Origin of the sequence: Parageobacillus thermantarcticus (assembly GCF_900111865.1) — a bacterium.
In the GTDB taxonomy this organism is placed as follows: Bacteria; Bacillota; Bacilli; order Bacillales; family Anoxybacillaceae; genus Parageobacillus; species Parageobacillus thermantarcticus.
The window spans coordinates 1-46,510 of record NZ_FOJS01000025.1 but is presented as its reverse complement, the minus strand read 5'-3'; the positions used below and the strand labels follow the sequence as shown (position 1 = coordinate 46,510).

43 protein-coding genes and 2 pseudogenes are annotated in these 46,510 nt (G+C 44.3%); 25 read left to right on the top strand and 20 right to left on the bottom strand.

The window, feature by feature from the left end; all coding sequences use genetic code 11:
• The first annotated feature begins 366 nt into the window (after positions 1–366).
• The 5 genes from BM278_RS12110 (at position 367) to BM278_RS12090 (ending at position 5,455) form a co-directional block, all read left to right on the top strand.
• Complete coding sequence (locus tag BM278_RS12110) at positions 367–1,563, top strand: RNA-guided endonuclease InsQ/TnpB family protein (RefSeq protein WP_090950052.1); 1,197 nt, start codon at positions 367–369, stop codon at positions 1,561–1,563.
• Between the two features lie 89 nt (positions 1,564–1,652).
• Positions 1,653–2,519, top strand: a complete 867-nt coding sequence (locus BM278_RS12105) for a DNA-3-methyladenine glycosylase family protein (RefSeq protein ID WP_090950050.1) — start codon at positions 1,653–1,655, stop codon at positions 2,517–2,519.
• Between the two features lie 13 nt (positions 2,520–2,532).
• A complete protein-coding gene (gene rlmD, locus BM278_RS12100) occupies positions 2,533–3,912 on the top strand; it encodes a 23S rRNA (uracil(1939)-C(5))-methyltransferase RlmD (RefSeq protein ID WP_090950049.1) in 1,380 nt (459 codons plus the stop codon).
• 325 nt (positions 3,913–4,237) lie between these two features.
• The gene (locus BM278_RS12095) at positions 4,238–4,687 is read left to right on the top strand and encodes a GNAT family N-acetyltransferase (protein ID WP_090950047.1); all 450 of its coding nucleotides are present in this window, start codon (positions 4,238–4,240) and stop codon (positions 4,685–4,687) included.
• Positions 4,688–4,837: 150 nt separating this feature from the next.
• A complete protein-coding gene (locus BM278_RS12090) occupies positions 4,838–5,455 on the top strand; it encodes a GNAT family N-acetyltransferase (protein WP_244151154.1) in 618 nt (205 codons plus the stop codon).
• Positions 5,456–5,734: 279 nt separating this feature from the next.
• Here BM278_RS12090 and BM278_RS12085 read toward each other — a convergent pair whose 3' ends face one another.
• Both BM278_RS12085 and BM278_RS12080 read right to left on the bottom strand, forming a co-directional pair.
• Positions 5,735–7,255, bottom strand: coding sequence for an acetyl-CoA hydrolase/transferase family protein (locus BM278_RS12085; protein ID WP_090950044.1), 1,521 nt, complete (start codon positions 7,253–7,255; stop codon positions 5,735–5,737).
• 273 nt (positions 7,256–7,528) lie between these two features.
• Positions 7,529–8,176: a LytTR family DNA-binding domain-containing protein gene (locus BM278_RS12080; RefSeq protein WP_090950042.1), complete on the bottom strand. Its 648-nt coding sequence runs from the start codon at positions 8,174–8,176 to the stop codon at positions 7,529–7,531.
• A gap of 276 nt (positions 8,177–8,452) precedes the next feature.
• Between BM278_RS12080 and BM278_RS12075 the strand changes: the two genes are divergently transcribed.
• Entirely contained in the window at positions 8,453–8,773 is a 321-nt protein-coding gene (locus BM278_RS12075) for a DUF3870 domain-containing protein (RefSeq protein ID WP_090950041.1), read from the top strand.
• Positions 8,774–8,798: 25 nt separating this feature from the next.
• Here BM278_RS12075 and BM278_RS12070 read toward each other — a convergent pair whose 3' ends face one another.
• Complete coding sequence (locus BM278_RS12070; RefSeq protein WP_208601802.1) at positions 8,799–10,004, bottom strand: acyl-CoA dehydrogenase family protein; 1,206 nt, start codon at positions 10,002–10,004, stop codon at positions 8,799–8,801.
• Positions 10,004–11,167 (bottom strand): CaiB/BaiF CoA transferase family protein, encoded by a 1,164-nt coding sequence (locus BM278_RS12065; protein WP_090950037.1) that lies wholly within the window; start codon positions 11,165–11,167, stop codon positions 10,004–10,006. The genes BM278_RS12070 and BM278_RS12065 overlap by 1 nt, the downstream gene beginning before the upstream one ends.
• Before the next feature lie 807 nt (positions 11,168–11,974).
• On the opposite strand from BM278_RS12065, the gene BM278_RS12060 reads away from it, so the two are divergent.
• A complete protein-coding gene (locus BM278_RS12060) occupies positions 11,975–12,802 on the top strand; it encodes a glycosyltransferase family 8 protein (RefSeq protein ID WP_090950035.1) in 828 nt (275 codons plus the stop codon).
• 28 nt (positions 12,803–12,830) lie between these two features.
• Here the strand turns inward: BM278_RS12060 and BM278_RS12055 are convergent, their stop codons facing one another.
• The 4 genes from BM278_RS12055 to BM278_RS12040 form a co-directional block, all read right to left on the bottom strand.
• Complete coding sequence (locus BM278_RS12055; protein WP_090950033.1) at positions 12,831–13,019, bottom strand: YfhD family protein; 189 nt, start codon at positions 13,017–13,019, stop codon at positions 12,831–12,833.
• Positions 13,020–13,098: 79 nt separating this feature from the next.
• Positions 13,099–13,227 carry a YfhE family protein gene (locus BM278_RS12050; protein ID WP_090950031.1) on the bottom strand — a complete coding sequence of 43 codons (129 nt, stop codon included), beginning with the start codon at positions 13,225–13,227 and terminating at the stop codon, positions 13,099–13,101.
• Positions 13,228–13,328: 101 nt separating this feature from the next.
• Positions 13,329–13,880 (bottom strand): GNAT family N-acetyltransferase, encoded by a 552-nt coding sequence (locus BM278_RS12045; RefSeq protein ID WP_090950030.1) that lies wholly within the window; start codon positions 13,878–13,880, stop codon positions 13,329–13,331.
• Positions 13,881–14,157: 277 nt separating this feature from the next.
• Positions 14,158–15,060, bottom strand: coding sequence for a TIGR01777 family oxidoreductase (locus BM278_RS12040; RefSeq protein ID WP_090950028.1), 903 nt, complete (start codon positions 15,058–15,060; stop codon positions 14,158–14,160).
• A gap of 97 nt (positions 15,061–15,157) precedes the next feature.
• Here BM278_RS12040 and recX point away from each other — a divergent pair, with 97 nt between their 5' ends.
• The gene (gene recX, locus BM278_RS12035) at positions 15,158–15,970 is read left to right on the top strand and encodes a recombination regulator RecX (protein WP_090950025.1); all 813 of its coding nucleotides are present in this window, start codon (positions 15,158–15,160) and stop codon (positions 15,968–15,970) included.
• Positions 15,967–16,302 (top strand): YfhH family protein, encoded by a 336-nt coding sequence (locus tag BM278_RS12030; protein ID WP_090950023.1) that lies wholly within the window; start codon positions 15,967–15,969, stop codon positions 16,300–16,302. The genes recX and BM278_RS12030 overlap by 4 nt, the downstream gene beginning before the upstream one ends.
• 43 nt (positions 16,303–16,345) lie before the next feature.
• Here the strand turns inward: BM278_RS12030 and BM278_RS12025 are convergent, their stop codons facing one another.
• The gene (locus tag BM278_RS12025; RefSeq protein WP_090950021.1) at positions 16,346–16,507 is read right to left on the bottom strand and encodes a YpzG family protein; all 162 of its coding nucleotides are present in this window, start codon (positions 16,505–16,507) and stop codon (positions 16,346–16,348) included.
• A 20-nt stretch (positions 16,508–16,527) separates the two neighbouring features.
• Entirely contained in the window at positions 16,528–16,689 is a 162-nt protein-coding gene (locus BM278_RS12020) for a small, acid-soluble spore protein K (RefSeq protein ID WP_090950018.1), read from the bottom strand.
• A gap of 117 nt (positions 16,690–16,806) precedes the next feature.
• Between BM278_RS12020 and BM278_RS12015 the strand changes: the two genes are divergently transcribed.
• Positions 16,807–17,076, top strand: a complete 270-nt coding sequence (locus tag BM278_RS12015) for a YfhJ family protein (RefSeq protein WP_143093444.1) — start codon at positions 16,807–16,809, stop codon at positions 17,074–17,076.
• Between the two features lie 44 nt (positions 17,077–17,120).
• On the opposite strand, the gene BM278_RS12010 is transcribed toward BM278_RS12015, so the two are convergent.
• The 3 genes from BM278_RS12010 to fdhF form a co-directional block, all read right to left on the bottom strand.
• Positions 17,121–18,104, bottom strand: a complete 984-nt coding sequence (locus BM278_RS12010) for a metal-dependent hydrolase (protein WP_090950056.1) — start codon at positions 18,102–18,104, stop codon at positions 17,121–17,123.
• A gap of 187 nt (positions 18,105–18,291) precedes the next feature.
• Positions 18,292–18,777 (bottom strand): helical membrane plugin domain-containing protein, encoded by a 486-nt coding sequence (locus tag BM278_RS12005; protein ID WP_090950013.1) that lies wholly within the window; start codon positions 18,775–18,777, stop codon positions 18,292–18,294.
• Positions 18,770–21,733 (bottom strand): formate dehydrogenase subunit alpha, encoded by a 2,964-nt coding sequence (gene fdhF / locus BM278_RS12000; protein WP_090950011.1) that lies wholly within the window; start codon positions 21,731–21,733, stop codon positions 18,770–18,772. Before fdhF ends, BM278_RS12005 begins: the two co-directional genes overlap by 8 nt.
• Positions 21,734–22,036: 303 nt before the next feature.
• On the opposite strand from fdhF, the gene BM278_RS11995 reads away from it, so the two are divergent.
• The 4 genes from BM278_RS11995 (at position 22,037) to mutY (ending at position 25,523) form a co-directional block, all read left to right on the top strand.
• Positions 22,037–22,384 (top strand): Na-translocating system protein MpsC family protein, encoded by a 348-nt coding sequence (locus BM278_RS11995; RefSeq protein WP_064550588.1) that lies wholly within the window; start codon positions 22,037–22,039, stop codon positions 22,382–22,384.
• 282 nt (positions 22,385–22,666) lie between these two features.
• Positions 22,667–23,476, top strand: a complete 810-nt coding sequence (gene fdhD, locus BM278_RS11990; protein ID WP_090950010.1) for a formate dehydrogenase accessory sulfurtransferase FdhD — start codon at positions 22,667–22,669, stop codon at positions 23,474–23,476.
• Between the two features lie 25 nt (positions 23,477–23,501).
• Positions 23,502–24,320, top strand: coding sequence for a formate/nitrite transporter family protein (locus tag BM278_RS11985; RefSeq protein WP_090950006.1), 819 nt, complete (start codon positions 23,502–23,504; stop codon positions 24,318–24,320).
• A gap of 102 nt (positions 24,321–24,422) precedes the next feature.
• Complete coding sequence (mutY, locus tag BM278_RS11980; RefSeq protein ID WP_090950004.1) at positions 24,423–25,523, top strand: A/G-specific adenine glycosylase; 1,101 nt, start codon at positions 24,423–24,425, stop codon at positions 25,521–25,523.
• Positions 25,524–25,533: 10 nt separating this feature from the next.
• On the opposite strand, the gene BM278_RS11975 is transcribed toward mutY, so the two are convergent.
• On the bottom strand, positions 25,534–25,758 hold the full coding sequence (locus BM278_RS11975) for a cytosolic protein (RefSeq protein ID WP_090950002.1): 225 nt from the start codon (positions 25,756–25,758) through the stop codon (positions 25,534–25,536).
• Between the two features lie 69 nt (positions 25,759–25,827).
• Here BM278_RS11975 and fabL point away from each other — a divergent pair, with 69 nt between their 5' ends.
• The 5 genes from fabL to BM278_RS11950 all read left to right on the top strand — a co-directional run bounded on the left by fabL (position 25,828) and on the right by BM278_RS11950 (position 29,901).
• Complete coding sequence (gene fabL / locus BM278_RS11970) at positions 25,828–26,577, top strand: enoyl-[acyl-carrier-protein] reductase FabL (protein WP_090950000.1); 750 nt, start codon at positions 25,828–25,830, stop codon at positions 26,575–26,577.
• A gap of 58 nt (positions 26,578–26,635) precedes the next feature.
• On the top strand, positions 26,636–26,827 hold the full coding sequence (locus tag BM278_RS11965; protein WP_090949998.1) for a gamma-type small acid-soluble spore protein: 192 nt from the start codon (positions 26,636–26,638) through the stop codon (positions 26,825–26,827).
• 360 nt (positions 26,828–27,187) lie between these two features.
• Complete coding sequence (locus BM278_RS11960; protein WP_090950054.1) at positions 27,188–27,460, top strand: YgaB family protein; 273 nt, start codon at positions 27,188–27,190, stop codon at positions 27,458–27,460.
• Between the two features lie 81 nt (positions 27,461–27,541).
• Positions 27,542–28,075, top strand: coding sequence for a nucleoside tri-diphosphate phosphatase (gene ntdP, locus BM278_RS11955; RefSeq protein ID WP_090949996.1), 534 nt, complete (start codon positions 27,542–27,544; stop codon positions 28,073–28,075).
• Positions 28,076–28,146: 71 nt separating this feature from the next.
• The gene (locus BM278_RS11950; protein ID WP_090949994.1) at positions 28,147–29,901 is read left to right on the top strand and encodes an ABC transporter ATP-binding protein; all 1,755 of its coding nucleotides are present in this window, start codon (positions 28,147–28,149) and stop codon (positions 29,899–29,901) included.
• An 83-nt stretch (positions 29,902–29,984) separates the two neighbouring features.
• Here BM278_RS11950 and BM278_RS11945 read toward each other — a convergent pair whose 3' ends face one another.
• The 3 genes and pseudogenes from BM278_RS11945 to BM278_RS11935 form a co-directional block, all read right to left on the bottom strand.
• On the bottom strand, positions 29,985–31,046 hold the full coding sequence (locus BM278_RS11945) for an FUSC family protein (RefSeq protein ID WP_090949992.1): 1,062 nt from the start codon (positions 31,044–31,046) through the stop codon (positions 29,985–29,987).
• Between the two features lie 259 nt (positions 31,047–31,305).
• Positions 31,306–35,776: pseudogene (locus tag BM278_RS11940) on the bottom strand (glutamate synthase-related protein).
• Between the two features lie 250 nt (positions 35,777–36,026).
• A complete protein-coding gene (locus BM278_RS11935) occupies positions 36,027–37,322 on the bottom strand; it encodes a glutamate-1-semialdehyde 2,1-aminomutase (RefSeq protein ID WP_090949991.1) in 1,296 nt (431 codons plus the stop codon).
• A 111-nt stretch (positions 37,323–37,433) separates the two neighbouring features.
• Here BM278_RS11935 and BM278_RS11930 point away from each other — a divergent pair, with 111 nt between their 5' ends.
• The 5 genes and pseudogenes from BM278_RS11930 (at position 37,434) to BM278_RS11910 (ending at position 42,921) form a co-directional block, all read left to right on the top strand.
• The gene (locus tag BM278_RS11930) at positions 37,434–38,438 is read left to right on the top strand and encodes an ABC transporter ATP-binding protein (RefSeq protein WP_090949989.1); all 1,005 of its coding nucleotides are present in this window, start codon (positions 37,434–37,436) and stop codon (positions 38,436–38,438) included.
• The gene (locus BM278_RS11925; protein ID WP_090949987.1) at positions 38,431–39,222 is read left to right on the top strand and encodes an ABC transporter permease; all 792 of its coding nucleotides are present in this window, start codon (positions 38,431–38,433) and stop codon (positions 39,220–39,222) included. Before BM278_RS11930 ends, BM278_RS11925 begins: the two co-directional genes overlap by 8 nt.
• 3 nt (positions 39,223–39,225) lie before the next feature.
• Complete coding sequence (locus tag BM278_RS11920) at positions 39,226–40,011, top strand: ABC transporter permease (protein ID WP_090949985.1); 786 nt, start codon at positions 39,226–39,228, stop codon at positions 40,009–40,011.
• A gap of 269 nt (positions 40,012–40,280) precedes the next feature.
• Entirely contained in the window at positions 40,281–41,240 is a 960-nt protein-coding gene (locus tag BM278_RS11915) for an L-lactate dehydrogenase (protein ID WP_090949983.1), read from the top strand.
• A 38-nt stretch (positions 41,241–41,278) separates the two neighbouring features.
• Positions 41,279–42,921: pseudogene (locus tag BM278_RS11910) on the top strand (L-lactate permease).
• 82 nt (positions 42,922–43,003) lie between these two features.
• On the opposite strand, the gene BM278_RS11905 reads toward BM278_RS11910, so the two are convergent.
• The 3 genes from BM278_RS11905 to BM278_RS11895 all read right to left on the bottom strand — a co-directional run bounded on the left by BM278_RS11905 (position 43,004) and on the right by BM278_RS11895 (position 46,245).
• On the bottom strand, positions 43,004–44,926 hold the full coding sequence (locus BM278_RS11905) for an FtsX-like permease family protein (RefSeq protein WP_090949981.1): 1,923 nt from the start codon (positions 44,924–44,926) through the stop codon (positions 43,004–43,006).
• Positions 44,898–45,677 (bottom strand): ABC transporter ATP-binding protein, encoded by a 780-nt coding sequence (locus BM278_RS11900; protein ID WP_090949979.1) that lies wholly within the window; start codon positions 45,675–45,677, stop codon positions 44,898–44,900. The genes BM278_RS11905 and BM278_RS11900 overlap by 29 nt, the downstream gene beginning before the upstream one ends.
• A gap of 91 nt (positions 45,678–45,768) precedes the next feature.
• Positions 45,769–46,245: an ATP-binding protein gene (locus tag BM278_RS11895; RefSeq protein ID WP_244151153.1), complete on the bottom strand. Its 477-nt coding sequence runs from the start codon at positions 46,243–46,245 to the stop codon at positions 45,769–45,771.
• 49 nt (positions 46,246–46,294) lie between these two features.
• Here BM278_RS11895 and BM278_RS11890 point away from each other — a divergent pair.
• Positions 46,295–46,510: DUF4277 domain-containing protein (locus BM278_RS11890; protein ID WP_143093443.1), on the top strand; the 216-nt coding region annotated here is incomplete at its 3' end.

The window sequence follows — 46,510 nt, the reverse complement described above, 5'->3', positions numbered from 1 at the left end:
CTAGACAACAAGGATGACACGGAGAAGCTGGCGCGATATCATCCATTCGACCTTGAGTCCCTAAAGGAGCATAGCCGGCCTCTGCCTGATGACTAGACCGAACGAAGGAATGTAGGCACAAGGATGCCAAGAGACATGGGAGGGTTCGTCATCATCAGCGATGCAGAGATCCACGGTGCATCCCATACGCTTCCCCCACTACAACCAAATTTAACCAGTAGTGACCGCGAAGCGTACCCACCCAATGTAAGATATACACATATTTAAGAAATAATGTTAGGAACTTTGTCGAAAAATATTTTTTTGACACCTCTGAAACGGCTACAACCGTTGATATATCAACATTTATAGAGGGAGGTGGAATAATTGTTTGTTACAAGAGTAGAGCAACATCAAATTAAACGAACACACCCATTGTGGCAAATGTGTGACAATTTATGTTTTAAATCAAAGAATTTATATAATTATGCTAATTATATTATACGGCAAGAATTTGTAAATCATCATAAATGGGTTCGATATAATTCATTAGATAAAATGTTAAAGCAAGAAGCGGTTTATAAAGAGTTGCCTGCACAAACATCACAACAAATATTAAGATTGCTAGATAAGAATTGGAAGTCATTTTTTCAAGCAATGAAAGAATGGAGTAAAAATAACAAATATTTAGGTAAACCAAAGTTGCCTAAATATAAAAAGAAGAATGGCCGTAATATTGTAATATTTACTAATCAACAATGCAAAATGAAAGATGGATATATTAAGTTTCCTAAAACTGATTTAAAACTAAAAACAAAAGTTGCCGAAGGGCTGCAACAAGTTAGAATTATTCCTAAAGGAAGTATTTACATAATTGAAATTGTTTATAAAAAAGAAATTCCAGACATGATTCATGAAAGTAATCGTGTTGTAGGTATTGATTTAGGATTAGATAACTTTGCAACTATGGTAAATAACATCGGTGAAACACCGATTGTTATGAATGGCAAAGGGATCAAATCCATCAATCAATACTACAACAAACAAAAAGCGTATTTTCAAAGTATTTTAAAGAAACAAAATGGATTAGATTGGAGTAAAAGATTAGAAAGGTTGACACTTAAACGAAACAATAAGATGAAAGATTTTATGCATAAAGCAAGCAGATATGTTGTGAATTGGTGTGTTGAGCGTCGCATTGATACGGTTATTATTGGTAAAAATAATCATTGGAAACAAGAAATTCATTTAGGAAAACGATTAAATCAATCATTTGTGCAAATTCCTTATGATATGTTTATTCAACAATTGCAATATAAATGTGAAGAAGTTGGAATCAAGGTTATATTAACAGATGAATCATATACAAGTGGAACCTCATTTTTAGATGGCGAAACTCCGACAAAAGAGAATTACGATAAAAGTAGAAGAATCAAACGTGGTTTGTTTAAAAGTAATACAGGAATTTTGATCAATGCAGATGTGAATGCTGCTTATCAAATTATTAAGAAAGTATCTCCAAATGCGTTTGCAAATGGAGTAGAGGGTGTGGGGTTACACCCTGTTAAGCTAAATGTGGCTTAACAAAGAATAATGTTTAATGAAAGATTTTAACATGTTTGAATAAATTAAACATTATTCGTAACCTTAACGACGATAAAAAGGTGATCGTTATGTGGCAACAGCAAGTGTATGTCACCCCGCCGTATGATTTTGCCCATGCGTTGGAGCGGCTTGCGCTCGATCCGCTTATATCGGTGGACATCGCGCAACAGAAAGTCGTTGTTCCGCTTTATATACAGAATGAGCCAATCGCTGTGACGGTCGAAAGCGTCGGGACAAAGGATGAACCGAGTTTTCTTGTGACAGCGCCATATCCGGAACGAAAAAATGAAATGCTGGAGCGGATTTCCCATCTGTTTCAATGGAATACGCCGCTTGCCCCGATTCATGAACATTTTCAGCGGACCGAATTGCAGCCGCTTTTTGCCGAATATGAAGGAATGCCGCTTATTTTAGATTTTGACCTTTATTTTTGTTTAATGAAATGCCTTATTCACCAGCAGTTAAATTTGAAAGTTGCTTACCGCCTGACAGAGCGGTTTGTAAAAACGTTCGGGACGCAAATCGATGGCGTTTGGTTTTATCCGCGTCCGGAAGACATTGCCGCGCTTTCTTATGATGAACTGAAACAGCTGCAGTTAAGCGGGCGAAAAGCGGAGTATATCATTGATACATCGCGGCTCATTGCCGAAGGGAAGCTGTCATTGGAGGAACTCGCGCGCAAAAGCGAAGCCGAAGTGATGGATGCATTGTTATCGATTCGCGGCATCGGCCCATGGACGGTAGAAAATTTCCTTCTGTTTGGGCTTGGAAAACGAAATGTGTTTCCAAAAGCGGACATCGGTTTGCAGCGGGCGGTTCAGCGCCTCCTTGGTCTTTCGGAAAGGCCGTCGGCCAAACAAATGGAAGAGCTAAGCAAGCGCTGGGAGCCGTATTTAAGCTACGCGTCGCTATATTTATGGAGAAGCATCGAATGAGGAGTGGCAAACGATGACGAAGAAGACAATCACCATCAAGAAAGGACAACAGTTTCCGCTGACGATTAAACGGCTCGGCATCAATGGAGAAGGAGTCGGCTATTTTAAAAAGCAAGTGGTATTCGTCTCCGGCGCGCTCCCGGGAGAGGAAGTCGTCGTGGAAGCGACGGACATTCACCCGAAATACGCGGAAGCGAAAATCAAAAAAATCCGCAAGCGCTCCCCGCACCGCGTCACACCAAGATGCCCTGTCTACGAACAGTGCGGCGGCTGCCAGCTCCAGCACTTGGATTATGAAGCGCAACTTCGCGAAAAACGCGATATTGTTATTCAGGCGCTCGAGCGGCATTGCCGGCTGCCGGTGGAAGCGCTGGAAATCCGCCCGACGATCGGGATGGATGACCCGTGGCATTATCGCAATAAAAGCCAATTTCAAGTCGGCGTGAAAAAAGGAGAGGTCATCGCCGGTTTGTATGGCTTGAATTCCCATCAGCTCATCGATATTTCCGAATGCCTCATCCAGCACCCGGCTACGAACCGCGTGACCAACATGGTGAAAATGATTCTCCAAGATTTGCGCATTCCGATTTACAACGAGCGGACGCAAACAGGGCTTGTCCGCACGATCGTCGCAAGGGTCGGGTTTCATACGGGGGATGTGCAGCTTGTGCTTATTACTACAAAAAAAGAAATCCCTCGAAAAGAACTGCTCATCGCCGAAATAAAGCGGCGCCTTCCGGAAGTAAAGTCGATCGTGCAAAATATTAACGGACAAAAAACGTCGCTCATTTTCGGAGAAGAATCGCTGCTTTTAGAAGGAGAAGAATACATTCAAGAAGTGTTAGGGGATTTATCGTTCGAACTGTCAGCGCGCGCGTTTTTCCAGTTGAATCCGGTGCAAACGGTAAAACTGTACGACGAAGTGAAAAAGGCAGCCGCTTTAACGGGGACGGAAAAAGTCGTCGATGCCTATTGCGGCGTCGGCACGATCGGGCTTTGGCTCGCCAAAGACGCCGGTGAAATCCGCGGGATGGATGTCATTCCCGAAGCGATTGAAGATGCCAAAAAAAATGCGAAAAAACACGGATTTGCCAACGCAACGTACGTTGTCGGCAAGGCGGAAGCATTGCTTCCAAAATGGGTGAAGGAAGGCTGGAAACCCGATGTTATCATCGTTGACCCGCCGCGCACCGGCTGTGACAGCAAGCTCTTGCAAACGATTCTCCTCGTCCAGCCGAAAACGGTTGTGTACGTCTCGTGCAACCCGTCCAGCCTCGCGCGCGATGTCGATGTGCTAGCAGAGCGTTACCATGTCGACTACATCCAGCCTGTCGATATGTTTCCACATACCGCCCATGTGGAAAGCGTGGCGCGATTAACGTTGAATTTGTAGAGCATAAATCAACTCCTTGCGAAAATAAAAAACTTATGCCAAGCACTAAAGCGCGCAAAAGGAAGGTGGGGAAGACGGGAAAGGTTTGTCCCTCAAGATTTTCCCCTATCCTTATTGCGCGGCTTTATTTTTTAGGATTTGGGTGTAACAGCTTGGAGAACCGATGGAAAAACGGAAACAACAAAAGATAGTTTTAAAATAAATATTCATAAAAATTGAAGTTATGATATAATTCGATAAAATTTGTATTCTATTTTTTAACTTTTTATGGAAGGATTTTGAATTTACGTTATGGAAATCTATCAATAAAAAGGGAGTGGATAATGTGGGAACAACTTCAACTTTATTATTCAAAGAGCTTCGAACGAAAGAAGAAATTTTAGCTGGATTTTCGGTAATGAAGCATTTACGAACCCATCTTGATGAAAATTCATACCTTGAGTTGGTGCTTGAAGCGCAACAGAAGGAAGGATATCGATTAGTTGCTCTTTATGATCATGGTAAGATGGTGGCCATTACAGGATTTATGCCTATGATTACTTTATACAATGGCCGCTTCATTTGGGTTTGCGATTTAGTTACAGCACCAAGTGAGCGATCAAAAGGATACGGTGAGAAACTTTTATCGTATGTACATCAATGGGCGAAAGAGAACGGGTATAGTATTGTTTCTTTGTCTTCTGGCTTGCAGCGTGTTGACGCACATCGTTTTTATGAAGAAAAAATGCAATACGATAAAGTAAGCTACGTATTCTTGAAAAGATTATTAAAGTAACAACAAAAGCTGCCTTCCATTTAATGCGCTATTATGATGGCAAATACTATGATTCCATTTGGATAGGTATTCTTCGAGAGGACGAGATGGGTTTAAAAAGAGTAGTCCTTTGTTCAATATTCAATTCCTGTGAAAGAACGAATTAACCTTTTGTCTGCAGTACAGTTTATTTTTCCGTCAGGGATAAAAAAGCATCTTTTAGAGGGGGGTTCTATGGGAGAGATACAAGCAAGGCAATTTATGGCGAAGAACGGCAAACAATTTGTCGTAAGAACTGCTTTGCCCAATGATGCCGATAAAGTGGTGGATTTTATTAGAACGGTCCTTGGCGAAGCGCCTTATTTACTTACAACTGAAGCGGAGTTTAAGGCAACAGGCGAGCAGCAAAAACAATTGTTGCAGCAAATGCTTGATGACGATGGAAAACTGGCAATTTTAGCGGAGTATGATGGGGAAATCATTGGATTTTTAGATTTTCATAATGGGCATAGGCTGCGAACGAAACATCAAGGTTCTTTTGGCATGAGTGTGAAAAAAGATTTCAGAAACCAAGGGGTAGGGAAAGCATTGTTAACGATGCTATTAGATTGGGCCAAGGAAAACCCTTTAATTGAAAAAGTTTGCCTGGAAGTAGCCGCAGACAATACGAACGCCCTTCGCTTATACAGAAATTTTGGATTTGTCGAAGAAGGGGTTAAAACAAAAGCGATGAAGATAGATGAACAAACTTATGATGACTTAATTTTAATGGCTTATTTTGTCGATTAGTTTAGATAATGTTCTCTATGGTGATGTATTTTTGCATTTAAAGCGATTTTTTTGACTTCCCCCATCTGCGATAGTTAGTAGAAATTTCCATCCCTTTCGGCAAAGCGGGGATATTATGGGGGAGCATGGTTTGCTTGTTATTTGGTATTTTTAAACTTTCGAAATGAATAAATAATAAAAGCAGGAGGTGAAAAAATGGGGTGGATTATATTAATCGTGGGAGTGTGTACAATTTACTGAAAGGGGTATCCTTGTGAAGGTACCCCGCTTTTTTATTTCTTAGGTTTGCAGTTGATATTGTGGCTCTATCATTGTTCCGTATTTTTCATAATTGACATGCCAAGCGAACGCTTTTTCAAGAACGTGTGGTGTGTGGCCGCCACGCTTAAGCGCTTCGTTGAAATATTCGCGTAAATGCGGGCGGTAATCCGGATGTGCGCAATTTTCAATGATAAGAGGAGCGCGCTCGATTGGCGCTAGCCCACGAAGATCGGCATATCCATATTCTGTGATGATCACATCAACGTCATGTTCGGTATGGTCCACGTGTGATACGAATGGAACGATGCTGGAAATTGCCCCGTTTTTTGCAATTGATTTTGTCACGAAAATCGTAAGGCGCGCGTTGCGGGCGAAGTCGCCTGAACCACCGATGCCGTTCATCATGTTCGTGCCGCGAACGTGCGTAGAATTAACGTTTCCATATATATCCGCTTCCAAGGCGGTGTTAATGGAAATGAGTCCGAGGCGGCGAATGATTTCCGGATGATTAGAAATTTCTTGAGGACGAAGGATAAGTTTGCCTCGGTAAGCATCTAAATTGGAATACACTTGTTTCATTTTGTTTTGCGACAAAGTAATGGAACAGCCGGAAGCGAACCGGACTTTTCCTGCATCAATGAGATCAAACATGGCATCTTGAAGAACTTCTGAATAAACTTCCAAATTGGAAAATTCTGAATCTAATAAACCGTAAAGGACGGCGTTCGCAACAGAACCAATGCCTGCTTGAATCGGCGCTAAATGTTCGGAAAGTCGCCCTGCTGCCACTTCTTTTCGGAGAAAATGGATTAAATGATTCGCTATTGCAGCCGTTTCCGCATCTGGAGGTACAATCGTCGATGGCGAATCAGGCTGGTTTGTCAAAACGATTCCAATAATTTTATCCTCATCCACTGGAATGCCAATCGTTCCGATTCGATCGTCTACTTTTGTCAAAGGTATCGGGTTTCGTTCTCCTTGTTTGCCGGCTTCGTAAATGTCATGAAGTCCTTTCAGTGCTTGTGGTTGGGCTGTGTTCAATTCGATGATGACGTGTCGCGCTTTGTTCACGAAGATCGATGAATTTCCTACAGAAGTAGAAGGAATAATCATTCCGTCTTCAGTTATTGAAATCGCTTCCACAATCGCGAAATCGATGGGATTTAATACGTCTGAACGCACTAATTCCGCCGTATGTGATAAATGTTGATCAACAAACAAAATTTCTCTTTCGTTAATTTTTTTGCGCATTACAGAATCGGCTTGGAACGGAAGACGTTTGTTGACGATTCCTGCTTCTGCCATCATTTTGTCCACGTCCGAGCCTAGTGAAGCGCCTGTATACACGTTTACTTTTAAAGGTTGTTGTTTCGCTTTTTCGATCAATGCATAAGGGACTGCCTTGGCGTCGCCAGCGCGAGTAAATCCGCTTAGGCCGAGCGTCATACCGTCTTTTATCCATGAAGCAGCTGTTTCCGCCGTTACAATTCGGTTTCTTAAACGAGGATTGGCGATGAATTCGGAAATGTATTTATCCAATGCCTATCTCACCTCACTGTTTTTTTAAAATATTCTAGCAATTAGCTTGTAAAAAATCATTCAAAATGGAATAAAAGGGCTTTCTTTGTAAATAAAAAAGAATTTTTGCTACGTAAACAAGAAAAAATAGAAATCTATTCGTGGTAAAAATGAATAGGTGGCAGATCAACAGTGCGTAGGTTGCTAAACATAAATGAAATAAATAAAGAGCCCACTTTGCGTGAGCTCTTGGCGAAAAGAAAGCGGGGGAAGCTGTTTTGCTGCACATGGACATTAAAAGCAGAGCAGCTTCCGGAAATGGCTTGCATATGTTTGGCTGACGGGCACTTTGGAGCCGTCTTTCATTATTAGCAAAAAAGTAGAGTGCGAATCGGGATGAATCTCCGCAATATGATGAATGTTAATGATATATGACCGGTGGCAGCGAATAAATATATCGTCAGGAAGGGAGAATTCCAGTTCCGTTAAGTTATATTTATGGTATCCTTCTGCATAACTTGATTTTACGAATGTTTTCCGGTTTTGCGCTTCTAAATAGATAACGCTTTCAAAAGAGACAGGAAGCCAGCGATCTGTCGTGCGGATCGTTAAATACGGCATTGTAAGCGCCGGCTTTCTCGGCAATATTGCGGTAACGCAGCCTTTCGGGGCGCCATCGTCCAAAATTGGGACGGATATCCCAAAGTAAGGTACGCCAAAAACGCGGCTGTCTTTTGGCTCTGCAATTTTCCGTTGAATGGTCAAGGCTTTGTAAGTAACCGATTCCGGTTTGATTTTGTCTCCGGGACGAATTTTTAAATCGATCTGTTTGCTCGGCTGGTAATAAATATAGCGCTTATCGTCAGAAATGACGAAAGACGCTTCTATCGGAAACAATTCATTCATCACTTTTGCGATAGAGGAAACAGTGAATGAATCCATCTGATCACCCCTAGTGCGCAGTCTGCCACTTTACTTCATTTTTACTTCATTGGAAGCGGGGCTTTGACGACTTGTACGCGCGGCATGCCTTGCTTTTCATATCTGAATGGGTTCGTTTGTGCATCATTATAGCATATATATTGCGTGCACATAAAGCATAGATAAGGAAATAATGATTGAAATAATAAAAAAGTTGCTGAATATTTTTAGAAAATTTTAATTATTATGTTTATAATTGCATAGTAGACATACTATTTTTGTGGGAGGGGAGAGGGAATGAACACACAATTTATCGCCGGGCACGCGCGGCTTCCAGCGGGAATGGCGGCAAAAAGCATGTATGATACGCTGACGATCACGGCGGAGATTGATAAAAAGTACGGGGTGATCGTCGACGCTTCGTGCACGCTGGCGACAGAGCACGGACGCGATTATGTCGCCCGTTTGCTTAAAGGCCATTCGCTAAGAGACGGGATTGATTCCATTTTAGAGCAGCTGAATGAAGGATATTTAGGAAAGGCGAATTCGGCGCTATGCGCGGCTCTAAAGGATTTGTATAAGCAATATTGCAAAATGCGCGCGGAAAATGCGCAATAAAAAGCCCTCGTAGATGAACGAGGGCTTACAATGTGGTGGACTCTGGGTTCCAAGCCGGCAGCGTTTTGCGAAGCGGTTTGTCGACGCGGTACCCGAGCGCGTATTCCGCTTGCATAATCGTATGAATTTCTCGCGTTCCTTCGTAGATGACCGGCGCTTTCGAATTGCGCAAGTAGCGTTCGACCGGATATTCATTCGAATATCCGTACGCGCCGTGAATTTGGACGGCGTCGTCGGCCGCTTGATTAGCGAAATCGCATGCGATCCACTTCGCGAGCGACGCTTCCCTCGTCGTGCGTCGGCCTTGATTTTTCAAAAAGCCTACTTTATAGACGAGCAAGCGGCTGATTTGCAATCCTGCTTCCATTTTCGCGATCATTTGCTGCACAAGCTGATGTCTCCCGATTTCTTTTCCAAACGTTTTGCGCTCGTGGCAATATTTTACACTCGCTTCGAGGCAAGCCATAATGAGACCGACTGCGCCGGCGGCGACAGTAAATCTTCCGTTGTCTAACGCGGACATTGCGATTTTAAATCCTTCTCCTTCTTCGCCAAGCAGATTTTCTTTCGGAACGCGGACGTTGTCGAAGAACAGTTCTCCTGTGTTGCCGGCGCGAATGCCCAGCTTTCCTTTAATCGCTTTTGATGAAAAGCCCGGCATTGTCCGTTCGACGATGAAAGCGGAGATGCCACGATGTTTTTTCGATTTATCGGTATAGGCGAACACGATAAAGTGATCGGCGATGTCGCAAAGCGAAATCCACGTTTTTTGTCCATTTAAGATGTAGTCGTCGCCATCGCGGACGGCGGTGGTGGAAATGCTGGCGACATCCGATCCGGCGTTTGGCTCCGTTAACGCGAATGCGCCAATTTTTTCGCCTTTTGCCTGTGGAACGAGATATTTTTGTTTTTGTTCTTCCGTGCCCCATTGCAATAACGTTAAGCTATTTAGTCCCGTGTGCACAGAAACGGCGGTGCGGAACGCGGTATCGCCGCGTTCTAGTTCCTCGCAGACGATGGCGAGCGAGTTGTAGTCCATGCCCATTCCCCCGTATTTTTCCGGGATGCAGACGCCCATTAAATTCAATTCGGCAAGCCGTTTTAAAATACTTGGCTCAAAATATCCGCGCTCATCCCATTCTTTGATATATGGCATAATTTCTTTGTCGACAAATTTGCGAACAGTGCTGCGAAGCATTTCTTGTTCCGGAGTAAAATCAAAATTCATCATCATTCATCCTCCTCCGTTTCATTCATAATTTCTTTTATAATTTCATCGTTGTGCTCTCCGGCAAGCGGAGGCGGCAGGCGGTACGATACTTTTGTTTCCGAGAGTTTGAGCGGACTTCCGACGAGCCTCAGCGGTCCAATCTTGTCATGATGCATCGTAATGACCATGTTGCGGGCTAGCGTTTGCGGGTGCTGAAATAGTTGTTCAAGATTTTGCACTGGCCCGCACGGTATTCCTTTTTTGTCTAGTAAGCGCTTCCACTCGGCGCGCGTTCGCTTTTTCACTTCTTCGCTGATGCGCTTGTTTAGTTCCTCACGGTGGGCGACGCGGCCAGGATTCGTTTGAAAGCGCGGATCCGTTCCGATCGTTGGGTCGGAAAGAAGTTCACAAAACGCTTGAAATTGCCTGTCATTCCCTACGGCGATGACGATGGGCCCGTCGCTTGCTTCATACGTTGAATATGGAACGATGTTTGGGTGTTCGTTTCCTAACGGTGTCGGCACATTGCCGGACATTAAATAGTTGGCGGCGACGTTGACGAGCGTGCTGATCGCCGAGTCGAATAAAGAAAGATCAATTTTTTGCCCGCGTCCCGTTTTCGCGCGGGCGAGAAGAGCCGCTTCGATAGCGATCGCCGCGTACAAACCGGTAAAGACATCGGCAATGGCCACACCGACTTTCAGCGGTCCGGATGAAGGGGTGCCGTTAATGCTCATCCATCCGCTCATCGCTTGGATAATGTAGTCATATCCCGGTAAATGGCGGTACGGCCCTGTCTCGCCAAACCCGGTAATCGAGCAGTAAATAAGGCGCGGATTTAACGAGGATAGTTCGTCATAGCCAAGCCCAAACTTTTCCATCGTTCCCGTTTTAAAATTGTGAATGACGACATCCGCTGTTTTCGCAAGGCGACGGATGATCGCTTTTCCTTTTTCTTCTTTCAAATTGACGGCAATGCTGCGCTTGTTGCGGTTAACCGCGGTGTAATACGCGCTCATTCCGTTTTGAAAGGGAGGCCCCCAAAATCTTGTATCATCGGATCCACCCGGCGCTTCGACTTTAATTACGTCGGCACCAAGGTCGCCTAAAATCATCGTGGCGTAGGGCCCTGCGAGGACGCGAGTCATATCTAAAATACGCACGCCGTCTAACGCTCCCGGCATTCGTTCACCTCCTATACGAGCGAATGCAAAAAGCCGGCTCCTTTTCTTAGCGAAAAAAGGAACCGGCTTTTACGACCTGAGGGAGCATTTCGGCAAAGAAATGCTGGTCAGATCGACACAGTTCTTTATCCATATAAAATTGTCCGCTTCAATCATCAGGTAATGCCGTCTGCTAACATCAGCTGCGAAACTGACAGGAGACGGCTTGCTACATTTATTATAAATAAAAGATTAATAATTGTAAATAATTTTAAAATTTAAAATAAAAATATATTCATGCTATTTTACCGTTTGAAAAATATTTTCATTGTTGACATATTGCTTCCATTGCCGTTTTGTACGTTTTCGATTAGCTTGTTGCTAAAACAGCGCGCGTGACCTTCTTTATAATATTAAGAAGACATGAATAACAGCGATGGGAGAGAAGCGCTGGGAAGGGACATCAGCGCGTATTGTGGAAAACGGTGCGCGCGGGCTATTGGCACTGCCGTTTTCGCGTCGAGGCGGGCAAACGACCGAGCGCTGCGAATGGTTGAGCAATCACATCAAGTTCGGGAATTTGTGTAAAAAGAAGCGGCAAAAAGCAGTTTGATTTCTCCAAAACGTCAATTCGCTGAACCAAGAAATGAAAATTTACACAATGATCAGGACTTGATCAGCAATCATGTAATCTGTCTAATGTTTGTAGAAAAAAGTCGCTTTCCTATTTTATCATTATTATATGTTGGAAACACGATGATTTATATATATAAATATAAGGGGATGAGATGTTTTTACGATAACGATAAGGCAAGGAAGTGATTGTTTATGTTTCATATTCTTGTGACGCTAGATTCGAATTACATTCCACCGCTAAAAGTGTTAATGAATTCGCTATTTCGCAATAATACGAAATCCTTTTCTTTTTATTTGTTATATTCACGTATTCCGGAAATGGAAATAGAGTCTTTGCAATGTTTTGTAGAGCAACAGGGGCATCAACTTATTCCGATTTATGTCGATCCGCAATTGTTTGCCGATGCTCCTGTGTTCCGTCATTATACTTCGGAAATGTATTATCGTCTTGCCGCACATCAGTTTTTGCCGCGGGAACTGGATCGCGTTTTATATCTTGATCCAGATATTGTCGCGATTAACCCGATCGACGATTTGTATCATATGGATTTTGAAGGGAATATGTTTATCGCCGCGGAGCATACCCATTCCACGAAAGTGGCGAATTTATTTAACAAGCTGAGGCTGAAGACTCCAAATGCGAAAGGGTACTTTAACACTGGCGTCATGTTGATGAACTTGCCGTTAATGAGACAAGAAGTACGATTGGACGACATTTATCAGTTTATTCGTGAGAATCGGTTTAAACTTGTGCTTCCGGACCAAGATGTGCTAAATGGTTTATATTGGGACAAAATTAAGCCGGTTGACTGTTATCGTTATAATTACGACGCGCGCTATTACGACATGATTCAGTTGTTTCCGAATCCAAAGCACGATTTACGCTGGATTCGCGAAAATACGGTGTTTATTCATTACTGCGGGAAAGATAAACCGTGGAAAGGAAATTATAAAGGGGAGCTCGGCTTGTTTTATAAGCAGTATAGCGATATTCTAGAATTGGAAGAAGAAAAAGCCTAAAAGCAGCGTAAAATGCTGCCTTTAGGCGTTATTTTTTGCGCGCTTTGCTTTGGTGAATGCCGGCTGCTTGCGCGCGTGCCGCTTCTTCTAATTCCGCATGATCCGCAAATTCGTTGGAATATTCGGCATTTAGTCTGTCAGATTTCAGCTGTTTCGGAACTTGCGGCAAAGTCGCTTTGTTTTTATCGCGTGTTTTTTGTCCGCGGGATCGCCCCATCCATCCATTCCTCCTAAGCGATAATGTATTCATTATGTAGGATGGCTTTTGTGCGAAAAAGTATAAATAGCAATGTTTTCTAGTGTTTTGCTTTTTTCGCTGTGTAGCCGCCTGCTTGGTCGGCCAATTTAAAGTCGCGAGCATACGCAACTTCTTGCGCGCTCGTTAACGTGCTTTTCGTTTTTTCCCGTTTTCGTTTTTCCGCCATTAGGCTACCCCTCACTTCAATTTTTTTTTGTTAGTTTTTCCGCCGTTTGTTTATTTTATGCATGCAAAATATAAAACGGGCTGTTTTTTTAAACAGCCCGTTTACGCTTCTTTGCGCTGTTCCTCATCGATGGAAGAAGGATGGCGAAGCGTATATAGCGTATAATTATCTTTTGTAATTTCGTATAGATTGTATACATCCGCTCCGATTTGTTCGAGCAAACTTTTTCTTGTTTCGTTTGCTGGCGTGACGTATGGCAATTTTTCTGCCGCTTTAATGGAGCGGATGTTCACTTTGCGAATGCGCATAAATACCGTTTCGATGGAAAGCTCGTAAAATAGTTCATGAAAAAATGCCTCTTTCGCACGGCGGTTGTACCCTTGACCGTGATACGGTTTTCCTAGCCATGTGCCTAAAAATCCGGCGTTATCTTGTATGTCAAACAAGCTGATGGTGCCGATTGGGTTGCCCCATTCATCTAAAATGGTGCGGGAAATAAGTTCACCGCGTTCTTCCGCTTCGATGACTTGTTTTGTCATAAATAAAAATTCTTCATACGAGCTCGCTTTTTGGCGCACGAAAGGGAAGACGTCCGGGTGCACCATCAGCTCGTACAGCGCATGGCAATCTTGCAGTTCCCGTTTTTTTAGCATACTTTTCCCTCCTTATTCGAGGGCAGTTTACTTGTGGGCGAAACCACCCTCGAAATTTTTTAATATATATTCATCAAAAAATTTCGGGGTGGGAATCGAACCCACTAGAACCAGCGGGATCCGCTGGTGGCGCACCATTTGCCTTCCCTTTATTTCATCGATATCTGATTGTAGATAATGCGTCGATTTAAGTCTTTACCATCATACACGATGTTCAAGAAAAAAGAAATAGGTTTTTTGTTAAATTTTTTTTAATATATTTTTTAACAACGAATAGTTATGTCGCTAATAAATCGACTAAACTTTTTTCCAGCGTGGGGAAGGAAAAGATAAACCCAGCTTCCATCAGCTTTTTCGGAATGACTCGCTGTCCTTCGGTGACGATCATGCTCATTTCGCCAAGGAGGGCACGCAACGTTATATTTGGCACACGAAGCCAATGAGGGCGATGAAGCACGCGGGCGACCGTTTCCCCAAACTGTTCCATACGGACTGGAGATGGAGCGGTAATATTGACCGGTCCAGCGAGTTCCTCATGATCAATCATATAGGCGATGGCGCGAACGACATCGTCGATATGGATCCAAGAAAGCCATTGCTGTCCTGTGCCGATAGGGCCGCCGATATAAAAGCGATAAGGAAGAACCATTTTTGGCAGCGCACCGCCGCTTTTGCCAAGAACGACTCCTAATCGTGCCATTACGGTGCGGACGCCAAGCGTTTCAGCCTGCTTCGCTGCTTGTTCCCACTTTATGACTGTTTGGGCGAGAAAGTCGCCGCCGGCAGCAGGGCTTTCTTCGGTAAAAGAAGCGGTAAGAGAAGTTCCATAAATTCCGATTGCACTAGCATTAATAAATATTTTTGGAGGGATTGGTAACGATTTCATTAGTTCGAGGATGGCCGCCGTGGTCGATATGCGGCTATTGATGATACGCTCTTTCTGTGTTTTTGTCCATCTTTTGCGGTTAATTGGCTCGCCAGCTAAATTAATGACGACATCAAAAGCAGGAACGTCGATGTTGGGATGAGTATCAAACGCCCATGAAAGATAGCGGATAGTTGCAAAGGAAGACGGTCTAGGGCGTCGGGTTAAGATGTAAATCCGGTGTCCTTGTGCTGCAAAGTAATTGGTGAGCGCTTGCCCAATGAAACCTGTGCCGCCGGCAATGGCGATATGCATCTGCTTCCCTCCTTATTTGTTGACGTCATATCATTCATTTCTCTTTTTATGTGCAACATTCCTTCTTATGATACGATAAAAGTGGAGGGGAAAATCGATGGGGATCGTTACGAATATAGCCGTTCAGCCAAACAGTCACGAACGTTTTCGCGTCACGATGCAAAAAGAAAATGGAGAAATAGATGTTATTACCGTTGATCAAGACGTTTTGCTTCAATTCCGCCTGAAAAAAGGAATGGAGGTCGATGAGAATTTCTTACAAGAAATAGTATATGCCGATCAAGTCAAAAAAACGTATAATCAAGCTTTATATTTTTTATCGCGCCGCATGCGGTCTGAACATGAAGTAATCCAGCACCTGAAGAAAAACGGCGCTTCCGAAGATGTGATAGCAGAAGTGTTACATAAACTGCGCGAGAACAAATATGTCGATGATCGCGAATTTGCGTTTGCTTATGTTCGTACGCAAAAACAAACGACCGCAAAAGGCCCGTATGTTATTCGAAAAGAACTTGAAAAGTTAGGAATTGCGACGGAATGGATTGAGCAAAGCCTTGCGCTGTATTCATTTGACGAGCAAGTGAAGACGGCGCGCTCGCTTTGCGAAAAAGCAAAAAAGCAACGGGCGAAACAGTCTTTGCGGCAATGGAAGTATCAGATCGAGCAGCTTTTATATCGAAAAGGATTTCCACAGGAAGTGATCGATCAGGCTCTGTCGTCAGAATGTGATAAAAAGGAGGAACAGGAATGGGAAGCTTTGGAGTACCAAGGAAGAAAAGCGCACCGCCGCTATGAAAAATACGATGGTCCGATGTATGAACAAAAAATGAAACAAGCATTGTACCGAAAAGGCTTTCCGCTCGAGATGATTGAGCAATTTTTAGCGAAATTAAAGGAGGAAAAACAATGAAAGCTAAAGGAGAACAAAAGCGCTATAGTGAAATGACGGAACAAGAATTGCATCAAGAAATCGCGGCATTAACGGAAAAAGCGCGCAAAGCAGAACGGATGGGAATGGTCAATGAATACGCCGTATATGAAAGAAAAATCGCGATGGCCAAAGCGTATTTGCTCGATCCAAACGATTTTCCGCCGGGAGAAATATATGAAATCGACGGCGATCCGGGGGAATATTTTAAAGTGCGTTATTTGAAAGGGGTATTTGCATGGGGATACCGGCTGAAAGGCAACGGGGAAGAAGAAGCGCTGCCGATTTCATTGTTACGGAAGCCGAATTTGTAGCAAAGCGAACCTAGAGAAGAAAAAATTCTCTAGGTTCGATACGCTATGATTGTTTCCGCGTTTGCCGCTCAAGGATGATTAAGTCAAGTGTTTGCTGGGTTTCACCGTTCACTTGCGAGTGGGCATGTTTTGGATTCGCCCATGGCTGCTGGAAAGGGTTGGAGTATAAGTTATCATAAAACTTTTTGCGCGGATGGCGATCCATGGCAGAACACCTCGCAATTTTTAAAAGTTGTCATCGCGTTTGCCGGAAGCGCGCATGCGTTCTTGCGGATGGGTGTTGGTCGTGCCGTTTGCCCGTTTCGAAGCGTACTCCGCTTTTGCGCGAGGTTCGCCTTCGAATTTGTTATTGTTCTGGTTTGGAAAGCCGCGTTCTTTATTCCGCATCGCACATTCCCCCATTTGCAATTGCTCGTGTTGGTAGCCAACACGTATTTTTATTATGAGGATGTTTTGCCGTCTTATGATTTCAAATTGTTGGCATAAGAGGTGGGAAAAATGACGATGAACGAATATTTTGAACGGCTGACGAACTATTTGCTCGAGAAAAATCCATCGCTTGCTTACGCCCAAGCGAGGACGTGGGTCGAATTATTATGGGAAGATTTTGAAACAACATATGCCCGCGCTGGACATGCGTATAGAGGAAAAGAGATGACGGAAAGGGTGGTGCGCCAATGGATAGACCGATATGGAGCGACATTGCATGAATTTCAAGCGACGAATCCGAAATACAAACATTTGTTAAACAGAGACGATTATTTAAAACATTAAAAAATAGGCGGATATATCGAAACACCGCCTATTTGTTTTTATTTTTATCCATTTGCCATAAGATTTAATTTTTTTCGCAATTTTCCTTCGCTAAAAATCCAGCCGGTATATGAACTGACGATGTTGAAATCGCGGTCCAATTGCACGGCGGCAACGAATGGATAATAGCCTTTGCTGCGATAGCGCAAATCTGTAAATCGCACTTCATAATGGTCGTTATATTCATGGAGTTCCCATCGGTAGACGGGGGAAAAGGACAAAAAAGCAGCAACGTTTTCGTCCTTTTTCGCTGCCTCGATGATGGGATCATCAGGAAGCGGGCGTTTTTTAAATTGATCGAGTATATGGACGCGCCCGTTTTTGACCCGCCCTACGTAAAAGTAGTCTTTCGCGGTAATCGCTAAATGCCATTCGCGGAAGCGGAACGTCGGGACAGTAATAATGCGTTCGACGTTGGGGATTTTCTCGTGAACGGCTTGTTTAATCTGCGCCTTTTGCCGGAATCGGATGATGTAATAAACGACGATGATCGCATAAATCGCTAAAAACGCGTAGCCAGGATGGACTCCGAGAAACAACAAGCCGATGCCAGTTAAGTGCAGAGCGAAAATCACCGGGTCAAACGTATTAATGACGCCAAGCGCGATCCATTTTTTTGTAAATGGCCGCAGCGCTTGCGTGCCGTAGGCGTTAAAAATATCGACAAACACGTGAACGGCAACGGCGATGAACGTCCATAACCATAAATGAAATATACTGACGTATGGATAAAAGAAAACGATGATGCCTGTAATCAATAACGGCCATAGCCATACGGCAGGCAGCGAATGGGTAATTCCGCGATGATTGCGGATATATTTTGCGTTGTTTCGCAATTTTAAAATTGTATCGATATCCGGCGCTTGTGAGCCGGCTAATGTGCCGATCAGCACGGCATGAGACAAATAGGGGTCATAAGCAACAGTGGGATCCAACGTGGCGATACTGCCGAGCGCTACCCCCATAAGAATATGCGTGCCTGTATCCAATTGAAGTAAGCCTCCTTTGTTCGCCTCGTCCATTAGTATACCCCGTTTGAACGCTCGAGGCCGAAAAACGAGGAACTTTTTTTGTATTGTCAGTGTAACATATTCCGCATTTATTCGCGAGGAAGAAACCAAATTATAAGAAAAACCATCTTTCCGTTTCGGAAAGATGGTTGTGAAAAATCAGCGTTTATTCGCCGTTTAGCCTTTTTCCAATTTCCTTTAAAGCGGAAAGGAAGAAGCGGATCGCTCGGTTAATATCAGGGTCATTCAACGCTTTTAAAAGATCGAAAATGCCAATTTTTTTCTCTGTTTCTTTCGCGTTTTTATACGCTTCGGTAACACCGGAAGCGGTGCTTTCCAATAATTTAGCAGTTAATTGCGGATCGAGATTGGCAAGCAGCTGCGCAATCCCGATCACATGATTGATGACCGTTGTCACCGGTTTGCGGTTTGCTTGGCCGATGACAATTTTCAAGATGTCTTCTCGCGATTTTAACATCGCGTTTAAGGCTTCGAGTATGCCGCTATTATGGAGTTCTTCCATAATAGACAGCAACTCAGTGACGGCTTCTTCCTTTTCCGTTAGCGAAGTTTTGAGCTCTTCAATGGTTTTTTCACGCTTTTCTTCTTCGGTAATCGTCTGTTTTTGAATGGCGGTAATCGGTTTAGCCACGCGGCTCTGCCTCCTTCCATTCGTCCGTTAAAGGAACGTAATCTGGACGTTGCCATTTTCGTTCGACTTCGACGCCTTTGCGCGGATTCCGCTTTTTAAAGCGTGGATTTGTGCGCGGAAGCGGAGGCGTTCCGTCGACTTCTAACACTTGCATCCGTACTTTTGTTTGTTTGTATGCCGGCGTGTGGGTGCGATGGTCAGTCGCAGGACCAGTAAGGATGTTAATCGCGCTTTCGTTCGATGCCGAGTGCATTGGCAAGAACAATTCTTTTCCTTTGACGCGGTCTGTGACGAGCACGCGTACTTTCACGTGGCCAAACGGCGATTCTAAACGAACGAGCGAACCGTCTTTGATGCCGCGTTCTTTTGCCAATTCCGGCGATACTTCGACGAACACTTCCGGGAATTTTTTCTGAATGCCTTGCGACTTGTATGTTAAATTTCCTTCATGGAAATGTTCAAGCAACCGTCCGTTGTTGACAAGCAAGTCGTATTCTTCCGGATATTCTGTCGGTTGTACCCAATCGGCAAGCGCAAAGCGTGCTTTTCCATCCGGGAAGTTGAAGCGTTCTTTATAAAGAATCGGCGTATGCGCACCGTCATAGCTGCCCCAGCAGAGGCTGTTCCATCCTTCCAAGTTTTCGTATTGCGCCTGCGAGAATAGTGGCGCGAGGCTTGCGATTTCATCCATAATTTCTTTCGGACCGGCGTAGTTCCAATCAGCGCCCATCCGTTTCGCGATTTCTTGAATAATCCACCAGTCTGGTTTGGAGTCGCCGAGCGGCTCAAGCGCTTGGTAGAAACGTTGAATGCGACGTTCCGTATTAGTAAACGTTCCTTCTTTTTCTAGGCTTGGTGCTGCTGGCAAAACAACGTCAGCGAATTGCGCTGTTTTTGATAAGAAAATGTCTTGTACTACTAGGAAGTCTAATTCTGAAAGCACTTTTTGGACATGATTAGCGTTGCAATCGACAAATGCCATATCTTCGCCGACAATATACATTGCTTTTAATTTTCCTTGTTCAGCAGCCTCAATCATTTGAATGTTGTCAAGCCCTGGTTTTCCGTCAATGCGGACACCGTATGCTTTTTCAAATTTGGCCCGCGCGATGTCATCTGTAATATGTTGATATCCTGGGAGCCAGCCAGGTAGCGAGCCCATGTCGCAAGCGCCTTGCACGTTGTTATGACCGCGTAGTGGGAACGCTCCAGCGCCTGGGCGACCGTAGTTACCAGTTGCGAGCAATAAGTTCGAGATGGCCGCAGATGTATCGCTTCCTCCCGTGTTTTGCGTAACGCCCATTCCCCAGAGAACGCACGTACCATCTGCTTCGTGGATCATTTCAGCAATGCGAATTAAGTCTTCTTTCGCAACACCTGTTACTTCTTCTGCGTAATCAAGCGTATATTTTTCGAGCACTTCTTTGAATTCGTCGAAGAAATGAACGCGTTCACGAATGAATTTTTCATCGTGCCAGCCTTGGTCGATGATATATTTCGTAACCGCCATCAACCATACTTGGTCTGTTCCTTGTTTTGGTCGGATGAATAGATCGGCGCGTTCCGCCATTTCGTTTTTGCGCAAGTCGGCAACAATTAATTTTTGGCCGAATAGTTTATGCGCGCGTTTGACGCGAGTTGCCAAAACAGGGTGTCCTTCCGCAGGGTTAGCGCCGATGATAATGACAAGTCCTGCTGATGCGATATCTTGAATCGTTCCGGAATCGCCGCCCATTCCTACCGTGCGGAACAATCCGTCGGTTGCCGGCGATTGGCAATAGCGCGAACAGTTATCGACGTTGTTCGTTTCAAACACTTGCCGAGCCAATTTTTGCATTAAATAGTTTTCTTCATTGGATATTTTCGACGACGAAATAAAGCCGATGGCATTGCCGCCATATTTTTGCTTAATTTCGCCAAGTTTTTCCGCAACAAGCGAAAGCGCTTCTTCCCACGTTGACTCTACAAACGTATCGCCTTTGCGGATAAGCGGTTTTGTAAGACGTTCTTCACTGTTGACGAAATCCCAGCCGAATTTTCCTTTTACGCATGTAGAAATCGCGTTAACCGGTGCTTCGGAGACAGGTTGGATTTTTAAAATTTTCCGTCCTTTTGTCCATACTTCAAATGAACAGCCAACACCGCAGAACGTGCAAACCGTTTTCGTCTTTTTGATGCGTTGTTCCCGCATCGCCGCTTCGATTTCAGAAACGGCAAAAATGCTCGTGTAGTTCGGCTCTACTTCTTTGACAAAATCGATCATCGGATTTAGAATTTCTTGATCTAACCCAGTCATAAACCCAGCTTCGCCTAACATCGATTTTTCCATTAGCGCGTTGCATGGACAAACGGTAACGCATTGCCCGCAGCTGACACAGGAAGATTCATTAATCGGAACACCGTTATCCCAAATGACGCGAGGACGTTCTGCTTCCCAGTCGATCGACAACGTTTCGTTTACTTGCAAGTTTTGACATACTTCGACGCATTGTCCGCAGGCGATGCATTGGTTTGGATCATAGCGGTAGAATGGATGGGACATGTCGACTTCCGATGGATCCACTTTTGGACGATATGGGTATGACTGGTGTTCAATTCCCATTAATTCCGCCGTATTGTGCAATTTGCAGTTTCCGTTATTGTTATCACAGACGGTACAATATAATAGGTGGTTTTCTAAAATGCGGTCCATCGCTTCTTTTTGTGCTGCTTTCGCCCGTGCCGAAGAGAGTTCGACGTTCATGCCGTCTTCGACAGGAGTCGAACAGGCACGCACTAATTTTCCGTTTACCTCGACGATGCATGTGTCACATGTTTGAATGGCACCAAGTTCAGGAGTATAGCAAACTTGCGGATGTGGAATGCCGTTTTCGTTGACGACTTCCAAAATCGTCATTCCTTGTTTCGCACTGTAATTGTTTCCGTTTATTGTAATCGTTATCAGCTGTTCGTTCATGCATAAACCTCCTTATCATGAAATAAAAAACTCCACCATGAATGCAGATGCTGCTTGGTCATGGTGGAGTAGTTTTTTAGCATGACGATGCTAAAATAACCAATCCATCTCGTCAAGGTAGACTAGTAGAAAAATAACAAGGAAATCTTATTTTCCTTATTACTTTTCCACTATGATTATGTTATTTTTTGATTTTTTATTATAATTATAAGTGCCATCATAATTATAGTACTGTATTGTTTATAAAACAAGAAAAGAAATTTATTATTTTCCGAAAATCTATGATTGGAGAGGAGCTTTTCCATGTCAAGAAAAGAAGCGGCGTTTAACGATTTAGTGAGAAAAGTCCGCAAACAACTATTTGGAAAAGGACCGGAACGGATTAAAACGTATTTCATCGACAATCTCGCCGTTACTATATTACAAGGAAATTTAACGCCGACGGAAAAATTTATTGCAAGATCACCAGAGGGAAAAGAAATGGTACATACGGCGCGCACCCGAATGATTCAAGAAGTATATGCGCAAAAAGTGCCAGATGGCCTTGAAGAACTGGCTGGATCTAAACTGCTCTATTTATTCAACGATATTAAGGTGGAAGAAGATATTGCTGTCTCCGTCTTTATATTTGAAAAACCAATTAAAGAATAGGATGGCTATAAAAATTCGATATTGTTTTATAATGCGCTTTCATGATATTCTAAAAACAGCTTTTATATGTTTTATACAGTAGGAAGCTTAACTATGCAATAGCGATAACGCTGTTGTTAGTTAAGTTTCCTTGTCATGGAGCGATGGGAGCGTTGGTTTTGCCGCAGATGTTCTGTGCCAAAACTACCGCCACTTTTCTATGTGCACGAAGGAGTAGCATGCCTTCGTCATAGAAAATGTGGCGGTTTTCTTTTTACGAGTCCGAAAACGGGGGTGGATTCAATGGAGCCGTCGGTGATGCGGCAGCAAAAAATCATAAAGTATCGTAACGAACATTTTGAACAGCTCGATGATGAAATCGCTGTGGAATTTCCGCTTACGATTGTCGTTGACGGACAGGAATTTGCGACAATGGTATGCACGCCGACCCATTTAGAGGAATTGGTTGTCGGGTTTTTAGCTTCGGAAGGGCTGATTCGTTCCAGCAAAGAAATAAAGGCGATATCCGTCGATGAACATCGCGGTTTTGCCTACGTCGAGCTTGTTACGAAACAGTCGATCCAAAAAGAATTTTACGCAAAACGGTTTATCGGATCGTGCTGTGGGAAAAGCAGACAATTTTACTTTTATAACGATGTGAAAACGGCAAAAACGATTGTGCACAGCACGAACGTTCATGCGGAGCAATGTTGTCGCTTAATGCGGTCGCTGCAAGAAAGATCGACTGATTTTCAAGCGACTGGCGGCATTCATAACGCGGCGCTTTGCACGCCGGACGAAATTGTCATCGTTCGCTCTGACATTGGCAGACATAATACGTTAGATAAAATTTACGGATATTGTTTGCAACATGACTTGTCGTTATCGGACAAATTGATCGTATTCAGCGGAAGAGTGTCGTCGGAAGTGTTGCTAAAAGTTTCAAAAATGGGAATAGGAATTATTTTATCGAAATCGGCTCCAACGACGCTGGCGCTCGAATTAGCGAACGATTTAGGCATTACCGTTGTTGGGTTTATTCGAGGCAATACGTTTAACGTATATACACATCCAGATAAAATAACGGGATTACAAGAAAAAATTACTATCTAAATTTGGAGAAAATGGGGGATCAAACATGGCTTATCACAATCCGTCGCAAATTGCGCAAATCACGATTGAAGCGGGAACGCGTAAAGCAAATTTGCCGGTATTATCGCAAATTATTCTCGGTTTTTTGGCAGGGGCGTTTATCGCGCTTGGTTTTTTATTGGACATTCGCGTGATTGGCAACGTTCCGAAAGAATGGGGAAGCTTTGCGAATTTTTTAGGCGCCGCAGTGTTCCCGCTAGGACTTGTGCTTGTTATCATCGCCGGCGGAGAGTTGCTGACGGGGAACATGATGTCAATGACATTGGCGGCGTTGGCAAGAACGATTACCATTAAAAAATTGGTGCAAGGCTGGTTTTGGGTGACCGTAAGCAATTTTCTTGGTGCTGTATTTGTAGCTTATATGTTTGGCCATGTTGTCGGTTTAACGGCGGAAGGTCCGTTTTTAGCTAAAACGGTTGCCATTGCCGACGCGAAACTTCATGATACATTTATACAAGCGTTTGTTTCTGGAATTGGCTGCAACTGGCTTGTAACGTTGGCTGTCTGGTTGTCATATGGAGCGGAGGATATCGGTGGAAAAATAGTGGCGATTTGGTTTCCAGTCATGGCGTTTGTAGCGATTGGGTTTCAGCACGTTGTTGCGAATATGTTCGTCATTCCTGCCGCGATTTTTGCCGGCCATGCGACATGGGCGGATTGGTTCCGCAATTTCGTTCCCGTCTTTTTAGGCAACGCGGTCGGTGGAAGCGTGTTTGTCGCGCTATTGTATTGGATTGTATATGTGAAAGATCAAGCGAAGCAAAGCGTCGCCCGCGTAAAAGTAGTCAAAAAAGAGGCGAAATAATGGAAGGGACGCCTGATTTTGCTCTGTCTTCGGCAAAATCAGGCGTTTTTTTGCGAACGATGATATAATAAAACGTACATACTGACATCTGGAGGAAACAACGTGAAAGAACAAACGTTTCTGGAAGGATTTGCGGTGGAAGACTTTCAGCGCGATTTAATTCATTGGTTTGAAAAAGAACAACGCGACTTGCCGTGGCGCAAAGATAATGACCCGTATAAAATATGGGTGTCGGAAATCATGCTTCAGCAAACAAAAGTAGATACCGTCATTCCATATTTTAATAAGTTTATCGAGCAGTTTCCGACGCTTGAAGCGCTTGCGGAAGCGGACGAAGAAGAAGTGCTGAAAGCGTGGGAGGGGCTCGGTTACTACTCGCGGATTCGCAATTTGCATGCGGCGGTAAAAGAAGTAAAAGAACAATATGGGGGGAAAGTTCCCGACAATCCGGAACAGTTTTCCAAATTAAAAGGAGTTGGCCCGTATACGACAGGAGCGGTATTAAGCATCGCCTATGGCATTCCGGAACCGGCTGTGGACGGCAACGTCATGCGCGTGCTGTCGCGGATTTTTCTTGTATGGGAAGATATTTCTAAAACGGGAACAAGAAAATTGTTTGAAGCGATTGTCCGAAAAATTATTTCAAAGGAAAATCCATCGTATTTCAACCAAGCGCTAATGGAGCTTGGCGCGCTTATTTGCGCGCCGCGTAATCCGGCTTGTCTTCTTTGCCCCGTGCAAGCGCATTGCCGGGCGTTTCACGAAGGAGTGCAGACGGAACTTCCGGTAAAAACGAAAAAAGCAAACGTCAAGCAAGTGGCGATTGCCGCCGCAGTGCTGAAAGATGAGCATGGAAAAATATTGATCCATAAGCGGGACGGCGCTGGTCTGCTCGCGAATTTATGGGAATTTCCGAACTGCGAAGTAATTCATTCGCAGGAAAATCTGGAAAGGCAGCTAGAAAAATTTTTACAGGAAGAATACGGGGCAGCGGTTCAGCTTGGAAATCCTTTTGCTACTTTAGAACATGTATTTTCTCATTTAGTGTGGAATATTACCGTTTATGATGGCAAAATCATTGGTGATGTTGCGGAAACGGAACAGCTTAAACTCGTTGATGAACAAGAAATCGGCTTATACGCTTTTCCTGTTTCCCATCAACGAATTTGGCAAGAGTATAAAAAGAAAGAAACAGGTGGATAATCCACCCGTTTCAGTCATACGCTTGTTTCGTTCCACTGGTATAGGTAGCTTCGCTATTTCTTAGCCCGCCGCGCGCTTCGATTTCTTCAATGATTTCGCGGTGGATCGTCTGCCCCTCCGCGTTTAAATACGGGGCAATTTGCTGCAACGAATGGTGAAAAAACGCGAGTTCGCTATCTTTCCATTCCGATTTTGGGATCATCGAAAGTTCGGTCATATCGCGGCCAACGTACATGATGGATGCCTCCTTTTTTTCTAGTTTAAAATAGTATGTATTCATTTATGCATAAAAGGGGAGAAAAACATGAGTGAAAAAGTTGCGGTAGTTACAGGAAGCAGCCGTGGAATCGGCAAAGCGATTGCCCTTCGCCTCGCAAAAGAAGGATACGATATTGTCGTTAACTACGCGCGCAGCAAAGAAGCAGCGTTGCAGACGGCGAAGGAAATCGAAGCGCTGGGACGAAAAGCGCTTGTCGTGAAGGCGAACGTCGGGAAAGTCGAAAAAATTCAAGAGATGTTCGCGCAAGTGGATGAAGCGTTTGGACGCGTCGATGTCCTTATTAATAACGCTGCTTCAGGCGTGCTGCGTCCGGCGATGGAGCTCGAGGAATCGCATTGGAACTGGACGATCGACATTAACAGCAAAGCGCTTTTATTTTGTGCGCAAGAAGCGGCAAAACGAATGGAAAAAGTCGGCGGCGGCAAAGTCGTCAGCATCAGCTCGTTGGGGGCGATACGCTATCTGGAAAATTATACGGCTGTCGGTGTTTCAAAAGCTGCGGTCGAATCATTGACGCGCTATTTAGCCGTCGAATTGGCGCCGAAAAATATTTCCGTAAATGCCGTATCAGGCGGCGCGGTCGATACGGATGCGTTAAAACATTTTCCAAACCGAGAAGAACTATTAGCTGATGCGGTAGCAAAAACTCCTGCAGGCCGAATGGTAAAACCTGAAGATATTGTCAATGCGGTAATGTTTTTATTATCCGACCAAGCAGAAATGATCCGCGGCCAAACGATTATCGTTGATGGTGGAAGATCTTTACTTTTGTAATTTGGATGGATAAAATCATCACCTCCTGGACACATTAAGTCACGTGGAGGTGATAACGATGGCAAAACAACAACAACAACCAAACAAAACAGCTGCAGGCACTAACATTCAAGAAGTAAGACAACAAAACGCGCAATCTGCACAAGCAGGACAATTTGGCACTGAATTTGCTGCAGAAACGAACGTGCAACAAGTAAAACAACAAAACGCGCAAGCAGAATCACGCAAAACGCAAAATTCAAGCAAGTAACATAGCGAAGGACGCCCTAATTTCGCCTAAAGGCTGCCTACGTTCTGTGGGCAACAGCGAAACGTCGCTATTCTGGCTTCGCGGCACGTGCTAGAGAGCCTTGCTGCTATAGCAAAACCGAAGCGTCGCGAGCTGATGGCGTTCGAAGCTAGACAAAAAACGCGGGACGGCAAGCCGATTTTTCGGGAACGGTTTTCCCACGCCTGTTTGTGCGATATAGGGAAAATTATTTCCCGGAAAAGGGCTCGCCGTCCTTATTTTATCGACAAAAGCGATCATAACTTTACATATATAGTCAAAGGAAATTTTTCTTCCCTTCTCGAATTAATAAACATAATTGGAGAGAGGGGAGAAGCGAGCGTGGATCTATTTGAACGTTTGGTAAATGAGCAGCTGAAAACGATGGACAAGCTTTTGTTTTTGCAGTCGGAAATCGAGCGCTGCCAAGCGATTGAAAAACAATTGATCGAACTGCAACAAGAAGCAAAACTGCAATCCATTCAAGAAGAAATCTGCCAGATGAAACGACAGCTAAAGGAAATTCAAAAAATGTTTGAAAAGCAGACAGAAGAAGTCATCCTTTCGTATCAAAACGAGCGCCGTCATACAAGCGAGCCATCTTCAACACGTTAAGATGGCTTGCTTTTATTTTCATTTGCATTTTCAATCGTTATAATAAAAAAGAGAAGTTCCCAGAGGAAAGTAGGGAGAATAATGACAGGATATCCTGCAGAAGGAGAAATTATTCAAATTCATAGTTATAAACATAACGGAATGATTCACCGAGTATGGGAAGAGTCAATCGTGCTGAAAGGAACGCCTGCGTATATTATCGGAGCGAATGATAAAACGGTGGTGATGGAAGCGGATGGCCGGACATGGATCACGCGCGAGCCGGCAATTTGTTTTTTTCACGCAAAACATTGGTTTAACATTATCGGCATGATTCGGGAAGACGGCATTTATTATTATTGCAATTTGAGCTCTCCATTTGTATGGGATGAGGAAGCGTTGAAATACATTGATTATGATTTGGATATTAAAGTGTTTCCTGACATGACGTACGTTCTTCTTGATGAAGATGAATATGAACGGCACCGAAAAGAAATGAACTATCCAGATGTTATCGACCGAATTTTAAAAAATAATGTGAAAAAGTTAGTCAGCTGGATTCATGAACGAAAAGGCCCGTTTGCGCCTGATTTTATTGATACGTGGTATGAAAAATTTCTTTCACTTCGAAAGTGAATAAGGAAAAAGCAAAAAGCCTGTTCGTCGCCGCAAACAGGTTTTTCTGCTTTTTGAGGGAGGATATGTTCATGACGAATATTCGCCGCTATATGCAATTTGTGCGCCCATATAAATGGTATATTGTCGCAACGATGATCATCGGCATTATTAAGTTTGCGATTCCACTCCTCATTCCGCTGCTATTAAAATATGTGGTTGATGAGATTATCGGAAATACGAAACTGCCGATGTCCGCCAAGGTAGAGCGCCTTTGGTGGGCGATCGCTGCCATGTTAGTCATTTTCATTATTATTCGTCCAATTGTCGAATATTATCGACAATATTTTGCGCAGTGGACGGCAAGCAAAGTACTGTATGACATTCGCAACCGCTTATTTACGCATATGCAAAAGCTAAGTTTTACGTATTATTCGAATCATCGCACAGGGGAAATTATTTCGCGTGTCATTAATGACGTGGAGCAAACGAAAGATTTTATTATTACCGGACTGATGAACCTTTGGTTAGATATGACGACGATTATTATTGCGCTTGTCATTATGATCAAGATGGATATAAAATTGACGATTATTTCCATTAGTACACTGCCGCTTTATGCGTTTTCCGTCAAATATTTTTTCGGGCGCTTGCGGCAGCGGACGAGAATGCGCTCCCAGGCGCTGGCGGAACTGCAAGCGTACTTGCACGAACGGGTGCAAGGAATGCCGGTCATGAAAAGCTTTGCGATCGAGGAAGAAGAACAGAAGCGGTTTTCCAAGCAAAACAATAATTTTTTAACAAAGGCGCTTATGCATACGAGCTGGAACGCCAAGTCGTTTTCTGTTGTGAACACAGTGACAGACATTGCCCCGATTATCGTGATTGGCTATGCTGGCTACCAAGTATTGCTTGGCCATATTACCGTTGGAACGATGGTCGCTTTTGTCGGTTATATCGATCGGCTTTATAGCCCGCTGCGCCGCCTTGTGAATTCATCGACGACATTGACGCAGTCGTTCGCTTCGATGGACCGGATGTTTGAATTTTTGGATGAAACATACGATATCGTCGATGCGCCAAATGCCGTTGACTGTAAAGAAGTAAAAGGGGATATTGTGTTCGAAAACGTCACGTTTGCCTACAGTAAAAACGAGCCGCCTGTGCTTCGCGATATTTCGTTTTCCGTAAAAGCAGGAGAAACGATCGCTCTTGTCGGCATGAGCGGCGGCGGAAAATCAACGTTGGTAAGCCTTATCCCGCGGTTTTACGACGTAACAGAGGGGCGAATTTTATTGGATGGCGTCGATATACGCGATATCCGCGTCCGCAGTCTGCGCGATAAAATCGGGATTGTGTTCCAAGATAGTTTTTTGTTCAGCGATTCGGTGAAGGAAAATATTTTGCTTGGAAAACCGGATGCGACGGACGAAGAAGTGATTGCTGCCGCAAAAGCCGCCAACGCCCACGATTTTATCATGAACTTGCCGGACGGATATGATACGAAAGTCGGGGAACGCGGCATCAAGCTATCCGGCGGGCAAAAACAGCGAATCGCCATTGCGCGCGTCTTTTTGAAAAATCCGCCCCTTCTTATTTTTGACGAAGCGACATCGGCGCTCGATCTCGAAAGCGAGCATTACATTCAAGAGGCGCTCGAGCGGCTCGCCAAAAACCGGACGACCTTTATCGTCGCCCACCGCCTGTCGACGATTACCCACGCGGACCGCATTTTCCTTATTGAAGATGGCATGGTCGTCGAAAGCGGCACGCATGACGAATTAATGGCGAAAAAAGGGCAATATTATCATTTGTTTACGATTCAACAATTGAATTACAATCAATGACACGTCAAAACAGTAGGAAACGGCTATTTAAAAGAAAAAGGCTGACGCAAAAAGTTGTTAATCGAGTTTTTGCGCCAGCCACATTAGTTATCAGCCAAGTTTTTTGCTAAGGTGGAATCATGATGGTAATGGTGGAAGCTGTCAATCAGTTTATCAAGATGTTCCAACTGTTCACTATAATCAATAATCGTTCCAATCAATGAGAAAAGGTAATATTCGTTTTTTTGCTGATGGTGTGCATAAAATGCTTCGATTAGTCGTGTCCTTTCCTCGCGGGTTTCCATCGCTGTTTCTGTACGAGGATGGTATTTTATTTTTCCAATAAACTTTAGCAATATTTGTTCGTGGTAATGAAGCAGGCTATCCAGCTGCGAACGAATGACTTGGCGAAATTCTGTGGGCATATGGTACAGTTCGTTTTCAAAGCGATGAAGAATTTTTAACGTATCAAGCGCTCGGTTCGCGACTACTATCATTTGCCGGTATAACACGAGTTTTCTCGATTTTTGAAAACGCTTTTTTCGGGAATAGGTGCGTTCTTCTTTATACATTAAATAAAGATGCTCCAGTTTCGTGATGTTTTCTTTCATTTTTTCAATATCTTCTTTTAAAATCCGATGCTCGGACGCATGCCTTATATGGATGCGAATCCATTTTAAAATATTTTCCGTGTTTTCGGTAATTTGTTCATACAGCTTTTTTTCGTATTTTGGAGGAAGAAAAATTAAGTTGACGACAAAGGCGGCGAATATGCCGAGCATAATGGTGGAAAAACGAATGATCGCAAATTCGATAAATTGTTTTTCGGTATATTCCATAATTGCGATAACGGTAACTAACGCTACCGATATCGTTGACTCAAGGCGCATTTTTAAGCAAAGAGCGATAACGATCATTAGCGTAAGACCGACGATAAACGGATCGCGCCCGAACAAAAGCACGGCAATAATGGCAAATGCAGCGCCAATGATATTTGCTTGGACTTGTTCGATCAACGATAAATAGGATCGATAAATCGTCGGCTGCATCGCAAAAACCGCAGAAATCCCCGCGAAAACAGGAGAAGGCAAGTGCAATAGCGTTGCCAAAAAAAGCGCTAATGTAACGGCGATTCCCGTTTTGAAAATGCGGGCACCGAGTTTCATGTATGTTCAAACCTTTCCTCCTTAGTTCTTATAAACAATTTAGTACTATACACGCTTTTATATATGATATCAAGCAGAAAATATACATTAGAATGTTTTGAATTTTTCAAGGGGAGATCACGCCGCGAGATGTATGGATGACGTTATTATGCAATAATGATGGCGGGATGTTCAAGAGCTAGCAGTGTTGCATTTATCTTTTTAACGAAGAAGTTCATTAGATGTGAAAAAGGTATTCCGCACTGGCGGAATACCTTTTTTATTCTGTGGAAATCGAAGGATCGGCTTGTTCTTTCAACGGGATGACTTGGAAGAAATGATCTTCCGGCTTTTCAAGAAGCGGCTGCAATGATTGCGCTTCTTCGTGATGGCCGTGCTCTTTCAGCAGTTCAATGTATTTCGATAGCAGTTCTTGTACATCCGTTTTTCCGCGCTCGTTCAATGGTTCAAGGCGTACTTGCGCCCCTTTCGCGATGCGACGTTCCAATGCCGCTTTCGTCAACCCCATTTCCGGTTGGTGACGCAAGTAAACGACTCCACCTGTCATTCCAGCGCAAATCCATGGACCTGGGTCGCCAAGGACGAGACCGCGGCCATTCGTCATATATTCAAAGGCGAATCCTTTAATGTTCGCGCGCGCACCGATATTTCCGCGTTCTTTTTCCGGAATCGGCGTCGCCACTTGACCACCGATAATCATATCAGCACCGGACAGGCGAATGCCCGCGCGCGCGTCTGCGTTTCCTTGCGCGATCAGCAAGCCTTTTTGCGCTCCGTATCCGAAGCCTTTGCCAACAGAACCATTATAAAACTTTCCGTCTTTTCCTTTTGCTTTGAAAATGAAGATGCCGCCGCCAAACGCTGTTTTTCCGACACCGTCTTGTCCGCCGCCGTCAACATGGATATGAATGCCATAAGTGTTGTAAGCACCGAGTCCATTTCCAGGAATCGAGCCGTTTTTATAACGCAATGTGACATCTGGCAATTTTTTGTATGATCCGTCGAGACGACCGCGCACGCGATGACAAGAAACACGGCTGCCGAGAACGCGTTGTTCCGCTGTGACGGTCGTAAATTCACGGGAACGATGCAAATCTTCCACATAGTAATCAAGGTATTCCGCCCCGGCAGCAACGAGCAACGATGGTTCTTCTGCGCTTGCGGCTGCTTCTTTTTGTGCGAGCTGCTCCACTTCAAGCACTTCGAGCAGATTGGACAAATCCATTTGGCGGAGTCCTCTTGTTTGTTCCAATAAGTCAGAGCGTCCGACGATATCTTGCAGGCGAGTAAAACCAAGGGAAGCTGTTAACGCTTTTAGTTCATTTCCGAACGCAGTGAATAAGTTGACTAATCCTTGTACCGCGGCATCAAATTGCCGAGGCACAAAGCGGCGCAATCCGTGTTCTTTTGCCTGCGCTACCGATTCGATTTGGGTCGCGATTCCGACATGGCACGTATCTAAATGGCAGCCGCGGCACGTCGTACAGCCGATTGCGATCATCGAGAGCGTCCCGAAGCCGATGCGGTTGGCCCCGAGCAGCATCACTTTGAGAACGTCAAGCGCGCTTTTTATGCCGCCGTCCGCCCAAATTTCGACTTTGTTCCGCAAACCGGCTTCAAGAAGGGCGTTATGGGCGGCTTTTACGCCGATTTCAACAGGAAGCCCGACATGTTGCAGCGCATGAACGCGCGCGGCTCCCGTTCCGCCGTCAAACCCGCTTAGCGTAATGATGTCCGCTCCCGCTTTGGCGATGCCGACGGCAATCGTTCCGATGTTTGGCACGACCGGAACTTTGACGGCGACTTTTGCTTTGTCATTCGCTGTTTTCAGTTCAACGATCATTTGCGCTAAATCCTCGATCGAATAAATGTCATGGTTATTGGATGGTGAGATTAAGTCAGAGCCGATGGTCGCGTTGCGCGCTTCGGCGATTTTTGCCGTCACTTTTGAACCTGGCAAGTGGCCGCCTTCCCCCGGTTTTGCCCCTTGACCGATTTTAATTTCCAAGAGGTTCGAAGAGTTCAAAAGCTCTGCGTTCACTCCAAAACGGCCGGATGCAATCTGCTGGCCGCGCGTGCGCGGATATTTGCCGAGCATATCTTTAATTTCGCCGCCTTCGCCGTTAAGGCTGACCATGTTCAAACGTTCTGCCGCTTCCGCATAAGCGCGGAACGCCACTTCATTTTGCGAACCGAACGACATCGAAGCGATGACGAACGGCAAGCTATGTTCGCCGACGCTAATGTCGACTTTTTCGACCGGAACTTGCTTTTCCGCTTTTTTGATATCTAACAAATGACGAATCGTTGTCGGCGTTTCAGTTTCGAGTTCGTTTAACTTTTCCCGATAATTGTCGTACGCTCCCGTTTGCGCGACTTCGCCAATCGCCTTCCAAATGCGCGGAAAGAGGTGGAACGTTTTCCGCAACTTGGCGTTTTCATCCGCGTAATCTTCCGCGCGGGCGATCGCGTCTTGTTTTAGCGCTTCGCAGTCGTATTGCAATGAATCAGAGCCAAAGAAATTGACGATGTTTAATACATCGGCGATTTCATCATGCAGGCCAATCGATGAGAAGAGGCGGCTATATCCGCGCAATTCGTGAATGCCAATCGTCGAAATCACTTTTTCTAATCCTTTGTTGAGCGCTTTAAACAGATTGATAATCGGCGTGATCGTCTCTTCCGACGCAACCGTAGCAAACATAAGATACGGGCTGATCGCATTTGCCCCTAATCCATAGGCGACAACGAGATCATGAAGGGAACGGATCGCACCGGAACGAAGCAAAACGGAGCAATCGCGGCGCAAACCTTGTTTCGCTAATGCTTGATCGACGGCCGATGTGATGAGAAGCGGATCGATCCATAAATTTCCGTTTTGATGTGCTTTTGCGTCATCGATGACAAGCAAGGTTTTGCCGGAGCGAACCGCCTCGCAGGCTTCGTTAGAAAGGCGTTGTAGCGCCTGCGGGATGGTTTCTTCTGCCGTGAACGTCGCCGACAGGATGTGCGCTAATTGTTTTTTTTTGGAACGAATGAACCACTTGGTCGTACGAAGGATGATGCAATTGTGGCGCGCAGTCGTTTCCGATTTTTCCCTCGATGAGAATCGGCGAGCTAAGCTCAATAACATACGACGCTTCTGTTTCAGCTATAAGAGACGGACGTTTTCCAATTACGGTTCTTGTTGAAAAATGTTCCATCTCGCGGTCGCGGTCAATCGCCGGGTTCGTGACAACGGCGACGCTTTCTTTAATAAAGTCCGCAAGGTTTTTGCGATTCGGGTCCATCGCGGCAAGCGGCGCGTCATGGCCTAAAGAGCGAATCGGTTCCACTCCTTTTTCCGCCATTTGTTCTAAAAGCTGAATGTGTTCTCTGTCCCAGCCGAACGCGGCATATTGCCCGTTATGCACTTTTGTCGGCGCGAAAGCAAACACGTGATTTTCCAGTTTCGGAACATCGAGGCGCTTTCGGAAATTTGTAATGTCAAACCGTTTCGAAAAACGGGTGTATACTTCTTCTTGGAATTGTTCGTATTCCAACACTTGAATGACGTCGCCGGACCATGTTAAGCCGATTTTTTCGCCAGGTGCGAGCGGTTTTGGCTCACCGGTATATTCGCTCGCTGGAATGATTCCCGGCTCTGATGTGAAAACAAATCGTTTTTCTGTTTCCAGTTTCCAAAGCGGGCGCAATCCGAGCGCATCGACGCTGAAAACTGCTTCGTCTGCATGTCGAGAAATAATCGCCGCAGGTCCTTGGGCGAAATGCCCCCATGCTTCGCGGATGTACGTATACAAGTCTTGAAGATGCTCCGGATATGCTTTTATTTCATTCACAATCGGCGGGAACAATATGTCCATCGCCTCAAATAAGCTATAGCCATAGCGGCAAATAAGCGTTTCTATCGTACGGCTCAAATCTTGGGAATCGCTTCCACCGTTTGTCAATGGAACGCCAATCATCGCTGCTTCATCGCGAAGCTTTGCAATCGTGTTGATTTCGCCGTTATGCGCTAACACGCTAAACGGCTGAACACGAAAAAAGTTGGAAAGTGTATTCGTTGAGTAACGGTTATGTCCTAACGTCATTGTTGATGCGATAAACGGATGTGCCAAGTCATGATAATATTTTGGCAAAATATCGCCGGCTCCCATCACTTTATACACAACGTGAAAATTGCTTAAGGAGGCGACATGGACATTTTCGTTTTTCTCGATTTCAATAAGCAGATCAAACAACCGTTTTGAAAGCTGAACATTGTCATTCGGCAGCAGTGCGACTTGCCAAAATGCCGGTTCTTGCCGAAGCGCGATTGGACCTAGCGCATTGGAAGAAGTTACGCGGTCAGATTCAAAAATCAATAAAAATCCCGACTTTTTAAACAATTGTTTGATTTGGGACTTTATATGATCGACATCGGCGGACCGGTTAATGAAAAGATGGCCGACGGTAAAACTTTCGTCGTTTGCTATTTCCGGGTTTTGTCCGACGTTTGCGAGCTTTTCCATCCAAAGCTTTTTAGGAATATCCATGTGAATGCCGACGCCGTCTCCTTCGCCGTTAATAAATCCAGCGCGGTGATTCATTTTGACAAGGGCGTCAATGCATGCCATAATGTTTTCTCGGGTTGGGATCCGTCGTTTTTCGATGGCGGCGACGATGCCGCAAGCGTCATGTTCCGCCTGATGGAAGTTTTTAAAAAGGTTAGGATTCCAACGTTGCTTCATACGTAAGTGGCGCCAAAGCGGGAAAACTCCTGCTTTTCGCCATTCACCTCCCGTGTTTAATAAACATAAGCAGCCATTTCCGGTCTTAATTTTCAGAATTTATAACCTATCATACCATGCTTGCATATGCAAATCAATTATTTATTCATTTTTTTGGATATCGTATTCACCAGTGCTATAGCGTTCTGTAAGCGTTTTCAATTATTAAACAACAATCCCAAGAGAGATTCCTCTTGGGATTGTTGCATAATTATTCGCTCGCTAATTGTCTAAATGCATTTTCCACCGCTTTGAGCGTATATTCAACGTCTTCTTCCGTATGGGCAAGCGTAACAAACCATGCTTCATATTTGGAAGGAGCGAGGTTGACCCCTTGGTTTAACATGAGCTTAAAGAATTTCGCAAACATTTCGCCGTCGCTTCGTTGCGCTTGTTCGTAGTTTTCCACTTTTTCTGTCGTGAAGTAGACGGTGAATGCGCCTTTCAAACGGTTGATCGTTACAGGAATGCCATATTTGTTTGCGTGAAGAAGTATGCCTTCTTCGAGCATCGCGCCGAGCTTATCAAGATGTTCGTACACGCCGTCTTGCTTCAGTACTTCAAGGCAGGCGATGCCGGCAAGTATCGACGCCGGATTTCCAGCCATCGTTCCTGCTTGGTATGCCGGACCGAGCGGCGCGACTTGTTCCATAATGTCTTGGCGACCGCCGTATGCACCGATTGGGAGACCGCCGCCAATAATTTTTCCAAGTGCGGTTAAATCCGGTTCAATTCCTAATAAATTTTGCGCTCCGCCATACATAAAGCGGAATGCGGTAATCACTTCATCGTAAATGACGAGCGCCCCGGCTTGATGGGCGATTTCATTGATCGCTTCTAAAAAGCCCGGCTTTGGTGTGACGATGCCAAAGTTGCCGACGATCGGTTCGACAAGCACGGCGGCGACTTTGTCTCCCCATACGTCCATCGCTTGTTTGAATGATTCGACATCGTTGTACGGAACGGTGATGACTTCTTGGGCGATGCTTTTTGGCACGCCTGCGGAATCCGGGGTTCCTAACGTTGACGGGCCGGAGCCGGCAGCGACAAGGACAAGGTCGGAATGCCCGTGGTAGCAGCCGGCGAATTTGACGATTTTATCGCGGCCGGTATAGGCGCGCGCGACGCGAATCGTCGTCATGACCGCTTCTGTCCCTGAGTTGACGAAACGCACTTTTTCTAAAGATGGAATCGCTTCTTTTAACATTTTCGCGAACGTAATTTCATGCGGCGTTGGCGTGCCGTAAAGAACGCCCGTTTCCGCGGCGCGCTGAATCGCTTTCGTAATGTGCGGATGAGCGTGCCCCGCAATAATCGGTCCGTACGCCGCCAAGTAATCGATATATTTATTGCCATCGACGTCCCAAAAATAAGCGCCTTGCGCGCGTTCCATCACAACCGGCGCCCCGCCGCCGACCGCTTTATACGAGCGGGACGGGCTGTTGACGCCGCCGACGATATGCTGCAATGCTTCTTGATACAGTTGTTCGGATTTTGTGAATTTCATGTTTAAAGCCTCCTACCATTTCGTTGCCGACTTTTATTTTAACATAATGCATAACATTTGTTTCATCGTTTCACTTCGGATAAACTATTGCCTATGTGGAGGGAATGCAACATGAATGCCATTGAAGTAGAAAACTTGCGAAAAGAATTTAAATCATATTCAAGCCGCTCTGGCTTAATTGGAGCGTTTCGCGATTTGTTTACGAGAAACTATAAAATCATCCGCGCTGTCAACGATATTTCATTTACTGTAAAACAAGGGGAAATGGTTGGCTATATCGGCGAAAACGGTGCGGGAAAATCGACGACGATTAAAATGCTTACAGGAATTTTAACGCCGACATCCGGAAAAGTGATCGTCAACGGCATGAATCCGCATAAGGAGAGGGAAGCGTTCGTGCGGACGATCGGCGTCGTATTTGGACAGCGCTCGCAACTTTGGTGGGATATCGCCGTCCAAGAGTCGTTTCGGTTGTTGAAAAAGGTGTACCGTGTATCGGACGAAGACTACAAGGAACATATGGATCATGTGATTGAAACGCTCGATATCGGCCCGCTGTTGGACAAGCCGGTGCGCAAGCTCTCCCTTGGACAGCGGATGCGCTGCGAACTGGCAGCAGCGCTGATTCACAACCCGCCGCTTTTATTTTTAGATGAACCGACGATTGGGCTGGATGTGCTTGTGAAACTGAAAATTCGCCAGTTTTTAAAAGAAATCAATGAAAAATACAACACGACGATTTTATTGACGACCCACGATATTTCTGACATTGAAGCGCTATGTGAACGCGTCATTATGCTTGATGAAGGAAAAATCATTTACGATGGCTCACTGCAAAAGCTGAAAGAAAATTGGGGAGAAGGAAAACAAATCCAATTTACGTTCGCAAACGAAATGACGTTAGACATTTTAAAAGAGCTGACGGACGGCTTGCAAGTAACATGGAAAAAAGGAGAACAGGCAAACGTCTGGACAGCACACGCACCTTCCGCGCTATTGCCGGAAGTGATCAGCCGCGTTGTCGCTCGCTATTCGATTCAAGATATGAACATTAACGAAATTTCTACAGAAGAAATCATCCGCAACATCTACGAAGAAGGTGTTGTGCATGGATAAATATATGGAGATGATCCGCATCCGTTTTTTAATGATGCTGGCGTACCGAACAAACTATTACACCGGCATTCTTATTTACGCCATTAATATCGCGGCGTACTATTTTCTTTGGTCGGCGATCTACGGTGGAAAACAGACGATGCAGGGCATGTCGATGGAGCAAATGACGATATATGTCGCCATCTCATGGATGGCGCGGGCGTTTTATTTCAATAATATCGACCGTGAAATCGCCATGGAGATTCGCGAAGGACAAGTGGCGACCGAACTCATCCGCCCTTACAGCTATCTCGGCATGAAAACGATGCAAGGATTGGGAGAAGGAATTTTTCGCTTATTGTTTCTTTCGCTTCCGGGATTGTTCCTTGTCGCTTTATTTTTGCCGCTTCGTTTTCCAACCGATGTGCATACATGGATGTTTTTCATATTATCGATTGCCTTTAGTTTCATTATTAATTCAGAGTTGAATTTGCTTGCGGGAATTGTGACATTTTTTACCCTCAACAATGAAGGGTTGCTGCGGGCAAAGCGCTTTATAATCGACTTGTTTTCCGGGCTTATTTTGCCAATTAGCTTTTACCCGGACTGGGCACAAGCGGTGATGAAATACTTTCCGTTTCAAGGGATCAGCTATATTCCAAGCATGATCGTGACAGAAAGTTTCCGTGGGCAAGCAATCATCGATGGACTTTTATTTCAGTTTGTATGGTGTGTGCTGTTGCTCATCCCGATTCGGCTGTTATGGCGGGCAGCGAAAAAACAGCTTGTCGTTCAAGGAGGGTGAGTTGTGTTTTACGTATCGGTCTTTTTTCAATATATGGCGCAATACATGAAAACAAAGTTGCAATATCGCGCCGATTTGCTTGTCGAGTTCGTGTCTGATTTGATGTCACAGGCTGTCAACCTTGTTTTTCTTCTCGTTGTGTTTGGGCATACGTCGCTATTGCACGGCTGGACGCGCGATGAAATTTTGTTTATTTACGGCTTTTTCCTAGTACCATATGCGGTGTTCGGAGCGTTTTTTAACATTTGGGATTTTAACGAACGCTATATTGTGCGCGGAGAAATGGACCGCGTGTTGACGCGTCCAGTGCACAGCTTGTTTCAAGTCATTCTTGAGCGCATGGAGTTGGAGTCGCTTCTTGGTGGAGTCACCGGCATGATCATTATGGTGTATGCGGGTGCGCGCTTACATCTTTCACTGCATTGGTATGATATTTTTTTGTTTATTTTGTTTGTGCTAGGTGGCGCGCTTATTTATGCGGGAGTATTTGTGGCATTGGCGACGATCAGCTTTTGGTCCGACGCTCGCACATCCATCATGCCGATGATGTACAACATCAGCAATTACGGGCGCTATCCGATTGATATTTATCATCGCGTCATCCGCTATATTTTAACGTGGATTTTGCCGTTTGCGTTCGTTGGCGTATATCCGGCTTCGTATTTTCTCGGCAAAAAAGAATGGTACGGATATGCGTTTTTAACTCCGATTATGGGTGTTATCTTTTTTGCCATTGCCGTATTTTTGTGGAATGCGGGAGTAAAACGATATCGCGGTGCGGGAAATTAAAAAGAGGGAGATCTGGAAGGAAGTAAGGATCAACCCTCTTATTTTTTATAAAAGTGAGTATATGTAGTATGTATCGCGGAGAATATAATGACAGAGCTTTTTTGGGATTATTTGCTGTATATTATGGTGAATCGGGCGTGGCGATATAACTGTTAACAAAAAAGACAAATTTCTCTTGTAGTTGATACTTGATAAAAATTGTGAAATGACGCACAATATAATTGTGAATAAATTCACAAACTGACTTTAGGAAAGGATGACAGACAGCGATGAAAAAACAATGCATGAATCGAGTGGCAGTTATCGGGACAGGATTTGTTGGGTCCAGTTATGCATTTGCCCTGATGAACCAAGGAATAGCTGATGAATTAGTGCTAATTGATGTAAATAAAGAGAAGGCGAAAGGCGACGTGATGGACTTAAATCATGGAAAAGTATTTGCGCCGAAGCCGATGAATATATGGCATGGAGATTATCAAGATTGTCAAGATGCCGATTTAGTGGTGATTTGCGCAGGAGCAAACCAAAAGCCAGGAGAAACAAGATTGGATCTTGTTGACAAAAACATTAATATCTTTAAAACAATTGTCGATTCTGTCATGAAATCAGGTTTTGATGGTGTTTTTCTTGTTGCCACGAATCCGGTGGACATTTTAACGTATGCTACTTGGAAGTTTAGCGGTTTGCCGAAAGAGCGGGTGATCGGCTCGGGAACAATTCTTGATACGGCAAGATTCCGCTTTTTGCTAAGCGAATACTTTCAAGTGGCGCCAACGAATGTACATGCGTACATTATCGGAGAGCATGGGGATACGGAGCTGCCTGTTTGGAGCCACGCGGAAATTGGGAGCATTCCAGTTGAGCAAATATTGGCGCAAAATAATAACTACAAAAAAGAAGATTTGGAAAACATTTTTATTAATGTTCGTGACGCGGCATATCAAATCATTGAGAAAAAAGGCGCAACATATTACGGCATTGCGATGGGGCTAGTCCGTATTACGCGCGCTATTTTGCACAATGAAAATGCGATACTTACCGTTTCTGCTTATCTGGACGGTCAATATAATGAGAAAAACGTTTATATCGGTGTACCTGCTGTTATCAACCGAAACGGTATTCGCGAAGTAATGGAATTGAAGCTAAATGAAACAGAACAACAGCAATTTCATCATAGCGTCACCGTATTAAAAGACATTCTTTCCCGTCATTTTGATGAAGTAAAGTAATAAATACTGACTTCGAATAACAACAAGGTGAGATCATCATGTGGATGCAACATTATGACCCTTTTCATAACGCATATCTTTCTGCGTTCGTTGCAGCGCTCCCCATTATTCTGTTTTTATTATGTTTAACGTTGTTTAAGATGAAGGGAGTAAAAGCTGCTTTTGAGTAAAAGCTGCTTTTCTTACTCTTTGTTTTGGATTAGTGACAGCCGTTTTGTTTTTTCATATGCCGATTTCAAAGGCGATCGCTGCTTCCATCTATGGAATCGCGAACGGTTTGTGGCCGATTGGTTATATTGTGATCATGGCTGTCTGGCTATATAAAATTGCTGTGAAAACGGGGAAATTTGATATTATCCGCGGGAGTATCGCAAACATTTCGGAGGATCAGCGGCTTCAACTGCTGCTCATCGGTTTTAGCTTTAACGCTTTTTTAGAAGGAGCGGCAGGATTCGGTGTTCCGATCGCTATTTCTGCCGCTTTGCTTGCTGAACTAGGATTTCATCCATTAAAAGCAGCTGCTCTTTGCTTAATTGCCAATGCTGCATCTGGCGCATTTGGAGCGATTGGAATTCCGGTGATTGTCGGAGCGCAAATGGGAGATTTATCTCCGATTGCGCTATCCCGTACACTCGCTTGGATTTTGCCGTTTATTACGTTTCTCATTCCGTTCTTATTAGTGTTTATTTTAGATAAATGGAAAGGAATTAAAGAAACATTGCCCGCTCTTTTAGTGGTAAGCGGAAGTTATACTATCGTACAAACATTGACAATCATTGTATTTGGTCCGGAATTGGCCAACGTTTTAGCGGCACTTGTCAGCATGGGGGCATTGGCTCTTTTCTTGAGAAAATGGCAGCCGTCACATATATATCGTGTTAATCAGGATGGAGAAGTCGTGGAAAAATCTCCATACAGCTTGAAAGAAATCATCAGCGCGTGGTCTCCTTTTTATATTTTAACGGTAATCGTTATTATATGGAGCCTGCCGGGTTTTAAAGCGCTGTTTGCTGAGGGAGGAGCGCTGCATAAAACGACGCTTTTGTTTAAAGTGCCATTTTTGCATGGCGAAGTCGTAAAAACTCCTCCAGTGGCGCCGACCCAGACTGCATTAGATGCAATATTCAAGCTAGATCTTGTGTCGGCAACGGGCACAGCGATTTTATTAGCGGCGCTGTTGACAGTGATGTTCAGCAAAAACATGGCGCTGGCTGAGGGAATACAAAGCTTAAAAGAAACGGGTAAAGAGCTGTTTATTCCTGTATTGACTATTTGTTTGATCATGGGGTTTGCCAACTTAGCCAACTATGCAGGTTTATCCTCTACGATCGGTTTAGCATTAGCGAAGACAGGAGATGCATTTCCGTTCGTTTCCCCGTTATTAGGATGGCTCGGTGTGTTTATAACGGGATCTGTCGTAAGCAACAATGCTTTATTTGGCCATTTGCAAGTGGTTACAGGTTCTCAAATAGGGACAAGTTCTTCGTTATTGCTTGCTGCCAATACTAGCGGGGGAGTGATGGGAAAACTCATCTCTCCGCAATCTATCGCGATTGCAACCGCTGCAGTGCAAGAAACTGGTAAAGAATCTAACTTGTTTAAAATGACGATTTATTATAGCTTGATTCTGCTGTTGTTTGTAGGAGTATGGACATACGTTCTTTCGGTCGTTGGAATTTAGAGCATTATTGTTTGAAGTACTGTGTATAAACGAAAAATGCGGCCTTTTTCCGATGGATGCATCGGGAAAAGGCCGCTGTAATTTACATTACTTGCTCCACCTTTTTCGTATAAAGCGAACGAATCAAGAAATAGTAACAAAGTTGAACAACGAAAAAGAGGATAATGACAAGCACGCTTGTCTTGACAACGGAGCCGGACACCATGTTTTGCAGCATTTTAAACGCAAATCCAGCATGGACGGTAGCAACGGCAAACGGAATGAAAAAGAGAATCGCTACTTGCTTCGCCGCAATTTGTTTCATCTCTTTTAATGTTAAACCGAGTTTGGATAACGCTTCGTATTGCTTGCCGTCCTGTTCCAAATCATTATACAACTTAAAATATAAAATGCTGTCGGCCGCCAAAAAGAAGAGGAGACTGACGAAAAAGCCGATGAATAGCATTAAGGAAAAAATTTTCTTCATCTCGTAAAAAAATTCAAAACGATTAGTAAAATCAACGTCGTCATCTGCTTTTAAGGAGCGGTTTAATTTCTTGATGATTGACGCTTCTTTTTCCCAATTTTCGTATGATGCGCCGAAGTAATATTGAATCGCTTCTTTCGCAGCAAATTGACGCATTGTCGCAAAGACATGATTGGGAACGATGAGCATGTGTCCAGCGAATGCAGTAGGATTGATGACCGGCTGGTAAATCGGTTTTGTCAATGAAACGGTTATCGTTTTATCGCTATGTTGAGCGGCAAGCGTAATTTGTTTTCCTCGAATTGGCTCGTAGCCTTTATCAGGTGTAGGATACATATACGCTGCTGTATTTGCTGGCAATGATATATGCGGCTGGCCGGCCAAATCCGCGAATCGGTTGTAATCGGTTACGCGCATAAGCACAAGATGTTGCATGGCCTGATCGTTAGGTTTCTTAGGGTTATATGCGCGGATGAAAGCGGCCTTATGACTTTTGAAAGGAATACGCTCATCGCGAAAAGTGTTTTTTAGTATTTGCAATTTGTTGTCAAAAGCTTTCGGTTCTTTTTTTGAGATAAGCGAAATCGCATGCGGAAACCGCGCTTCTGCTTCCGCTTTTTTGCCAAAATAAAGGTTGGCAAGCACCCCGGTAGAAGTAAAGGTCACTGCTGTTAAAATCGTCACCATGCTTAAAATTCTCGCGTTGTCTTTCAGTTTATATGTCAGTTCCGCGGCGGTAATTAAGTTCGTGCCGCGATAATAGGAGCGTTTCCGTTTTTTATAGTATCGCAACAGCCCGATGCTCGCTTGCGTATATAGAAAATACGTTCCAATAATGACGAGCAATAGAATTGGCAGGACGCGTTTCATCATTTGCACGATGTTGGAAGTATAGGCTAAATAATATCCAATCGCCAGACAGATAACCGCAAGCAGCGAAAGCCAGATCGAGTAGACAGGCGGTTTTTTCGGTTTTTTCGCCGATATTAATAAATCAATAATTTGCGAAGAGCGGATCGTGATAAGCGTGATGATCGTAATCGCTTCAAATGTCGCGAGAAACACGGCCGCGGTAGAGGCGATCGCTTTCCAATGAATATAGTAAGATAGCGGCGATGGCAAATCTAAAATGATGGAAAACATCATGAAAAAGATTTTTGTCAATAAAGCGCCAAACCCCATTCCCGTTATAATCGAAAGCAGGGCGATGATCGAATTTTCAATCACGATTAATTTATTCAGCTGACCGCGCGTAATACCAAATAACGTCAGCAATCCAAAATCTTTTTTACGCAATTTTAAAAACGAACTTGTCGAATAAAAAATGAAAAATACGGAAAAGAGAAAGACGATGACTTCGGCAGCAAAGATTCCTTTTCGCACCGATGGCCGAATCGTTCCATTCACTACATCAGGATGGAAAATAAATGCAGCGTACATAAAAAAGATAGTGACGGCGAAAGCGCTGCTCAAAAAATAGGCGGCATATCGGCTGAAGCTGCGTCTCACATTATGAAGGGCGAACTGTCGAAATGTCATTAACGTTCCCTCCTAATAGCGAGAGCATGTCGAGAATATCTTGAAAAAACGCCTGCCGGTTATGTCCTTTGCGTATCTCAGTAAACCATTTGCCGTCTTTGATGAAAATGATGCGCTCGCAGTAACTCGCTGCAAATGGATCGTGCGTTACCATCATGATGGAGACGTTCTTTTCCTGATGCAATGCTGTTAATGTTTCCATCACATCTTTTGAAGATTTCGAATCAAGATTCCCGGTCGGCTCATCGGCAAAAATGAGCAGCGGTTCATGAATGATCGCTCGTGCAATTGCGGCGCGCTGCTGCTGTCCGCCTGAGACTTCGTACGTCCGCTTGTCGAGAATTCCTTCGATGCCTAAAGTGGCAGCGACCGTTTGCAATCGCTGTTCCATTTCTTTAACGGGAATTTTGTCCAATGTAAGTGGAAGAATGATATTTTCCCCAATGGTTAACGTGTCTAGCAAGTTGAAGTCTTGAAATACAAAGCCGAGCTTCCGTCTGCGAAACAAAGCAAGTTCTTTTTTTGAAAGACGTGATAGATTTTTTCCTTCTACCAACACTTCTCCCGTAGTCGGCTGATCAATGGTTGCTAAAATATTAAGCAAGGTTGTTTTTCCGCTTCCGGACGGTCCCATGACCCCAACAAATTCCCCTTTTTCGATCGATAGACTGAAATCGTCTAATGCCCGATGTGCGACCGACTGGCTAGAACGATATATTTTCGTAATCGAGTTTGCTTGCAAGATCGTCATAAAAACCCTCCTCTTTATGTTTCTACTGTTGATTATACGGAGGGAAATCGCATGAACATATCGATTTTCCTTACAATGTTTACTTGTTTTCTTACATTTTTGTCACATTGTAAAACGTGATCGTGACGGTCGTTCCTTTTCCTTCTTCAGAGGAAATGGCAATTCCGTGACCGAGATGGTCAACAATTTGTTTGACAAGGTACAACCCCATTCCAGTGGATTCGCGAAATCGGCGCCCATTCATACCAGTGAAAAAAGGTTCAAATACGCGTCCGATATCTTGCTTTGGAATGCCGACCCCAAAATCTCGGACGGATAAAAACACTTCATTTTCACGTTGAACGGCAGAAAGCACGATTTGGTTGCCAACGTTTTTTGAATATTTGATGGCATTGGTGACAATTTGGCTAAGAGCGAACTGAAGCCATTTTGGATCCGTTTCTACGAAAATCGTTTCCGGAATTTCGACGATGGGATGAATGCGATTACGAATAAACGAGCGTTTGTAATGTTGAATCTCACATTTCGCACCCTCCCAACGAAAATCGGGAGGATTTTTTGTGTCCATCGTCGAATGAATCCTTGACATACAAGGAAAGTGAAGGAGTTTTTCTCTCATGAACGTTCAAGTCAAAAAGGTCTATCGCAATTATTATTTGAATATAATAAGTGCCCTATTCAAGAAACTGGGCCTGCCCCAATTGATTGACCATCTCGTTCCCGTTGATCCACAGTGCCAGACTCGAGTCAGCGATGCCGTTCAGGCCATCATCTACAATATGTTTGACGGCCGGCAAGCCCTCGTTCACGTGGAACGATGGGCTCAGGAGATC

What these genes read in the sequence shown, in the direction of transcription:
- BM278_RS12075 (WP_090950041.1), top strand. Translation starts at nt 8,453, where the DNA reads ATGAACACACAATTTATCGCCGGGCACGCGCGGCTTCCAGCGGGAATG.
- BM278_RS11915 (WP_090949983.1), top strand. Translation starts at nt 40,281, where the DNA reads ATGAAAAAACAATGCATGAATCGAGTGGCAGTTATCGGGACAGGATTT.
- BM278_RS11975 (WP_090950002.1), bottom strand. Translation starts at nt 25,758, where the DNA reads ATGTACGTTGGCCGCGATATGACCGAACTTTCGATGATCCCAAAATCG.
- BM278_RS11935 (WP_090949991.1), bottom strand. Translation starts at nt 37,322, where the DNA reads ATGAAATTCACAAAATCCGAACAACTGTATCAAGAAGCATTGCAGCAT.
- BM278_RS11945 (WP_090949992.1), bottom strand. Translation starts at nt 31,046, where the DNA reads ATGAAACTCGGTGCCCGCATTTTCAAAACGGGAATCGCCGTTACATTA.
- BM278_RS11905 (WP_090949981.1), bottom strand. Translation starts at nt 44,926, where the DNA reads ATGACATTTCGACAGTTCGCCCTTCATAATGTGAGACGCAGCTTCAGC.
- fabL (WP_090950000.1), top strand. Translation starts at nt 25,828, where the DNA reads ATGAGTGAAAAAGTTGCGGTAGTTACAGGAAGCAGCCGTGGAATCGGC.
- BM278_RS12055 (WP_090950033.1), bottom strand. Translation starts at nt 13,019, where the DNA reads ATGGGGCGATCCCGCGGACAAAAAACACGCGATAAAAACAAAGCGACT.
- BM278_RS12015 (WP_143093444.1), top strand. Translation starts at nt 16,807, where the DNA reads ATGAACGAATATTTTGAACGGCTGACGAACTATTTGCTCGAGAAAAAT.
- BM278_RS12060 (WP_090950035.1), top strand. Translation starts at nt 11,975, where the DNA reads ATGTTTCATATTCTTGTGACGCTAGATTCGAATTACATTCCACCGCTA.
- BM278_RS12020 (WP_090950018.1), bottom strand. Translation starts at nt 16,689, where the DNA reads ATGCGGAATAAAGAACGCGGCTTTCCAAACCAGAACAATAACAAATTC.
- BM278_RS12025 (WP_090950021.1), bottom strand. Translation starts at nt 16,507, where the DNA reads ATGGATCGCCATCCGCGCAAAAAGTTTTATGATAACTTATACTCCAAC.
- ntdP (WP_090949996.1), top strand. Translation starts at nt 27,542, where the DNA reads ATGACAGGATATCCTGCAGAAGGAGAAATTATTCAAATTCATAGTTAT.
- recX (WP_090950025.1), top strand. Translation starts at nt 15,158, where the DNA reads ATGGGGATCGTTACGAATATAGCCGTTCAGCCAAACAGTCACGAACGT.
- BM278_RS12065 (WP_090950037.1), bottom strand. Translation starts at nt 11,167, where the DNA reads ATGCCGGGAGCGTTAGACGGCGTGCGTATTTTAGATATGACTCGCGTC.
- BM278_RS12040 (WP_090950028.1), bottom strand. Translation starts at nt 15,060, where the DNA reads ATGCATATCGCCATTGCCGGCGGCACAGGTTTCATTGGGCAAGCGCTC.
- BM278_RS11895 (WP_244151153.1), bottom strand. Translation starts at nt 46,245, where the DNA reads ATGGACACAAAAAATCCTCCCGATTTTCGTTGGGAGGGTGCGAAATGT.
- BM278_RS11985 (WP_090950006.1), top strand. Translation starts at nt 23,502, where the DNA reads ATGGCTTATCACAATCCGTCGCAAATTGCGCAAATCACGATTGAAGCG.
- BM278_RS12070 (WP_208601802.1), bottom strand. Translation starts at nt 10,004, where the DNA reads ATGATGAATTTTGATTTTACTCCGGAACAAGAAATGCTTCGCAGCACT.
- rlmD (WP_090950049.1), top strand. Translation starts at nt 2,533, where the DNA reads ATGACGAAGAAGACAATCACCATCAAGAAAGGACAACAGTTTCCGCTG.
- BM278_RS11900 (WP_090949979.1), bottom strand. Translation starts at nt 45,677, where the DNA reads ATGACGATCTTGCAAGCAAACTCGATTACGAAAATATATCGTTCTAGC.
- BM278_RS11950 (WP_090949994.1), top strand. Translation starts at nt 28,147, where the DNA reads ATGACGAATATTCGCCGCTATATGCAATTTGTGCGCCCATATAAATGG.
- BM278_RS12030 (WP_090950023.1), top strand. Translation starts at nt 15,967, where the DNA reads ATGAAAGCTAAAGGAGAACAAAAGCGCTATAGTGAAATGACGGAACAA.
- BM278_RS12080 (WP_090950042.1), bottom strand. Translation starts at nt 8,176, where the DNA reads ATGGATTCATTCACTGTTTCCTCTATCGCAAAAGTGATGAATGAATTG.
- BM278_RS11995 (WP_064550588.1), top strand. Translation starts at nt 22,037, where the DNA reads ATGTCAAGAAAAGAAGCGGCGTTTAACGATTTAGTGAGAAAAGTCCGC.
- BM278_RS11925 (WP_090949987.1), top strand. Translation starts at nt 38,431, where the DNA reads ATGGATAAATATATGGAGATGATCCGCATCCGTTTTTTAATGATGCTG.
- BM278_RS12045 (WP_090950030.1), bottom strand. Translation starts at nt 13,880, where the DNA reads ATGCTAAAAAAACGGGAACTGCAAGATTGCCATGCGCTGTACGAGCTG.
- BM278_RS11930 (WP_090949989.1), top strand. Translation starts at nt 37,434, where the DNA reads ATGAATGCCATTGAAGTAGAAAACTTGCGAAAAGAATTTAAATCATAT.
- fdhD (WP_090950010.1), top strand. Translation starts at nt 22,667, where the DNA reads ATGGAGCCGTCGGTGATGCGGCAGCAAAAAATCATAAAGTATCGTAAC.
- BM278_RS11965 (WP_090949998.1), top strand. Translation starts at nt 26,636, where the DNA reads ATGGCAAAACAACAACAACAACCAAACAAAACAGCTGCAGGCACTAAC.
- BM278_RS12050 (WP_090950031.1), bottom strand. Translation starts at nt 13,227, where the DNA reads ATGGCGGAAAAACGAAAACGGGAAAAAACGAAAAGCACGTTAACGAGC.
- BM278_RS12105 (WP_090950050.1), top strand. Translation starts at nt 1,653, where the DNA reads ATGTGGCAACAGCAAGTGTATGTCACCCCGCCGTATGATTTTGCCCAT.
- fdhF (WP_090950011.1), bottom strand. Translation starts at nt 21,733, where the DNA reads ATGAACGAACAGCTGATAACGATTACAATAAACGGAAACAATTACAGT.